This is a genomic window from Pedococcus soli (assembly GCF_054782575.1).
In genome coordinates, this window is record NZ_BAAGSF010000004.1 from 904,767 (window position 1) to 959,652 (window position 54,886).

56 protein-coding genes and 1 pseudogene (2 of these 57 only partly in view) are annotated in these 54,886 nt (G+C 72.0%); 33 read left to right on the forward strand and 24 right to left on the reverse strand.

From position 1 onward, the window contains the following. Positions 1-469 carry the 5' portion of a MarR family winged helix-turn-helix transcriptional regulator gene (locus ACYVKF_RS10290; protein WP_056916171.1) on the reverse strand. 56 nt of this gene lie to the left of the window's left edge, so only the first 469 of its 525 coding nucleotides appear in the window; it begins with the start codon at positions 467-469; the stop codon falls past the left edge of the window. A gap of 56 nt (positions 470-525) precedes the next feature. Here ACYVKF_RS10290 and ACYVKF_RS10295 point away from each other — a divergent pair, with 56 nt between their 5' ends. Continuing rightward, the gene (locus tag ACYVKF_RS10295) at positions 526-1,737 is read left to right on the forward strand and encodes an FAD-dependent oxidoreductase (protein WP_460966362.1); all 1,212 of its coding nucleotides are present in this window, start codon (positions 526-528) and stop codon (positions 1,735-1,737) included. Here the strand turns inward: ACYVKF_RS10295 and ACYVKF_RS10300 are convergent. Then, positions 1,700-2,068: an iron chaperone gene (locus tag ACYVKF_RS10300; RefSeq protein WP_460966363.1), complete on the reverse strand. Its 369-nt coding sequence runs from the start codon at positions 2,066-2,068 to the stop codon at positions 1,700-1,702. The two genes, ACYVKF_RS10295 and ACYVKF_RS10300, sit on opposite strands and share 38 nt — an antisense overlap. 143 nt (positions 2,069-2,211) lie before the next feature. Here ACYVKF_RS10300 and ACYVKF_RS10305 point away from each other — a divergent pair. From ACYVKF_RS10305 to ACYVKF_RS10315, 3 genes and pseudogenes are all read left to right on the forward strand, one after another. After that, positions 2,212-2,847: pseudogene (locus tag ACYVKF_RS10305) on the forward strand (transporter substrate-binding domain-containing protein); the annotation flags it as partial. A gap of 172 nt (positions 2,848-3,019) precedes the next feature. Continuing rightward, positions 3,020-3,583: an amino acid ABC transporter permease gene (locus ACYVKF_RS10310; RefSeq protein WP_460966926.1), complete on the forward strand. Its 564-nt coding sequence runs from the start codon at positions 3,020-3,022 to the stop codon at positions 3,581-3,583. Beyond that, complete coding sequence (locus ACYVKF_RS10315; protein ID WP_056916174.1) at positions 3,580-4,377, forward strand: amino acid ABC transporter ATP-binding protein; 798 nt, start codon at positions 3,580-3,582, stop codon at positions 4,375-4,377. Before ACYVKF_RS10310 ends, ACYVKF_RS10315 begins: the two co-directional genes overlap by 4 nt. 10 nt (positions 4,378-4,387) lie before the next feature. Here the strand turns inward: ACYVKF_RS10315 and ACYVKF_RS10320 are convergent, their stop codons facing one another. Then, on the reverse strand, positions 4,388-5,248 hold the full coding sequence (locus ACYVKF_RS10320) for a UbiA family prenyltransferase (RefSeq protein ID WP_082553232.1): 861 nt from the start codon (positions 5,246-5,248) through the stop codon (positions 4,388-4,390). A 76-nt stretch (positions 5,249-5,324) separates the two neighbouring features. Here ACYVKF_RS10320 and ACYVKF_RS10325 point away from each other — a divergent pair, with 76 nt between their 5' ends. From ACYVKF_RS10325 to ACYVKF_RS10345, 5 genes are read left to right on the forward strand one after another with little or no spacing between them, the layout of a single operon-like run. Continuing rightward, the gene (locus ACYVKF_RS10325; RefSeq protein ID WP_056917355.1) at positions 5,325-6,389 is read left to right on the forward strand and encodes a type III polyketide synthase; all 1,065 of its coding nucleotides are present in this window, start codon (positions 5,325-5,327) and stop codon (positions 6,387-6,389) included. 3 nt (positions 6,390-6,392) lie between these two features. Beyond that, the gene (locus ACYVKF_RS10330; RefSeq protein ID WP_460966364.1) at positions 6,393-6,926 is read left to right on the forward strand and encodes an isoprenylcysteine carboxyl methyltransferase family protein; all 534 of its coding nucleotides are present in this window, start codon (positions 6,393-6,395) and stop codon (positions 6,924-6,926) included. Continuing rightward, entirely contained in the window at positions 6,923-7,987 is a 1,065-nt protein-coding gene (locus ACYVKF_RS10335; protein ID WP_460966365.1) for an NAD(P)/FAD-dependent oxidoreductase, read from the forward strand. Before ACYVKF_RS10330 ends, ACYVKF_RS10335 begins: the two co-directional genes overlap by 4 nt. Then, the gene (idi, locus tag ACYVKF_RS10340) at positions 7,984-8,622 is read left to right on the forward strand and encodes an isopentenyl-diphosphate Delta-isomerase (protein WP_460966366.1); all 639 of its coding nucleotides are present in this window, start codon (positions 7,984-7,986) and stop codon (positions 8,620-8,622) included. Before ACYVKF_RS10335 ends, idi begins: the two co-directional genes overlap by 4 nt. Further along, positions 8,619-9,518 (forward strand): amidohydrolase family protein, encoded by a 900-nt coding sequence (locus ACYVKF_RS10345; RefSeq protein ID WP_460966367.1) that lies wholly within the window; start codon positions 8,619-8,621, stop codon positions 9,516-9,518. Before idi ends, ACYVKF_RS10345 begins: the two co-directional genes overlap by 4 nt. Before the next feature lie 34 nt (positions 9,519-9,552). On the opposite strand, the gene ACYVKF_RS10350 is transcribed toward ACYVKF_RS10345, so the two are convergent. Further along, a complete protein-coding gene (locus ACYVKF_RS10350; protein WP_460966368.1) occupies positions 9,553-10,584 on the reverse strand; it encodes a GNAT family N-acetyltransferase in 1,032 nt (343 codons plus the stop codon). Between the two features lie 61 nt (positions 10,585-10,645). After that, positions 10,646-11,686 (reverse strand): phosphotransferase enzyme family protein, encoded by a 1,041-nt coding sequence (locus tag ACYVKF_RS10355; protein ID WP_460966369.1) that lies wholly within the window; start codon positions 11,684-11,686, stop codon positions 10,646-10,648. Between the two features lie 65 nt (positions 11,687-11,751). Between ACYVKF_RS10355 and ACYVKF_RS10360 the strand changes: the two genes are divergently transcribed. Further along, a complete protein-coding gene (locus ACYVKF_RS10360; protein ID WP_460966370.1) occupies positions 11,752-12,192 on the forward strand; it encodes an SRPBCC family protein in 441 nt (146 codons plus the stop codon). Positions 12,193-12,236: 44 nt separating this feature from the next. Here ACYVKF_RS10360 and ACYVKF_RS10365 read toward each other — a convergent pair whose 3' ends face one another. After that, positions 12,237-12,854 carry an NADPH-dependent F420 reductase gene (locus ACYVKF_RS10365; RefSeq protein ID WP_460966371.1) on the reverse strand — a complete coding sequence of 206 codons (618 nt, stop codon included), beginning with the start codon at positions 12,852-12,854 and terminating at the stop codon, positions 12,237-12,239. 122 nt (positions 12,855-12,976) lie between these two features. On the opposite strand from ACYVKF_RS10365, the gene ACYVKF_RS10370 reads away from it, so the two are divergent. Then, a complete protein-coding gene (locus ACYVKF_RS10370) occupies positions 12,977-13,639 on the forward strand; it encodes a TetR/AcrR family transcriptional regulator (RefSeq protein WP_460966372.1) in 663 nt (220 codons plus the stop codon). A gap of 73 nt (positions 13,640-13,712) precedes the next feature. Here the strand turns inward: ACYVKF_RS10370 and ACYVKF_RS10375 are convergent, their stop codons facing one another. Next, a complete protein-coding gene (locus ACYVKF_RS10375; RefSeq protein WP_460966373.1) occupies positions 13,713-14,183 on the reverse strand; it encodes a VOC family protein in 471 nt (156 codons plus the stop codon). A gap of 165 nt (positions 14,184-14,348) precedes the next feature. On the opposite strand from ACYVKF_RS10375, the gene ACYVKF_RS10380 reads away from it, so the two are divergent. Continuing rightward, the gene (locus ACYVKF_RS10380) at positions 14,349-15,323 is read left to right on the forward strand and encodes a hypothetical protein (protein ID WP_460966374.1); all 975 of its coding nucleotides are present in this window, start codon (positions 14,349-14,351) and stop codon (positions 15,321-15,323) included. 25 nt (positions 15,324-15,348) lie between these two features. Here ACYVKF_RS10380 and ACYVKF_RS10385 read toward each other — a convergent pair whose 3' ends face one another. Beyond that, positions 15,349-15,858 (reverse strand): DUF427 domain-containing protein, encoded by a 510-nt coding sequence (locus tag ACYVKF_RS10385; protein WP_056916185.1) that lies wholly within the window; start codon positions 15,856-15,858, stop codon positions 15,349-15,351. A gap of 114 nt (positions 15,859-15,972) precedes the next feature. Here ACYVKF_RS10385 and ACYVKF_RS10390 point away from each other — a divergent pair, with 114 nt between their 5' ends. From ACYVKF_RS10390 to ACYVKF_RS10400, 3 genes are all read left to right on the forward strand, one after another. Beyond that, entirely contained in the window at positions 15,973-16,353 is a 381-nt protein-coding gene (locus tag ACYVKF_RS10390; protein ID WP_460966375.1) for a UBP-type zinc finger domain-containing protein, read from the forward strand. Positions 16,354-16,469: 116 nt separating this feature from the next. Beyond that, on the forward strand, positions 16,470-17,576 hold the full coding sequence (locus ACYVKF_RS10395) for a lysylphosphatidylglycerol synthase transmembrane domain-containing protein (protein WP_460966376.1): 1,107 nt from the start codon (positions 16,470-16,472) through the stop codon (positions 17,574-17,576). A gap of 107 nt (positions 17,577-17,683) precedes the next feature. Further along, positions 17,684-18,043: a TraR/DksA family transcriptional regulator gene (locus ACYVKF_RS10400; RefSeq protein ID WP_056916188.1), complete on the forward strand. Its 360-nt coding sequence runs from the start codon at positions 17,684-17,686 to the stop codon at positions 18,041-18,043. Between the two features lie 3 nt (positions 18,044-18,046). On the opposite strand, the gene ACYVKF_RS10405 is transcribed toward ACYVKF_RS10400, so the two are convergent. The 5 genes from ACYVKF_RS10405 to ACYVKF_RS10425 all read right to left on the reverse strand — a co-directional run bounded on the left by ACYVKF_RS10405 (position 18,047) and on the right by ACYVKF_RS10425 (position 23,243). Then, positions 18,047-20,293, reverse strand: coding sequence for a heavy metal translocating P-type ATPase (locus ACYVKF_RS10405; RefSeq protein ID WP_460966928.1), 2,247 nt, complete (start codon positions 20,291-20,293; stop codon positions 18,047-18,049). A gap of 20 nt (positions 20,294-20,313) precedes the next feature. Continuing rightward, a complete protein-coding gene (locus tag ACYVKF_RS10410) occupies positions 20,314-21,225 on the reverse strand; it encodes a hypothetical protein (protein WP_460966377.1) in 912 nt (303 codons plus the stop codon). Continuing rightward, positions 21,222-21,440 (reverse strand): heavy-metal-associated domain-containing protein, encoded by a 219-nt coding sequence (locus tag ACYVKF_RS10415; RefSeq protein WP_056916191.1) that lies wholly within the window; start codon positions 21,438-21,440, stop codon positions 21,222-21,224. The genes ACYVKF_RS10410 and ACYVKF_RS10415 overlap by 4 nt, the downstream gene beginning before the upstream one ends. A 58-nt stretch (positions 21,441-21,498) precedes the next feature. Next, positions 21,499-21,798, reverse strand: a complete 300-nt coding sequence (locus ACYVKF_RS10420) for a metal-sensitive transcriptional regulator (protein WP_460966378.1) — start codon at positions 21,796-21,798, stop codon at positions 21,499-21,501. Positions 21,799-21,965: 167 nt separating this feature from the next. Further along, complete coding sequence (locus ACYVKF_RS10425) at positions 21,966-23,243, reverse strand: NAD(P)/FAD-dependent oxidoreductase (RefSeq protein WP_460966379.1); 1,278 nt, start codon at positions 23,241-23,243, stop codon at positions 21,966-21,968. Positions 23,244-23,346: 103 nt separating this feature from the next. Here ACYVKF_RS10425 and ACYVKF_RS10430 point away from each other — a divergent pair, with 103 nt between their 5' ends. Next, positions 23,347-24,897 carry a PucR family transcriptional regulator gene (locus ACYVKF_RS10430; RefSeq protein ID WP_460966380.1) on the forward strand — a complete coding sequence of 517 codons (1,551 nt, stop codon included), beginning with the start codon at positions 23,347-23,349 and terminating at the stop codon, positions 24,895-24,897. 8 nt (positions 24,898-24,905) lie between these two features. On the opposite strand, the gene ACYVKF_RS10435 is transcribed toward ACYVKF_RS10430, so the two are convergent. Then, positions 24,906-25,400, reverse strand: a complete 495-nt coding sequence (locus ACYVKF_RS10435) for a cupin domain-containing protein (RefSeq protein WP_460966381.1) — start codon at positions 25,398-25,400, stop codon at positions 24,906-24,908. 50 nt (positions 25,401-25,450) lie between these two features. Further along, on the reverse strand, positions 25,451-25,906 hold the full coding sequence (locus ACYVKF_RS10440; RefSeq protein ID WP_056916196.1) for a MarR family winged helix-turn-helix transcriptional regulator: 456 nt from the start codon (positions 25,904-25,906) through the stop codon (positions 25,451-25,453). A gap of 144 nt (positions 25,907-26,050) precedes the next feature. Between ACYVKF_RS10440 and ACYVKF_RS10445 the strand changes: the two genes are divergently transcribed. After that, a complete protein-coding gene (locus ACYVKF_RS10445; RefSeq protein ID WP_460966382.1) occupies positions 26,051-27,286 on the forward strand; it encodes an MFS transporter in 1,236 nt (411 codons plus the stop codon). On the opposite strand, the gene ACYVKF_RS10450 is transcribed toward ACYVKF_RS10445, so the two are convergent. Genes ACYVKF_RS10450 through ACYVKF_RS10475 form a run of 6 tightly spaced genes read right to left on the reverse strand, consistent with a single transcriptional unit; the run spans position 27,250 to position 34,490 of the window. Beyond that, positions 27,250-28,668: an FGGY family carbohydrate kinase gene (locus ACYVKF_RS10450; RefSeq protein ID WP_460966383.1), complete on the reverse strand. Its 1,419-nt coding sequence runs from the start codon at positions 28,666-28,668 to the stop codon at positions 27,250-27,252. The genes ACYVKF_RS10445 and ACYVKF_RS10450 overlap by 37 nt on opposite strands. Then, positions 28,661-29,734, reverse strand: coding sequence for an NAD(P)-dependent alcohol dehydrogenase (locus ACYVKF_RS10455; protein WP_460966384.1), 1,074 nt, complete (start codon positions 29,732-29,734; stop codon positions 28,661-28,663). The genes ACYVKF_RS10450 and ACYVKF_RS10455 overlap by 8 nt, the downstream gene beginning before the upstream one ends. 40 nt (positions 29,735-29,774) lie before the next feature. After that, positions 29,775-31,286, reverse strand: a complete 1,512-nt coding sequence (locus ACYVKF_RS10460) for a mannitol dehydrogenase family protein (RefSeq protein WP_056916199.1) — start codon at positions 31,284-31,286, stop codon at positions 29,775-29,777. Further along, entirely contained in the window at positions 31,286-32,182 is an 897-nt protein-coding gene (locus ACYVKF_RS10465) for a carbohydrate ABC transporter permease (RefSeq protein ID WP_082580765.1), read from the reverse strand. The genes ACYVKF_RS10460 and ACYVKF_RS10465 overlap by 1 nt, the downstream gene beginning before the upstream one ends. Beyond that, on the reverse strand, positions 32,182-33,126 hold the full coding sequence (locus ACYVKF_RS10470; protein ID WP_460966385.1) for a carbohydrate ABC transporter permease: 945 nt from the start codon (positions 33,124-33,126) through the stop codon (positions 32,182-32,184). Before ACYVKF_RS10470 ends, ACYVKF_RS10465 begins: the two co-directional genes overlap by 1 nt. Then, positions 33,126-34,490, reverse strand: a complete 1,365-nt coding sequence (locus tag ACYVKF_RS10475) for an ABC transporter substrate-binding protein (protein ID WP_460966386.1) — start codon at positions 34,488-34,490, stop codon at positions 33,126-33,128. The genes ACYVKF_RS10470 and ACYVKF_RS10475 overlap by 1 nt, the downstream gene beginning before the upstream one ends. A gap of 126 nt (positions 34,491-34,616) precedes the next feature. Here ACYVKF_RS10475 and ACYVKF_RS10480 point away from each other — a divergent pair, with 126 nt between their 5' ends. The 11 genes from ACYVKF_RS10480 to ACYVKF_RS10530 all read left to right on the forward strand — a co-directional run bounded on the left by ACYVKF_RS10480 (position 34,617) and on the right by ACYVKF_RS10530 (position 48,437). Continuing rightward, positions 34,617-35,558, forward strand: a complete 942-nt coding sequence (locus ACYVKF_RS10480) for a sugar-binding transcriptional regulator (RefSeq protein WP_162246847.1) — start codon at positions 34,617-34,619, stop codon at positions 35,556-35,558. Between the two features lie 144 nt (positions 35,559-35,702). Further along, positions 35,703-36,755 carry a LacI family DNA-binding transcriptional regulator gene (locus ACYVKF_RS10485; protein WP_056916203.1) on the forward strand — a complete coding sequence of 351 codons (1,053 nt, stop codon included), beginning with the start codon at positions 35,703-35,705 and terminating at the stop codon, positions 36,753-36,755. An 82-nt stretch (positions 36,756-36,837) separates the two neighbouring features. Further along, positions 36,838-38,115: a sugar ABC transporter substrate-binding protein gene (locus tag ACYVKF_RS10490; protein WP_460966387.1), complete on the forward strand. Its 1,278-nt coding sequence runs from the start codon at positions 36,838-36,840 to the stop codon at positions 38,113-38,115. 2 nt (positions 38,116-38,117) lie between these two features. Beyond that, a complete protein-coding gene (locus ACYVKF_RS10495; RefSeq protein WP_460966388.1) occupies positions 38,118-39,083 on the forward strand; it encodes a carbohydrate ABC transporter permease in 966 nt (321 codons plus the stop codon). A 5-nt stretch (positions 39,084-39,088) separates the two neighbouring features. Beyond that, on the forward strand, positions 39,089-40,027 hold the full coding sequence (locus ACYVKF_RS10500; protein WP_082553225.1) for a carbohydrate ABC transporter permease: 939 nt from the start codon (positions 39,089-39,091) through the stop codon (positions 40,025-40,027). A gap of 64 nt (positions 40,028-40,091) precedes the next feature. After that, a complete protein-coding gene (locus ACYVKF_RS10505) occupies positions 40,092-41,756 on the forward strand; it encodes a glucoamylase family protein (protein ID WP_082553224.1) in 1,665 nt (554 codons plus the stop codon). A gap of 97 nt (positions 41,757-41,853) precedes the next feature. Next, positions 41,854-43,776, forward strand: coding sequence for a glycoside hydrolase family 3 protein (locus tag ACYVKF_RS10510; protein WP_460966389.1), 1,923 nt, complete (start codon positions 41,854-41,856; stop codon positions 43,774-43,776). A gap of 57 nt (positions 43,777-43,833) precedes the next feature. Next, positions 43,834-45,030 carry an ROK family transcriptional regulator gene (locus ACYVKF_RS10515; RefSeq protein ID WP_056916205.1) on the forward strand — a complete coding sequence of 399 codons (1,197 nt, stop codon included), beginning with the start codon at positions 43,834-43,836 and terminating at the stop codon, positions 45,028-45,030. 93 nt (positions 45,031-45,123) lie between these two features. Further along, the gene (locus ACYVKF_RS10520) at positions 45,124-46,212 is read left to right on the forward strand and encodes an ABC transporter substrate-binding protein (RefSeq protein WP_056916206.1); all 1,089 of its coding nucleotides are present in this window, start codon (positions 45,124-45,126) and stop codon (positions 46,210-46,212) included. Positions 46,213-46,323: 111 nt separating this feature from the next. Then, positions 46,324-47,163, forward strand: a complete 840-nt coding sequence (locus tag ACYVKF_RS10525; protein ID WP_056916207.1) for an ATP-binding cassette domain-containing protein — start codon at positions 46,324-46,326, stop codon at positions 47,161-47,163. After that, positions 47,160-48,437, forward strand: coding sequence for a sugar ABC transporter permease (locus ACYVKF_RS10530; protein ID WP_460966390.1), 1,278 nt, complete (start codon positions 47,160-47,162; stop codon positions 48,435-48,437). The genes ACYVKF_RS10525 and ACYVKF_RS10530 overlap by 4 nt, the downstream gene beginning before the upstream one ends. A gap of 130 nt (positions 48,438-48,567) precedes the next feature. Here ACYVKF_RS10530 and ACYVKF_RS10535 read toward each other — a convergent pair whose 3' ends face one another. Beyond that, positions 48,568-49,617 carry an SGNH/GDSL hydrolase family protein gene (locus tag ACYVKF_RS10535; RefSeq protein WP_460966391.1) on the reverse strand — a complete coding sequence of 350 codons (1,050 nt, stop codon included), beginning with the start codon at positions 49,615-49,617 and terminating at the stop codon, positions 48,568-48,570. A gap of 157 nt (positions 49,618-49,774) precedes the next feature. Here ACYVKF_RS10535 and ACYVKF_RS10540 point away from each other — a divergent pair, with 157 nt between their 5' ends. From ACYVKF_RS10540 to ACYVKF_RS10555, 4 genes are all read left to right on the forward strand, one after another. Beyond that, positions 49,775-50,182 (forward strand): YkvA family protein, encoded by a 408-nt coding sequence (locus ACYVKF_RS10540; protein WP_460966392.1) that lies wholly within the window; start codon positions 49,775-49,777, stop codon positions 50,180-50,182. A 126-nt stretch (positions 50,183-50,308) separates the two neighbouring features. Continuing rightward, complete coding sequence (locus ACYVKF_RS10545) at positions 50,309-50,590, forward strand: hypothetical protein (RefSeq protein WP_460966393.1); 282 nt, start codon at positions 50,309-50,311, stop codon at positions 50,588-50,590. A 30-nt stretch (positions 50,591-50,620) separates the two neighbouring features. Beyond that, positions 50,621-51,859, forward strand: coding sequence for a cupin domain-containing protein (locus tag ACYVKF_RS10550; RefSeq protein ID WP_460966394.1), 1,239 nt, complete (start codon positions 50,621-50,623; stop codon positions 51,857-51,859). Further along, positions 51,856-52,776: a sucrase ferredoxin gene (locus ACYVKF_RS10555; RefSeq protein ID WP_056916212.1), complete on the forward strand. Its 921-nt coding sequence runs from the start codon at positions 51,856-51,858 to the stop codon at positions 52,774-52,776. Before ACYVKF_RS10550 ends, ACYVKF_RS10555 begins: the two co-directional genes overlap by 4 nt. Here ACYVKF_RS10555 and ACYVKF_RS10560 read toward each other — a convergent pair. Together ACYVKF_RS10560 and ACYVKF_RS10565 are read right to left on the reverse strand one after the other, a co-directional pair. Next, positions 52,773-53,108, reverse strand: a complete 336-nt coding sequence (locus tag ACYVKF_RS10560) for a glyoxalase superfamily protein (protein ID WP_056919391.1) — start codon at positions 53,106-53,108, stop codon at positions 52,773-52,775. The genes ACYVKF_RS10555 and ACYVKF_RS10560 overlap by 4 nt on opposite strands. 6 nt (positions 53,109-53,114) lie before the next feature. Then, positions 53,115-54,734, reverse strand: a complete 1,620-nt coding sequence (locus ACYVKF_RS10565) for a metallophosphoesterase family protein (RefSeq protein ID WP_460966395.1) — start codon at positions 54,732-54,734, stop codon at positions 53,115-53,117. 55 nt (positions 54,735-54,789) lie between these two features. Between ACYVKF_RS10565 and ACYVKF_RS10570 the strand changes: the two genes are divergently transcribed. Next, positions 54,790-54,886, forward strand: the beginning of a protein-coding gene (locus ACYVKF_RS10570; protein ID WP_056916215.1) for an HAD-IA family hydrolase. 581 nt of this gene lie beyond the right edge of the window; the window shows 97 of its 678 coding nt (coding positions 1-97); it begins with the start codon at positions 54,790-54,792; its stop codon lies beyond the right edge, outside the window.

Consider the following 54,886-nt stretch of genomic DNA (forward strand, 5'->3'; position numbering starts at 1 on the left):
CCGCGGGCGGTGCGGTCGCAGCGACCCGCTCCCGGTGGCGGTCGGTCACCTCGGTGAAGCCGTCGAGCAGGGCGCGCAGCCGCTCCAGCTCGGCCACCGTGAAGCTCGCCAACCCCTGCTGACCCTCCTCGACCATGGGCCCGTAGGCCGCCCAGGTGCGACGCATCCCTTCCTCGGTCATCGCCACGAGGATCTTGCGTCGGTCGGTCGGGCTCGGCTCTCGCTGCACGTACCCCTTGGCGGCCAGCCGGTCGAGCAGCGCCGTGGTGGCCGCCGGCTTGAGCCCTGTCGCCACGCTGAGCTCGCCCGCGGTCCGAGGCCCCTCCACGAGCACGTCGAGGCAGCGCAGGTCGGCCGGGCCGAGCCCGAGCTGCCGCCCGACGGCGTCGTCGAAGGCCGCGACGCTGCGCTGGTAGTGCTGCATCGCCCGACCGAGGTCGTCCACGACCTGTTGACGTCGTCGTGCCATGCGTGCAATCCTTTCGATTATCGAACTATCCGATTGTCGTAAGAAAGGCTATCACCGTGAAGGCTCTCGTCGTCGGTGGCGGCATCGCCGGACCCGCCACCGCCCTGGCCCTGCAGCAGGTCGGCATCGACGCGCTCGTCCTGGAGTCCCACCGGGAGTCCCGCGGGGCAGGCGACCAGGTGGGTTCGTACTTCACGGTCGCTCCCAACGGACTCAGCGCCCTGGAGGCGATCGGCACCCTGGAGCTCGCGCGGGGCATCGGCAGCAGCACCCGCACCAACCTCATGTTCGGCGCGACGGGGAAGCTGCTGGGCCGCGTCACCGCCGGCACGCCGCTGGCCGACGGCACGCCCGCCCTGACCATGAAGCGTTCGCACCTCGGCCGGCTGCTGGGTGACGAGGCCCGGTCGCGGGGGATCGAGGTACGTCAGGGCGCCAGGGTCATCTCCGTGGCCACGGATGCGGGCGCCGCGGTCGCCACCCTGGCCGACGGGAGCGAGCTGTCGGCCGACCTCGTGGTCGGCGCCGACGGCGTGCACTCCATCGTGCGCCGAGCCGTCGACCCAGGGGCGCCGGGCGCACGGTACGTCGGACTCACCAACTTCGGGGGCATCACCCGCGGCACCGCGCTCGCGTCCGAGCTGGCTCCGGAGTCGTGGCACTTCGTGTTCGGGCGGCGGTCGTTCTTCGGGGCGCACCCGACACCGGCGGGCGACGTCGTGTGGTTCGTCAACGTGCCCCGGCCGGAGATCGCACCCGCCGAGCGGGCCGGCACCACCCCCGAGGAGTGGCGGGACCGGCTGGCCCGGCTCGCGGAGGACGACGCAGGCCCGGCGCGGGCCCTGATCGAGGCAGGAGAGCTGGAGCTCGCCGGGGACAACACCTACGACCTGCCGCACGTGCCCACGTGGCACCGCGGACGGATCGCCCTGGTGGGGGACGCCCTGCACGCGCCGTCGCCCAGCTCCGGTCAGGGTGCCTCGATGGCCCTGGAGGATGCCGTCGAGCTCGCCACATCGTTGCGGGACGCCGGTTCGGTGCCGGAGGGGTTCGCCCGCTTCGAGGCCCGGCGCAGGGCCCGCGTCGAGAAGATCGTCAAGGTCGGGGCGCGGTCCAGCAGCGCGAAGATCCCCGGTCGGGTGGGTCGCGTGCCCCTGGAGGCGATGATGCGGGTCGTCTTCCGGTACGCGGTCACCGACCGGTCCCAGGAGTGGATGACCGGCCACCGCGTCACCCTGCAGGCTGCCCCGTACCTCGGACGCGGTTGAGGTGCAGCCGGACCGTCCGGGCGACGAGCTCGAGCGGCAGCGGGGCCGACAACGGGAACTTCAGCGTGCCCCGCCCCGCGACGTAGGGGACGGTCTCGGCGGCATACGACTCGTCGCCCTCGGGGATCGGGTAGACGCTCACGTGTCCCCTCCACCCGGCGACGTACATCGCGACCCGACCGTCCACGAAGAAGGCGGGGATGCCGTAGCTGATCCTCTCCTCGGCACCCGGGAGCTCCGCCAGGATCGTGGCGCGCAGCCGCTCCACCGCGTCCCGGCTCGGCCCGGACAGCGCGGACAGGTAGGCCTCGACCGTCTCGAAGGGCGCCATGGCGCGACGCTACTCCGGTGCGTGGATACGGTGACAGGGTGAAACGCGCCGCCTCCGCCCTGTTCGTGGTCCTGCTGGGACTGCTCTGCGTGGCGGTGCCGTCGTCCGCAGCCCCGGCCTCGAGCACCAGCACGGGTGGCGAGATGGACCCACTCGGTGCCGCCTGGGCGGCTGGGCTCCCGCCGACCATCAAGGTCGGGACGGAGGGCGTCTACCCACCGTTCAGCTACCACGGCGGGACGGGCAGCGGCCTGACCGGCTACGACGTCGACGTCATGAACGCCATCGGCAAGCACCTCGGGGTGAAGGTCGAGTACGTCGAGACACCCTTCGACTCGATGTTCGCGGCCCTGGAGGCGGGCCGGTTCGACGTCGTCGCCAACCAGATCACCTTCAACGAGGAGCGCAACGCGCGGTACGACCTCAGCGACCCCTACGTCGAGACCACCGGCGTCCTGGTCGTCCGCAAGGACGAGACCCGGATCAAGACCATCGCCGACCTCAAGGGGAAGCGGTCGGCGCAGAACATCACGAGCAACTGGGCCGAGGTCGCCAAGAAGGCCGGGGCGACGGTCGTGCCGGTCGACGACATGGCGCTCGCGATCGACAACCTCGAGCAGGGGCGCGTCGATGCCCTGGTCAACGACAAGCTGGCCATCCGCAACTACCTCGCCACCAAGAAGGACGCGGGGGTGAAGGTCGTCGCCGAGACCGACGACGTCAGCAGGTCGGTCCTCGCGGCGAGGAAGGGCTCGGGCTACCTTCCCCAGCTCAACAAGGCCATCGCCGACCTCAAGGCCGACGGCACGCTCGACAAGATCTACGCCAAGTACTTCGGTGCCGAGCGGAAGCAGACCAGCACCCTGCAGGTGATGAAGGACAACGCCTGGCCGATGGCGCGCGGCCCTCACCAAGACCATCCCGCTCACCGCGATCAGCTTCGCCATCGGCATGGTGATCGCGCTGGCGGTCGGCCTGATGCGGATGTCCAAGCAGCCCGTGGTGTCGGGGATCGCCCGGCTCTACATCTCGTTCATCCGCGGGACGCCGCTGCTGGTGCAGCTCTTCCTCATCTTCTACGCCCTGCCCCAGCTCGGGGTGAAGATAGAGCCGTTCCTCGCAGCGGTGATCGCCTTCAGCGTCAACGTCGGTGGGTATGCCGCGGAGATCGTCCGCTCCTCCGTCGAGAGCCTGCCCAAGGGGCAGTGGGAGGCTGCGTCCACCGTCGGCATGGACTACGCCACCACCCTGCGGCGGATCATCCTGCCGCAGGCTGCGCGGACCGCGGTCCCACCGTTGTCCAACACCCTGATCTCGTTGGTCAAGGACACCTCGCTCGCCGCGGTCATCCTCGTGACCGAGCTGTTCCAGCAGGCCCGGCTCGCGGCGGCCCCGAGCTTCGAGTTCCTCGCACTGTTCGGCATGGCGGCTGTCTACTACTGGGTCATCTGCCTCGTGCTGTCCTTCGTCCAGTCCCGCACCGAGACCCGACTGAACAGGTTCGTGGCCGTATGAGCACCTCTCCCAGCACCCACCTCGTCGAGGTCGAGCACCTGCGCAAGTCCTTCGGCGACAACGTCGTCATCGAGGACGTGTCGTTCACCGTCGACCCGGGCACCGTCACCTGCGTCATCGGACCGTCCGGCTCCGGCAAGACCACGCTGCTGCGCGCCCTCAACGCCCTCGAGGTGCCCGACAAGGGGATCGTCCGGATCGGCGACACCACCGTCGACTTCGCCGGCATCAACCCCGGTGCCCGCGGCCGCCTGCCGCGAGCCCAGCGGGCCGAGCTCATGGCGCTGCGTCGCCACAGCGGCATGGTCTTCCAGGCCCACCACCTCTTCCCGCACAAGACCGCGCTCGAGAACGTCACCGAGGGCCCGGTCGTCGTCCAGCACGAACCCGGCGCCGAGGCGACGGAGCGGGCTCGCCGGCTCCTCGACAAGGTGGGCCTGGCCGACCACGCCGACAAGTACCCCTTCCAGCTCTCGGGCGGTCAGCAGCAGCGCGTCGGGATCGCCCGGGCCCTGGCGATGCGGCCCGACCTCGTGCTCTTCGACGAACCCACCTCGGCGCTCGACCCCGAGCTCGTCGGCGACGTCCTCGGCGTGATGAAGGCCCTCGCCGGAGAGGGCCTGACCATGGTGGTGGTGACGCACGAGCTGAGGTTCGCGCAGCAGGTCGCCGACCAGGTGCTCTTCATCGACGGCGGCCTGATCGTGGAGCAGGGTCCGCCACAGGACGTCATCGCGAACCCCCAGCACCCCCGGACGAAGACGTTCCTCCAGCGGCTGCTCGAACCCATCTGAGGCCGCGCCGTCAGGCGCGCAGGACGAGGCTGACGACGTCGACGAGCGCGATGGCGATCGAGGCGAGGAACGGGACCCGTCCCCGTCCGCCCACTGCGACCGCGGCCAGCGCGACGCAGAGGCCTCCGGCGACGGCTGCGGACAGTGGCACCGGACCCGGCGGGCCGAGCACGGCGACCGCGGAGCCTGCGAGCAGCACCAGCGGTGCCACGACCCGCACGACGCCGGCCCCCAGCCGCTGGGGGAGCCCCCGCACACCGGTCGCCGCGTCGTCCGCGAGGTCGGGGAGGGCGTTGAGCAGGTGCGCGCCCACCCCCAGGACTGCGCCGGTGGCGACCATCCAGGCCGGTGGCCAGGACGGGGTTGGGAGGGCGAGGCTGACGACCGCGGGCAGCGCGCCGAAGGCGACCGCATACGGGACCGCCGACCAGGCCGTGCGCTTGAGGCCGAGGTTGTAGGCCCACCCGGAGGCGACCCCGAGCGCCAGGTGCACCGACCCCGAACGCCAGCCGCACGCGAGGGAGAGCACCACGCACGCGACGAGGGACACCGCGATGGCGCTGCGAACCACGGCCTCCGACGCGGCGCCGGTGGCGACGGGCTTGTCCGTCCGGCCGACCCGGCGGTCGCGGTCGGCGTCGATGAGGTCGTTGGACCACCCGATCCCGAGCTGCCCGGTCGCGACCGCGGCCACGACGAGGAGGCCGGAGCCGAAGGAGTGCCCGGCAGCCACGGCGAGCAGGGCGGTCAGGACGGTGACCGCGAGGGCGGGTGCGGGGTGGGCCGCCGCGAGGATCGCGAGCAGGCGGTGCGGGCCCGGTCGGGGCCGCGCGGCGGACGGTGCCGCCGGTCCGTCGGTGCCCTCACCCATACCCCGCAGCGTAGGTGCGAGGAACGGTATGGCGCCGAGGGCGCGCTCCCGGGCCGGCCGTGCCTAGGCTGTGGAGGTGAGCCACCTCCTCTCCGTCCGCGGCACGCTCCCGGAGCACCGCTACCCCCAGAGCGAGGTCACCGAGGTCTTCGCCGAGGTCCTTGCTCCCCACAAGCCGAACCTGCCTCTTCTGCAACGGGTCCACGGCAACGCAGGCGTCGAGTTCCGGCACCTGGCCCTCCCGCTGGAGCGCTACCCCGAGCTCAAGGACTTCGGCGCCTCCAACGACGAGTTCATCCGCGTCGCCGTCGACCTGGGTTCGGAGGCGGTCGAGGAGGCGCTGGCGGCGGCGGGTCTCACCGTGCGGGACGTCGACCTGGTGGTCTCCGCGACCATCACCGGGTTGGCCGTCCCCTCGGTCGAGGCGCGGATCGCCGCGCGCATCGGGCTGCGGGCCGACGTCAAGCGCGTCCCCCTGGTGGGGTTGGGCTGCGTCGCCGGGGCTGCCGGGGTCGCACGGGTCCACGACTACCTGCTGGGCCACCCCGGCGAGGTGGCCGTCCTCGTGTCCACGGAGCTCTGCAGCCTCACCGTCCAGCGCGACGACACCTCCATGGCCAACCTCGTGGCGAGCGGCCTGTTCGGTGACGGGGCCGCGGCCGTGGTGATGGTGGGCGCCGACCACGGGTCCGCGTCTGGACCGCGGGTGCTCGCCACCCGCAGCCGGATGTATGCCGACACCGAGCGCGCCATGGGGTGGGACGTCGGGGCCAGCGGTCTGCGCATCGTCCTGGGTGTCGAGGTGCCCGACCTCGTCAGGGAGAACCTGCGCGAGGACGTCGACGGGTTCCTCGCCGACCAGGGGTTGACCCGTGCGGACATCGGCTGGTGGGTGGCCCACCCGGGTGGGCCCAAGGTGCTCGAGGCGATGCAGGAGGCCCTGGAGGTCGACCGCGACGCGCTCGGGATGACGTGGGACAGCCTGGCCCGCATCGGCAACCTCTCGTCGGCGTCGGTCCTGCACGTGCTCGCCGACACGCTGCGCGACCGTCCGCCCGCGCCCGGCACCCATGGGCTGCTGCTCGCGATGGGCCCCGGGTTCTGCCTCGAGATGGTCCTCCTGCACGCCCCGGGGGCCTGACCGGTGTCCGTCGCCCTCTTCGTCGCACTCGTCCTCGTCGTCAGCCTCGAGCGGCTCGCCGAGCTGGTCGTCTCCAAGCGGAACGCCGCCTGGGCCTTCGCCCGCGGCGGGCGGGAGACCGGGTTCGGCCACTACCCGGTCATGGTGGTGCTGCACTCGGCGCTGCTCGTGGGGGCCGTGGTCGAGGTGCTCGTCGCGGACCGCCCGTTCCACGCCGCCCTGGGCTGGCCGATGCTCGTGGTGGTCGCCGCCTGCCAGGCGTTGCGGTGGTGGTGCATCCGGACCCTCGGCCACCAGTGGAACACCCGCGTCATCGTCGTGCCGGGCGCCGGGCGGGTGACGGGCGGTCCGTACCGCTTCTTCTCCCACCCCAACTACGTCGCCGTCGTCGTCGAGGGAGTCGCGCTGCCGCTGGTCCACACGGCCTGGGTCACGGCAGTCGTGTTCACGATCGCCAACGCAGCGTTGCTGACCGTGCGGTTGCGCGCCGAGGAGCGCGCCCTCGCGGACCTCGACGTGGCGGTGGGCACGCCATGACGGCCGAGGTCGACGTCGCCGTCATCGGGGGCGGCCCCGTGGGGCTCGCGGCAGCCCTCCAGGCGGCTCGTCACGGACGGTCCGTCATGGTGCTGGAGCCCCGTTGCGGACCCATCGACAAGGCCTGCGGCGAGGGGCTGATGCCGGGTGCGGTCGCCGCGCTCGCCTCGCTCGGGGTGGACCCGCAGGGGCTGCCGCTCACGGGGATCCGCTACCTCGCAGGTGGACGCCAGGCCCAGGCCGACTTCCGTGACGGCGCGGGTCGTGGCGTCCGCCGGACGACGCTCCACGCCGCCCTCGACGACGCCGTGCACGAGGCCGGGGTCGAGGTCCGACGGGTGGCCGCTGGCGACCTCGCCCAGGACGGCGACGCGGTCACCGTCGCCACCCGCGAGGGGGGCCGCGCCGCGGAGCCGGTCCGGGCGGCATACGTCCTCGCGGCGGACGGGCTGCACTCACCGGTGCGTCGCGCCCTCGGTCTCGACGCCCCGGCACGTGGACCGGCGAGGTTCGGGCTGCGCCGCCACCACGCCATCGCCCCGTGGTCCGACCACGTCGAGGTGCACTGGGGGCCGACGGCCGAGGCGTACGTCACCCCGGTGGCCCCGGACCTGGTCGGGGTCGCGCTGCTGACCCGCAGCCGAGCAGGGTATGACGCACTCCTCGAGCAGTTCCCCGCCCTCCTGGAACGCCTCGGCGGCGCCACCGGCTACGGCAGCGACCTGCGCGGTGCCGGCCCCCTGCGCCAGCGGTCCCGCCGACGCGTCGCGGGCCGCGTGCTCCTCGTGGGGGACGCGAGCGGCTACGTGGACGCCCTGACGGGAGAAGGGATCTCGTTGGGCATCGCCCAGGCGGCCGAAGCGGTGGCCGCCGTCTGCGCGAGGGACCCGCAGCAGTACGAACGCGGCTGGCGACGAGCGAGCTGGCGCTACACGGTGCTCACGCAGGGACTCGTCCAGGCGACGCGTCCGGCCTGGGTGCGGCGGGCGATCGTCCCTGCCGCCGCGGCGCTGCGGCCGGTCTTCGTCGGGGCCGTGCACGAGCTCGGGAGGGTGCGATGACCACGGGCGCGTCCCGAGGGCGGACGTCGACCACGGACTCGACGGCGGAGGAGCTCGTCGTCCTGCTGGACGACGAGGGCCGGGCCGTCGGGACCGCCCCGAAGGCCACTGTCCACACCGCCGACACGCCCCTGCACCTGGCCTTCTCCGCCTACGTCTTCGGCAGCGACGGGCACCTCCTGCTGACCCGGCGCGCCCTCGACAAGCCCACCTTCCCCGGCATCTGGACGAACTCCGTCTGCGGTCACCCGGCGCCCGGCGAGGACCTCGCCGAAGCGGTGCGCCGTCGCGCGCTCCAGGAGCTCGGTGCCATCGTCACCGGTGTCCGTCTCGTGCTGCCCGGGTTCGGCTACCGCGCGGAGATGGATGGTGTCGTCGAGCACGAGCTCTGCCCCGTGTATGCCGCGTGGCTGGCACCCGGAGAGCGGTTGCGGCTCGATGCGAGCGAGGTGCACGAGGCCACGTGGGTGGGGTGGCACGAGGTCTGCGAGGAGGTGCGGTTCGGCCTGCGCGCCGTGTCGCCGTGGTGTGCTCGGCAGCTGCGCCTGCTCGAGGCGCTGGGCCCCGACCCCCGGCGCTGGTCCGAGGGGGACGCCGCGCTGCTGCCGCCGGCGGCTCGTACGGTGGGCGGGTGACCGAGGCCCCCACCGCGCCCACCCGTGACGAGGACGTCCCTGCCTACTGGCGCGCGCTGGGCCTGCCCGGTCTGGCCGACATCCACGTGCACTTCATGCCGGACGCCATGCTGCGCAAGGTCTGGGACTACTTCGACCACGCCGAGGAGCACTACGGCACGCCGTGGCCGATCACCTACCGCCAGGACGAGCCGGGCCGACTGCAGGCGCTGCGTTCCCTGGGGCTGAAGGGGATCCCGGCCCTCAACTATGCCCACAGGACCGGGATGGCGACGTGGCTCAACGCGTGGGGCACGGAGTTCGCCGAGCGGGTCCCGGACGCCGTCCACAGCGCGACCTTCTTCCCCGAGCCGGGTGCGGCGGACGAGGTGCGGTCTGCCCTGGCGGCCGGTGCGAGGCTGTTCAAGCTGCACGTGCAGGTCGGCCGGTTCAGCCCGCTCGACCCGCTCCTCGACGACGCCTGGGGCGTGCTCGCCGAAGCGGGTGTCCCGATCGTGCTCCACGCCGGGTCGGCCCCCCTGGCAGGGGAGTTCACCGGTCCGGGGGCCGTGGCCGAGCTCCTGCGCAGGCACCCGGACCTCGCGCTGGTCATTGCGCACCTGGGCATGTCGGAGTACCACGCGTTCGCCGACCTCGCCGAGAACCACGACCGGGTCCACCTCGACACGACGATGGTTGGCACAGACTTCACCAACCGCTTCGCCCCGATGCCGGACGACTACCTGCCCCGCCTTGCCGCGCTGGGCGACAAGGTCGTTCTGGGCTCGGACTTTCCCCAGATCCCGTACCCGTACGCGCACCAGATCGAGGCGTTGGACCGCCTCGGGTTCGGGGACGACTGGATGCGCAAGGTGTTGTGGCACAACGGGGCCCGTCTCATGGGGCTGGCTGCCTGACTGCGCGCCTCCCTCCGACCTCGTCGACGGTGGGTCAGTCGGCAAGGGTGACGTCGCGGTGCCAGGACTCCGTGCGGTAGCTCGTCTCCCAGCCCATCGAGACGTAGAGCCCGTCGGCCCCGGTGGGGGAGTCCGCATCCACCTCGAGGTTGACGCGGTTGCGCCCACGTTCGGCAGCATCGCGGATCACGGTGTGCAGCAACGCCTTCGCCACCCCGCGCCCTCGGGACCGACGATGCACCCCGATGTAGTCGATGTAGCTCCCCTGCACGCCACTCGCGTCGGCCGACAGCACCGAGCTGACGATCGCCCCACCGGGCAGGACGACCCCGTCCGTCTCCACCTCCGCGATCCACCAGTGGTCCCAGCGGTGCCCGGGGTCCTCGCGGAGCCGCTGGACGAACTCGGGGAAGCTCTCGCGGTAGGAGTTGAAGTGGTCGGCGAACGACTCCTCGAGCATCTGGTGCACCGTCTGCAGGTCCCCTGCCACGGGCAGGCCGTTCTCGTGGGTGGCGACGCGTCGCACCGTCACCCCCTCCTTCGGCGCGGACAGGACGCCCTCCCCGGCCTCCGCCGCGGCGACGGGCCGCGACATCTGCAGCCAGGTCCGGACCTTCGTGTATGCCGCCGCGGCCAGCCAGCGTGCCTGGTCGTCGTCGCCGACGTGGCGGCCGGAGTCCAGCTGCGTGCCGTCGAGGCCCCGTTGGCCGGCGATGTCGAGGGCCGTCTGCTCCGACCACGCGAACAACGCAGCCGCCACGGCGTGGCGTTCCTCGACCCCTGGGTCCACCGTGAGGTCGACGACGGTGCGGCCGGCAGCCCGGTCGTGCACCCGGACCCAGGCGCGCACCTCGCCCTGCCCGTCGACGACCAGCAGCTGGCGCCGGGTCCACGAGGCGTGGCCGGCGACCTCGAGGGCCACGGTGGTCTCGTCCACCGAGCTGGCCCCCCGTGTCGCCTCGTGGTGGCGGGCGACCAGGCGCACCAGTGCAGGGACGTCGGTGGAGGAGGGCACCCGCGTCGACCAGTCCGGCGGGAGGTCGGTGAGCTGGTCGAGGGGTTTCACCCGCCCATCGTCCCAGAGCGGCAGGGTCGTCCCTCGCGCGGCGACCCCGGCCGCTCCGGAGTCAGCCCAGGGCGAGCGGCAGGAGTCCGCCCGGCCCGAGGGTTCCCCGGGCGTACCGGACGGACTCCTGCCGATCAGGCACGGGATGGGTGCCGACGGCCAGGGCGTGCTCGAGCAGGTCGAGGACGTCGACCAGGCTGCGCACGCAGCGCAGGTAGGTCAACAGGTCACCGTCCAGGTCGCCGGATCCGGTCCCCGTCACGGGTGAGTACCCCTGGAAGAACCACCGCACCTGTTCGTCGGTGATGGGCGCGTGGGAGAAGACGCCGCCCACGACGAACATCAGGTCCGCCTCCCTCGGCGCGAGCACCGCGTCGTCCCAGTCGACCAGGTGGACCTGGCCGCTCCCGTCGACGAGCAGGTTGCCGTGGTGCGGGTCGCCGTGGCAGAGGACGCGGAGGGCGTTGGTCCACGCGGGGGAGGCGGCCAGCTCGGTGGCCCTGTGGGCGACGGCCAGGACCCGCGGACCGTGGGTGTCCCAGAGCTCGACAACCTCGACGACGACCGGGTCGCCGGGACCGTCGAGCGCAGCGCGGCGGACCACTTCGCCGAAGCCCGTGGCCTGCGCCACCACCCGCCGCGGGTCATGGTCCTCGACCGGCACGTCGGCGAGCACCGACCCGGGTCCTGGTGCGCTCGGGGACAGGTGGACGGTGTGCAGCCGGCCGAGGAGCTCGCCGAGGAGCACCCACTCGCGTGGCGCCATACCGGTGTCGAGGACCCGGCGGCCGTGCACCCAGGGCACGAGGCTGAGCCTCGATCCGTCGTCGTGCGCGACCGAGACCAGGGTGCCGTCCCGGGTGGGCACCGGGCTCGGGACGCCGGGCACGCCGCGACCCGCGAGGAGGGCCGCGACCGCGAGCCCGGGCTGGGGGCCGCGACTGGTCTTCGCCGCGTACTCGCTGCCGTCGGTGGCCACCACGCGCACGAGGTCGGCGCCGGTGTCGCCGCCCAGACCGACGGGCACCAGCCGGTCCACGTCCACGCCGAACTCGCGGCGGATCCGCTCGGCCAGGTGGGTCGACCGGGGCGCTGCGTCCATCTTCGCCACCGTAGCGGCGGGGCTTCGACAGGGCACCGGGGTTTCATCCGGGTTAGCGTCGAACCATGGTCGATGTCATCCGCACGTTCTCCGTCCCCCGTTCCCCCCAGGAGGTCGTGGCCTACCTCAGCGACTTCTCCAACGCCGTCGCCTGGGACCCCGGGACGGTGCGGTGCGAGCGGGTCGGCAGCGGGCCGGTGCAGGTCGGGTCGACGTGGAAGAACACCTCGAAGGTCCTGGGCCGCGAGACCGAGCTCGACTACGTGCTGACCACCCTCGAGCCCGACCACGTGGTCCTCAAGGGGACGAACAAGACGGCAACCTCCACCGACGACATCACCGTCGAGCCCGACGGGTCAGGCTCCAAGGTCACCTACCACGCCCACATCGTCTTCAACGGCATCGCCAAGCTGGCCGAGCCCTTGATGCAGCGGGTGTTCGAGAAGCTCGGCGACGAGACGGTCGAGGGCATCACCCGCGAGCTCGGCGCCGGCCGCGCCGCCTAGGACTCCCTCTGCGGGGAGGTCGAGGCGGCGCGTCCGCGAGGAGCTCAGGGCGTGCCGGCCCCGAGGGCGATGTCGAAGCCGCCACCGTTGCGGGCAACTCCCACCAGCATGAGGCCGGCCCACTCGAGGGCGTGCGCCATGTCGAGCTCCCCTGCATCGCGGGGTCGCAGGCCCAGGCTCTCGACGAAGGCGGCGACGGCGCTCCTGGCCTCGGTGCCGTCCCCGGCGAACAGCAGGTCCACCGGCTCGTCGGCGGCCAGGACCCCGCCGAAGATGGTGTTGAAGGCCTTGACCACGTGCGCGCCCTCGGGGGCGACGGCGGACATCTGCTCGGACACCGAGTGGCCGGCCGTGGTCGCCAGCCCGCTCGCGTCGGCGTTGAAGGGGTTCGTGATGTCGACGAGGACCTTGCCGGCCAGCGCCTCGCCGTAGTGCCGGACCACGTCCACCGCCCCGGCGAAGAGGACGGCGATGACGACGATGTCACCGGCCGGTCGTGCGCCATACGAGCCGACGGTGGCCCCGTGGCCGATCTGCTCTGCGAGGGCCTGTGCCCTGGCGCTGTCGCGGGCCATGATCTCGACGGTGTGTCCGTGCCTCGCCGCGCGCGTGCCGATCGCGGCGGCCATGTTGCCCGAGCCGATGATGCTGATGCTGGTCATGTCGTGGTGCTCCTTGGTGGGTCCGGATCCGTGGTCCGTCGGAGCGCCAAGCTGAGGCACCCCTCCGGTTATGGGCTACAACCGGAGGGGTGCCTCAGGTTATTCCGGGGTACGTTGGCCACGTGAGCTCCACCGACGTCGACCAGGCGCGTCCGGCCCGACGTCGCGACGCCCAGGAGAGTCACGACCGCCTCATCGCCGCCGCCCGTCGCGAGTTCGCCGAGCGTGGCGTGGACGCCTCCCTGGAACAGATCGCCCGGGACGCCGGCGTCGCCATCGGCACGCTGTACCGCCACTTCCCCACGCGGCTGGACCTGCTCATGGCGGCGCTCGAGCCCCGGCTCCGGGAGTTCCTCGACGGTGCCACCGCGGCCCTGGAGATCGACGACCCCTGGGACGGGTTCGCCTACTACCTGGAGAACCTGTTCCGGGTGCAGGCCGGTGACCGGGGGTTCAACGACTTCCTCTCGCGCCGCTTCCCCGGCAACGCCGAGACCGAGCGGATCCACGACGAGATGTGCCAGCACATCGAGGACGTGCTCAGCCGCGCCCAGGACGCGGGTGAGGCGCGCCCCGACATCACGCAGGCCGACATCGTCAACCTGATCTGGTCGAACGGCCGGATGATCGATGCCACGCGGACGACCGCTCCGCAGGCGTGGCGACGACACCTCCACCTCATGCTCGACGCCTACCGCGCCGATCGCGCCCACCCCCTGCCCGAACCGCCGATGACGGACGCGCAGCTCTACGACGCCATGGTCCACCTGAGCACGGCCGACTAGCGCCGTCCGCGGTCCGCGGTCCGCCGTCCGCGGTCCGCTGGCGGCGTGGGTCGCGGGGGTGCGTGCGTCGGCGTCAGCTGTTGCCGGCCGCCTCGAGCGCGGCGATGTCCAACCGCTTCATCGTCATCATCGCGCCGAACACCTTGCCGGCGCGCTCGGGGTCACCGCTGGCGATCTCGTCCCAGTTCTCCGGGACCACCTGCCACGACAACCCGAACCTGTCCTTGAGCCAGCCGCACATGCTCTCCTCGCCACCGTCGGCGAGCAACGCCTCCCAGTAGCGGTCGAGCTCCTGCTGGTCCTTGACCTCGATGGTGATCGAGATGGCCTCGCTGAACGTGAACTCGGGGCCGCCGTTGAGGGCGAGGTAGGGGACGCCGTCGAGCTCGAAGGCGACGGTGAGCACCTGTCCCTCGCGCTCGCCGGAGCCGGCCGGGTAGCGGGCGATGGTGCCGATCCGCGAGTTCGGGAAGACCGAGGTGTAGAACTCGGCGGCGGCTTCGGCGTCGGTGTCGAACCACAGGCACGGGTACTGGCGAGGCATGGCTGGCTCCTGGTGTCCCGGCAGGCCCGGTGCCCGCCCTCGACCATTGGACCGGCGAGGGCGGCGGAAGTCATCGGTCCGCCGCGGGCGATCCGCCTCGACGTCGTGCCCGCCGGCGTCGTCGTGCCCGGCCCGCGTCCGGAGGTATGGCGTAGCGTCACCGTCGTGCCCGACTCGCACTCCTCCGACGACCTCACCGAGGACGCCTCCGCGCACCTCGCGGCGGCCTTGCGCTCGGTCTACGCCGCCAGCCCCACCGATTTCATGGCCGTGCGGAAAGAGCTCACCGCCGCGGCCAGGGCCGACGGGGACACCGTGGGTGCCAAGGCGATCGGCGCGCTGCGCAAGCCGAGCATGGCTGCGTGGGCGGTCAACCTGCTCGCTCGGGAGGACCCCGACCTCGTCGAGGAGCTCGTCGACCTCGGGGTCCGCATGAGGGGGGCGCAGGCCCGCCTCGACACCGCGACCCTGACCTCCCTGCGACCCGAGCGCGACCGTGTCGTCACCGGCTTCGTCGCGGCGGCGGCCGCCCTCGTGTCGGACGCCGGACGGACCTTGTCGGCAGCCGCCCAGGACGACGTCCGTGGCACGGTCATCGCCGCCCTCGCGGACGAGGAGGCCTCCGCTGCCGTGACGTCGGGGCAGCTCACGAGGGCGTTGTCCTACAGCGGGTTCGGCGAGGTCGACCTGTCCGAGGCGGTCGTGCGCACCTCCTCCGGATCGATCTTGTCGGTGGTGCGCAACGCCCCCGGCGCCGGTGCCACCGCCGGGCGTGGAACCGGCGCGGACGGCGAGGACACCACCGCCGCCGGGGACACCGCGGCGAGCGGCGAGGCCGACGACGAGACCGAGGACGGTGCCGGCGCTGCCGAGTCGTTGGCGCGGGCCGAGGCAGAGCTGGAGGCGGCCGGTGCGGCCCACGCCGCGGCCGAGGACGCGGTGGCACGTGCCCGCGAGCACGCCGACGACACGAGGGACCGCATCGCCGTCGTCGAACGCCAGCTGGCCAAGGCGCGAGAGGCCGACGAGCGCGCGCTCGAGGCCGTGACTGACGCGGTGCGGGCCCGCAAGGCGGCCGAGGCGGCGCGCCATACGGCTCAGGAGGCGGTCGACCGGCTCCGGGCGAGGATCGACGGCTGAGGCAGCACCCGCGCTGGTCGGGTGGTCACCAGCCCCAGCTGCCCGGCCGTCCCTTGAACGGACCGACGACACGGTCGGTGATCCAACCGCCGTAGAAGCCCCCCTCCTGGGGGCGGACGACCTCGTCGTCGACGACGCAGCGGTCGACCGCCCCGGGCATGACGGCCACCGCCCCCGCGAGCACCTCGAACCCCCGGGTCGGGGTCGGGTAGAACCACCCCGCGCGGGGCGCGACCCGGCCACCGCCGAGGAGGTCCAGGTAGGACGCCATGCCCTTCCACTCGCAGTACGACGACCCCTCGGCCGGACGCAGGGCGCCGTCGACGAAGGCCTCGCGCGGCAGGTAGTACGTCGGTGGATGGCTCGTCTCCAGGACCCGCCACGACCGCGTCGCGAGCGCGATGCGCTCGCCACCGACCCACACCTCGACCGACTCAGAGGACGGCTCGACGCGCGGCGGACGGGGGTAGGCCCAGACGGACTCCTGGCCGGGGCCGACCGGATCGGGCTCGGGGTGGCCGCTGAACGGGGACATGCCCTCAACGGTAGGTCGTCGGCGACCCCACCACCCTGCCGAGTGCGGCGGGCCGCAGTAGCGTGACGGACGGGCCGTGACCGCGACCCACCCGGCCCGGCCAGGAGGTCTTCGATGGCACCCACCCCCGACGAGACGTCCCCCGACGGTTCCGCGCCCGACGGGATCGATCCCGCTGCCACCCCGAGCGGCACCGGCTGTGTCGAGTGCCTGGCCGCCGGCGGTTGGTGGGTGCACCTGCGTCGGTGTGCCGGGTGCGGCCACATCGGGTGCTGCGACAGCTCACCGAGCCAGCACGCGAGCCACCACTTCGAGGCCACCGGCCACCCGGTGATCCGGTCGTTCGAACCGGGCGAGGACTGGTTCTGGGACTTCCGCTCCGAGGCAGGGTTCACCGGCCCGCAGCTCGCGGACCCCCAGCACCACCCGCTCGAGCAGCCCGTGCCCGGACCGGCCGGCGCCGTCCCCCCCGACTGGATGGACCACGTGCACTAGCCCGGCCGGGCCGGTCGTCGACTCGGGGTCGACCCTGAGTGGGCTGGTCACAGTGGGGGTCGATCTGGGTACGAGCCCCGATGCGGCGCCACCCCCCGGACCGCCAGAGTCCAGCCATGGCCCTCCACCTCGGACTGCTCCCGCCGCCGGCGACGACCGCCCCCGTGCGGCGTGCGACCCCGCGGGACCAGACCGCCCGCCGCGCGCCGGGGGGCGGTCGCGGCGGGGGGAGGGCCGCCAAGCTGCTCCTCTCCGGTGCGCTCGCGACCGGGATCCTCGCGCTGGCGCTCCCCAGGGTGGCCGGTGCCGAGTGGGCAGACATCGCCCACGCGCTCGCGTCGCTGTCCCTGGCCCACCTGCTGCTCCTCACCGTGGTCTGGCTGGTCGGCCTCTGGGTGCACACGCCCGCCCTCACGGCGGCCATGCCGGGCCTCTCGCACCGCCGGGCCCTGCTGCTCAACCTCACCGGCAGCTTCGTCTCCAACCTCCTGCCCCTGGGCGGGGCCGCCGGCACCGTCGCCAACTGGCGGATGGCCCGCTCGTGGGGGTTCGCCTCCCCGGTGTTCGCCCGCTGGGCCCTGGTCACCAATCTCTTCGACACGGCCCTCAAGCTCGCGCTCCCCGGCGTCGCCCTCCTCTGGCTCGCTGCCGCGGGCGTGGAGACCGGCGGGGCGGTGGGCACGGCGGCCTACGTGGGCCTCGGGATGCTCACCGCCGTCGTCGTCGCCCTCTGGCTGCTGGCGCGGGACGACCGTGCCGTGACGTTCCTCGGGCGGCTGGCCGACCGGGTGAGCGCCCGGGTCCGGTTCCTCACCCCTCCGACCGAGGGGTATGCCGTCCGGGCCGCCGCCTTCCGCCGTGACAGTGCCGCACTCGTCGCCTCGGGGTGGTGGCGGATGGCGCTGGGCAAGGTCGCTTATGCGGTGCTGCAGGCCGGGTTGCTGTGGCTGTCCCTGCGGGTGCTCGGCGCGGCGGTGAGCCCGGCCGTGGTGCTGGCGGCGTTCGCGGTCGAGCGGATCCTGTCGATGGTCGTCATCACTCCCGGCGCCACCGGGGTGGTCGAGATCGGGATGACCGGGGTGCTCGTGACGCTCGGGGTCGACCCGACGATGTCCGCCGCGGGCGTGCTTCTCTACCGGGCGTTCACGTTCGGCATGGAGATCCCCGTGGGCGGGCTGTCGATGCTGGCCTGGTCGCTGCGTCGCCGGTCCGCCCTCGCCTGACCGGCCGCCGCGCCCAGCCCACGACGGTGCACCCTGCCCACGCCGTTCCACGGGCAGGGTGCACCGTCGTGGGCAGGGCTGTCGGACGGGGTTCCTAGGCTGGGGCGATGACCTCCGACGCTCGCGCCGCGACGACGCGCATGCTGCTCGCCGCCGACCGGGAGTCGACGCTCGCCCGGCTCGGCGACCTCGAGGCCGACGTCGCCCTCATCGTCGAGGCCTCGGAGGGGTCGAACGCCGACGACGAGCACGACCCCGAGGGGGCGACCATCGCGTTCGAACGGGCCCAGACCAGTGCCCTCGCCGCGTCCGCGGTGGCGCACCTGCGCGAGATCGCCGCGGCCGAGGCCCGCCTCGACGACGGGACGTACGGCATCTGCGAGCGGTGCGGCGACGCCATACCGCAGGCCCGGCTCGAGGCGCGCCCGACGGCCCGCACCTGCGTCGCCCACGCCACCACGCGGTGACGGTCAGCGAAAGGTGCGCAGGCGCAGGCTGTTCGTGACGACGAAGACCGACGACAGCGCCATCGCCCCACCCGCGAACATCGGGCTGAGCAGTCCGGCAGCCGCCAACGGGATCGCGGCGACGTTGTAGGCGAACGCCCAGAAGAGGTTGCCGCGGATCGTCGACAACGTCCGCCGGGCCAGGCGGATCGCGTCGGCGGCGACCCGCAGGTCTCCCCGCACGAGGGTGAGGTCGCTCGCCTCGATCGCCACGTCGGTACCGGTACCCATCGCCAGCCCGAGGTCGGCCTGGGCCAGGGCAGCCGCGTCGTTGACGCCGTCGCCGACCATGGCCACGACGCGACCCTGGTCCTGCAAACCCCTGACGACCTCGACCTTGTCCTGGGGCAGGACCTCGGCGTGCACGTCGTCGATGCCGACCAGCTCGGCGACGTGCCGGGCCGCGCCCTCGTTGTCGCCGGTGAGCAGGACCGGGGTGAGCCCGAGCCGGCGCAGCTCGGCCACCGCTTCGACCGAACCCTCCTTGACGGTGTCGGCGACCGTGACCACTCCCCGGGCCCGGCCGTCCCAGGCGACGACGACCGCCGTCGCCCCCCGGGCGTGGGCCGCGGCCAGGGCGGCGGTGAGCTCGGTGGGCACCGCCACCGACCAGTCGGCCAGCAGCCGCGGACGTCCCACGAGGACCACCCGGCCCTCGACCTGGCCCCGGACCCCGAGCCCCTGCTCGTTGGCGAAGTCCTCGACGCCGGGCAACGCCCCGCCCGTCGCGTCGAGAACCTGCCGGGCCGCGGCGGCCACGGGTCGTGCCACCGGGTGCTCGGAGGCGTCCTCGAGCGCGCCGGCCAGGCGCAGCACCTCGGCTGCGTCCTCGCCGGTCGCGGGGACGACCTCGTCGAGCGTCATGCGCCCGGTGGTCACGGTGCCCGTCTTGTCGAGCACGACCGTGTCGACGCGACGGGTGGACTCCAGCACCTCGGGTCCCTTGATGAGGATGCCGAGCTGGGCGCCGCGGCCCGTGCCGACCATGAGGGCGGTCGGCGTCGCCAGCCCGAGGGCGCACGGGCAGGCGATGATGAGGACGGCGACCGCGGCCGTGAAGGCAGTGCTCCACCCCGCCCCGGTCCCCACCCAGAACCCCAGGGTCGCGACGGCCAGCACGATGACGACCGGGACGAACACCCCGGACACCCGGTCGGCGAGCCGCTGCACCTGGGCCTTGCCGTTCTGGGCGTCCTCGACGAGACGAGCCATCTGGGCCAGCTGGGTGTCGGCACCGACGCGGGTCGCCCGGACGACGAGCCGTCCGCCGGCGTTGACGGTGGCGCCCACCACGCGGCTGCCCGGCCCGACCTCCACGGGTACGGACTCGCCGGTGACCATCGACGCGTCGACGGCGGAGGTGCCCTCCTCGACCTCGCCGTCGGTGGCGACCTTCTCGCCGGGGCGCACGACGAACCGCGTCCCGACGACGAGCTCCGACACCGGGACCCGCACCTCGGTGGCCGCCTGGCCCTGACCGCGGAGCACCGAGACATCCTTGGCGCCCATCTCCAGCAGCGCCCGCAGGGCAGCGCCGGAGCGACGCTTGGCGCGCGCCTCCGCATACCGTCCGGCGAGGAGGAACGCGGTCACACCCGCCGCCGCCTCGAGGTAGATGTTGCCCGCGCCGTCGGTGCGTTCGATGGCGAAGCTGAACGGGTGCGTCATGCCCGGCTCGCCCGCGGTCCCGAGGAACAACGCGTACAGCGACCACCCGAACGCGGCGATCGTCCCGACCGAGACGAGGGTGTCCATCGTGGTCGCGCCGTGACGCAGGTTGGTCCAGGCCGCGCGGTGGAAGGGGAGCCCGCCCCACACGACGACGGGGGCAGCGAGCACGAGGGAGGCCCACTGCCAGTAGCGGAACTGCCACGCCGGCACCATCGCCAGCGCGACGACCGGCACCGCCAGGAGCACCGACACGAGCAGGCGTTGCCTCAGCGCTGCAGTCGGATCGACGTCGCGGGGTGGCGGGTCGCCCGCCTCGGCCCCGACCGTCGGCTCCGGGGGGAGCTCGGCGGTGTAGCCGGTCTTCTCGACGGTGGCGACGAGGTCGGCCGCGGTGACGGTGTCGGGGAAGGTGACCCTGGCCTTCTCGGTGCTGTAGTTGACGGTGGCCGTGACGCCGTCGATCTTGTTGAGCTTCTTCTCGATCCGCGTCGCGCAGGAGGCGCACGTCATACCGCCGATGACGAGGTCGACGGCGCTCATGGGGGCGTTGGTCGTGTCGGTCACGGTGTCGCTCCTGCGGCGTCGAGGGTGAAGGCGGCGGTGTGCACGGCGCCAGCGACCTTGAAGTCAAGGAACGTCCGGTAGCGGCCCGGCCCGGGTGCCTCGACCTGGAAGCCGAGCGCGGCAGCGCCACCGGCCACCGGGGTGGGGTCGGTGGACGCGTGGGCGTGCGCGTAGGCGAGGTCGCCCTCGCGCAGCACCACGAGGTGCCCACCGGCACCCAGGTACGGCTCGAGCGCGAGCGTCCCACCGGCGGTCCGCGCGATCGTGAAGGCCACCGGCTGGCTCCTGCCCGGGGAGAGGTTGCCCACGGTCCGCAGCGTGAAGTCGCCCACCGAGGTCGTCGGGGCCGGCTCGGGGAGGGCCACCGGTGCGTAGCGACCGGGGACGGCGAGGTCGGTGCCCAGCACGAGGCCGGGGGTGACGCCCGCGGGGTCGAAGTCGGCGAGCAGGCGCCACTGTCCCGGCCGGCTCAGGTCGACGGTGACCGACCAGGTGCCGTCGGCGGCCATCGTCGGGTGCACGTGCTGGAACCCGGACAGGTCGCGGCGCACGACGATGAGGTGGAGCTGCTTCTCGTGCGCGGTGGTGAAGTGGGTGACCGGCTGCCCATCGGGGCCGAGGATCCGGAAGGTCACCCGGGCGTTCGTGGTGGGCGCGACGGTCGTGGCATCCGGGACGAGGCGGTACCCCCGGTCGGTGGCGCTCAACCCGACCGGCGTCACCGCGGTCGTCGACGAGCCGTGTTCGCTGCCATGGTCGTCGGTCCCGTGGTCGCCCGCCATGTCGGCGTGGGCCGCCGGCGCGGTGGCGGTGTCGAACGGGCCGACGAGGCGACCGGTGCCCAGTGCCGCCGCGAACACGATCGCGAGTCCCGCGCCGAACGCGCCGACCCGGGTCGCGGTGTTCACTGCGCCAGGCTGTAGTCGCCCGCCTCGTCGAGGGCGGACGTCACCTCAGCCGGGGTGAGCTCGCGGTCGGCCGCGACCGTCACTGCGGACGTCCCGCCGGCGACGAGGGCGACCTGCACGTCGTTGACCCCGTCGAGGGCCTTGAGCTCCTCGGTGACGGCGCTGGCGCAGTGGCCGCAGGTCATGCCGACGACGTCGAAGGTCTGGGTGCTCATGGGGTTCTCCTCGGGATCGGGATGGGGTGGGGATGGGCGGCGCGGGGCCGCGCTGGGGTCAGGAGCGGACGAGGCGCGCGATGGCGTCGGACGCCTCGCGCACCTTCTCCTGCGCCTGCGGCCCGCCCTTCCTGGCGGCGTCGACGACGCAGTGCGACAGGTGCTCCTCGAGCAGCTCGAGCGAGAACGACTGCAGCGCCTTCGTGGCCGCCGACACCTGGGTGAGGATGTCGATGCAGTACTGGTCCTCCTCGACCATGCGCTGGAGCCCTCGGACCTGTCCCTCGATGCGGCGCAACCGCTTGAGGTGGTTCGCCTTCTCGGAGTGGTAGCCCGGGTGACCGTCGCTCATGCTCATGCCCCACACCATACCCCCCTATGGTATTTCTGCAACGGGCCGCATGCTCCCACGGGCTCGGCCCGACACGACGAAACGCCGGTTGCGGGGCAACCCGCGGGACGACAACCCGAGGTGTGCCGCGCAACCGGCGTTTCGCGGAAGCGTGGGTGGTGCGTGGCTGGGACTCAGCGCATGGGGTCGAACGGGCGGAGCTGGTCGACCTGCTTGCCGGTGACCATGGCCTGGGCGAGCAGGCGGCCCGTGACCGGGCCCAGGGTGATGCCCCACATGCCGTGGCCGCCGGCGGCGAAGACGCGCGGCGACTTGGTGGCGCCGATGAGCGGCAGGCCGTCGACGGTGCAGGGGCGCGAGCCGACCCACTCGTCCTGGCGGTCGTCGAGGTTGGCGCCGCGCAGCAGCGGGCGGGCAGCGTCGGCGATGGCCTGGATGCGGCGCTGGTCGAGGGCGGCCTCGGGCTTGCGGAACTCCATCATCCCCGCGACGCGCAGGCGGTCGCCGATGGGCGTGCAGGCGACGCGCTGGGCCGGGAAGTAGACCGGGCCGTTGGGAACGTGGTCGATCTCGACGGAGAAGGAGTACCCGCGGCCGGCCTGGACGACGTTCTTGACGCCGAACTTGCGGGCGAGCTTGCCGAGCCACGCGCCGGTCGCCAGGACCACTGCGTCGAACTCCTCGACCGAGCCCTCGGCCGTCGTCACGACGACGCCGTTGCCCGTGTCGCGGATGTCGGCGACCGTGGCGGCGTCCATGATCTTGCCGCCGCGGGCCCGCACCGAGTCGGCGAGCGCGTGGACGTAGGAACCGGGGTCGACGAAGCGCTGGCCCTTGAGCAGGATGGCCGCGCCGATCTCGTCGGAGAGGCTCGGCTCGATGGCACGGGCCTGGTCGCCGGTGAGCGCCTCGAACTCGATGGCCTGACCCGCTGCGTGGATGTGCTCGATCTCCTCGAGCAGGGTCACCCGCTCGGCCTCGGTGCGGTACGACGCGAGGAAGGACTTCGCCTCGCGGGTGTCGGCCTGCACGCCGCCGGCCTTGAGCAGGTCGAAGCTCTCCAGCGACAGGTCGTTGACAGGCACGAGCGAGCCCATGGCCTTCTTCCAGGCCTTCATCGTCGAGTTCTTCGTGAAGCCGGTGACGAACTTGAGGAACTTGGGGTCGGCGCTCGGCGGCACGTAGACCGGCGAGGACGGCGACAGGACGGCGCGGATGCCGTACTTGAGGACCGCGGGCTCGGGCAGCGGCGTCGCGATGCCCGGCGTCAGCCAGCCGGCGTTGCCCCACGACGACCCGGCGGCAACACCCTTGCGGTCGAGGACGGTCACCTCCACGCCGTGCTCCTGGAGGAACCAGGCGGTGGACAGGCCCACCATGCCCGCGCCGACGACGGCGACGCGCTGGGGGACGGGGAGACCGGCTGCGGTGACGGGGCGAGAGGAGGCCATGCATCGATGCTCGTGCCGGCGGGGTGCCCTCGCACTGGGTGAGCGGCACAGATCCTTGGGCCGATCTTGTGCTGCGGGCACAACGGCATGGGACAGTGGAGGCGTGCTCAGCATCGCCGACCTCACCGCCACGCTGGCCGGTCTCCTCACCCTGGGGGTCGACCCCTCCCATGGCGAGGTGGACGACCTCACCATCGCCGAGCCCGGGCACGGGGTCGTCGGCCAGCCCGGCGACCTGGTGCTCGGCGTGGGGGTCGAGACGGTGGAGGCGGCGGTCGCGCTGGTCGACGCCGCGTCGGCGGCCGGGGCGGGCGGCCTCGTCCTGCGCCGCAACCTCGCCGCCCGCCGTCAGGTCCGTGACCGGGCGCGGCGTGCCGGCCTGGCGCTCGTGGGGCTGGCCGAGCAGGCGTCGTGGGCGCACGTCGTGTGGTTGCTCCGGGGCGTCATCGACCGGGCCTCGACCACTGCGGGCGACCGCCGCGGGGATGCGCCGGTGCAGGACGACCTCTTCGCACTCGCCGACGCCGCCGCGGCCCTGGTCGACGCCCCCGTGACCATCGAGGACGCCCAGTCCCGGGTCCTGGCCTACTCCTCGCGCCAGGACATGACCGACCCCGCCCGCGTCTCCACGATCGTCGGGCGCCGGGTGCCCGACGAGGTGCTGGCGAGCCTGCGGGCCCGCGGTGTCTTCCGCCGGCTCGCCCGCTCGGACGAGCCCGTCTTCGTGCCTGCCGACCCGAACGGACTGCTGCCCCGGCTCGTCGTGCCCGTCCGTGCCGGTGGTGAGTGGTTGGGGTCGATCTGGGCCGTGGTCGAGGAGCGCCCCCCGGCCGACCTCGTCGCCGAGCTGGTCCAGACGTCGTCGGTGGTCGCCCTCCACCTCCTGCGCCTGCGGGCGCAGGCGGACCTCTCCCGTCGGGTCGCGGCCGACCGCCTGCGCGGCGTCCTGTCCGGCAGCACCGTGGGCGCCGACTCGTGGCTGCCTCCGGGTCCGTGGCGGGTGGTCTGCCTCGGCGGTGAGGGCGGCGCTGCGCGCCTGCTCGACCTCTGGGAGTCGGTGTCCCGTCGGCACGCCTGGAACCAGCCGCTGCTCGCCGACCTCGACGGCCGGGCGTATGCCGTGGTGCGCGACAGCGACGACCCCCTGGTGCCGGGGACCTGGGGGTGGCTCACGGCCGTGGTCGACCGGGCCCGGGGGGAGTCCCTGGAGCTGACGGCCCGAGCGGGCCGGCCGGCGCATGCCGTCGCGGAGCTCGAGCGCTCCAAGGCCGAGGCCCTGGAGGTCGAGCGAGTCGTCGGTTCCTCGACCGACGCGGCCACGGCGTCGACGGTCCACGAGGACGTCTGGGCCCGGGTGACCGTGGCCCGGGCCTGCGCGTCGCTGAGGGACGGCGACGTCCTCGGGCCGCTCGCGGTGCTCGCGGACCATGACCGTGAGCACTCCAGCGACCACCTGCTGACGCTCGCCGCCTGGCTGGACCACCCGGGGGCGCCGGGACGCGCCGCCCGGTCGATCCACGTGCACCCCAACACGCTGCGCTACCGGATGAACCGCATCGCCGACCTCGCCGGGCTCGACCTCGACGACCCGGTCGTGCGGCTGGCCCTGCGGCTGCAGCTGTCCGCCCTGCTCGAGGCGCCTTCGTCGGCCTGACGGGTCGGTCAGTCCTCGACCCAGTGGTTGTCGTGGTGGCGCATGAACTCGTCCCGCTCGGCCTCGGTCATCGTCTCGCCGGCCGCGACCCGGGCCAGGCCCTCGAAGTAGGCCTCGCGCGGGGCTCCGGGCGCGAAGTGCAGCAGCATCGACGCCTCGGCGCCGGACTCGTTCCGGAAGCCGTGCAACCCACCCGCCGGGACGTGGAGGTAGTCGCCGGGGCGGGTGACCCGCCAGGCGGTCCCGTCGTAGATCGTCACCTCGCCGGAGAGGATGTAGAAGGACTCGGTCAGGGTGCGGTGGAAGTGGGCACCGGGTCCGCTGCGCCCGGGCGCGAACTCCCAGCGGTAGAGCCCGAAGAGGCCGCCGGTGGACGCCCCCGTCGAGAGGTAGTGCACGCGGTTGCCGTTGGGGTAGGTCAGCTCCGGCCCGGAGTCCGTCGCGCGCACGGTCGCACTGACCTCACCGGTCTCGCCGTCGTAGAGCGGGGGTGGGTAGCTCATGCCCGCCATCCTCACCGCGTCCCGCGCGACGCGGCAAGGGGTTTCGCTGCTCAGGCGCCGACGGTGCTGGGCAGTCGGTGGAGCGAGTCGACGAGCGGAGCGAGCTCGGGCACCTCGGCGGCCGACTCCAGGGCCTGCTCGAGCACCCGGTGGTGCGTCGGCCGGGCGTCGTCCAACAGGGCGGACCCGGCCGGGGTGAGCTCGGTGTAGATCCCCCGTCGGTCGTCGGCGCACAGGATGCGCGTGATCAGCCCGCGGTCCTCGAGGCGGTTGACGAGGCGGGTGGTGGCGCTGTTGGACAGTGCTGCGGCTCGGGCCAGCTGCGACATCCGCATGTGCCACCCGTCCTGGCGCGACAGCGCGTCGAGCACGGTGAACTCCACGACGGACAGCGCGTGCGTCGTGGTCAGCTCCCGCTCCAGGGCGCCCTCGATGTGGCCGTGCAGGGCGGCCAGCGTGCGCCAGCCCTGGGCGCGGACCTCGACGGCGTCGTCGGCGATTCCCATGCGTCCATCGTAACCCGCTTTTGCAATAACGCGCGTGTGCAACTAACTTGGTGCATGCGCTGGTAGTTGCACACGCGGCATACCAGTTCGCGAGGTCAGCACCGCCATGGCTCGCCCTCTCCCCGACCCGAAGGACCCGCACCCATGCCCATCGCCCTCCTGGCCCTCGCCCTCGGCGGCTTCGGCATCGGACTCACCGAGTTCGTCATCGCCGGGCTGCTCCCGGAGGTGGCAACCGACTTCGCCGTCGACGAGGCCACCGCCGGCTGGCTCATCTCCGGCTACGCCCTGTCCGTCGCGGTCGGCGCGATCGGCCTCACCGCCGCCGTCACCCGCTTCAACCGCAAGCACGTGCTCACCGCCCTGATGGTGCTGTTCATCGCCGGCAACCTCGTCTCCGCGCTCGCGGGAACCTACGAGGTGATGCTGCTCGGCCGCATCCTGGCCGCCCTGACCCACGGCGCCTTCTTCGGCATCGGTGCGGTCGTCGCCGCCGGCCTCGTCGCGCCGGAGAAGAAGGCCGGTGCGATCGCGATGATGTTCGCGGGCCTGACGACCGCCAACGTCCTGGGCGTCCCGCTCGGCACCCTGCTCGGACAGCAGCTGGGGTGGCGCTCGACGTTCTGGGCCATCACGGTGATCGGTGTCATCGCTTTGGTCGGCATGGCGACGCTCGTCCCCTCCCAGCCGGTCTCCGCCGACGAGCCCGGCCTGCGCCACGAGCTCGGGGCATTCCGGTCCGGGCAGGTCTGGCTGTCGCTGCTCGTGACCGTCCTCGGGTTCGGTGGGATGTTCGGGGCGTTCACCTACATCGCCTACACGCTCACGCAGGTCAGCGGGTTCGCCTCGGCGACCGTGCCGTGGTTGCTGGTCCTGTTCGGGCTGGGGCTGTTCGCCGGCAACTGGGCCGGTGGCCGCGCGGCCGACAGGTCGGTCCCGGTCACCCTCACCGTGGTGCTCGGGGCGCTCGCCCTCGTCATGGGCGTGTTCGCCGCGACCGCGTCGTCCCCGGTCATGGCCGTGGTCAGCCTGGTGCTCATGGGCACGTTCGGGTTCGCCACCGTCCCTGGGCTGCAGATGCGGATCATGACGTATGCCGGCTCGGCACCGACCCTGGCCAGCGGGGCCAACATCGCGGCCTTCAACGTGGGGAACGCCGCCGGTGCCTGGCTGGGCGGCGTGACCATCACCGCAGGGCTGGGCTACACCTCCACCCTCTGGGACGGGGCGGCCCTGACCGTCGGAGCGCTCGTGGTGCTCGTCGCTGCCGAGCACCTGGCGCGCAGGACCCGTCGCCGCGGTGCCGGCCTGCACCGCGGGACCGGCGAGCAGGGCGCGACGGCTCAGGCGCCGTGCACCGTCGCCAGCAGCGCGGCGTAGCGCTCCAGGACCGCGGCTCCTTCGTCGCCGGCCGGCGGCTCGAGCGTCGTCTCGTACCGGACCTCCCAGGCGGGGGGACGCTCCCCACCCGCGAGCGCCCACGCAGCCTGACGGGCGGCGCCGAGGCCGACGTACTCGCCCGGCTCGGGGATGGCCACCGGCACCCCGAACAGGCCGGGGGCCACCGCCCGGACGGCGCCGGAGGCCGAGGCGCCACCGATCAGCACGATGCGCTCGACCGGCAGGCCGAGCCTGCGCACGTCGGACACCCCGGCGACGAGGTTGGCGAGCATGCCCTCGACGGCGGCCCGGGCGAGGTTCTCGGGGGTGGCGTTCGAGCGGGTCAGACCGGCCAGGGTGCCGGTGGCGTCCGGGAGGCTCGGGCTGCGCTCGCCGTCGAGGTACGGCAGCAGGGTCAGACCCCCGGCCCCCGGCTCGGCGGCGAGGGCAAGCCGGTCCAGGCCCTGCAGGTCGGTGTCGAGCAGCTGGGCGGCGGCCGTGAGCACCCGGGCCGCGTTGAGCGTGGCCATCAGGGGCAGGTGGCCGCCTGAGGCGCTCGCGAAGGAGGCGATGAGCCCGTTGGGGTCGGCCACCGGCCGGTCGGCGTCCGCGAAGACCGCTCCGCTCGTGCCGAGCGACACCACGACGTCACCCGTGCGCAGGCCCAGGCCCAGGGCCGCGCCGGCGTTGTCGCCCGTGCCGGGACCGACCACCATCCCGCTGTCGGTGCGACCCGCGACCTCGTGCGGACCCAGCACCGCCGGGACACCGAAGACCCGTCCGAGGGCTAGCTCCTGCAGGTCGGACAGGTACGAGTCGGAGGTGCTGGAGAAGTAGCCGGTGCCGGACGCGTCCCCGCGGTCGGTGGTGTAGCGCTCGAAACCGTTGCCCTGCTTGAGGATCTGGGCGGTCAGCCAGTCGTGCGGGAGGACGACGTCGTGGACGCGTGCGGCGTTCTCCGGTTCGTTGTCGGCCAGCCAGCGGACCTTGGTCACGGTGAAGCTCGGCACCAGGGCCAAGCCGGTGCGTCGCACCCACTCCTGCGCCCCGCCCAGCTCGTCGGTGAGGTCTCGAGCAGCCTGGGCCGAGCGAGTGTCGTTCCACAGCAACGCATCTCGCACCACTGCCCCCGACTCGTCGAGTGCGCACATGCCGTGCTGCTGACCCCCGACGGCGATCGCCGCCACCTCGTCCAGCAGCCCGTCGGCCGTGGCGGCCGTGAAGGCCTCCCACCACCGGTCGGGGTGGATGGAGGTCCCGTCCGGGTGGGGTGCACGCCCGGAGCGGACGATCTCCCCGGTCGCGGCGTCGCAGACGACGACCTTGGTGGACTGCGTCGAGGAGTCGACCCCGGCGACGAGGGTGCGTCCGCCGTCAGCCACGCGGGCCACCTGCGGCCTCGGCGGGGTCGGCGGCGGACCGGGCCGTCGGCCGCGGGTCGATGACCGACTTGATGGCGCCCGCGGTGTCGCGGGCGGCGGTCAGGGCGGCAGCGGTGTCCTCGAGCGCGAACCTGCCGGTGACGAGGCGTTCGAGGTCCACCTGCCCGGAGGCGGCCAGGGCGATGGCGGTCGGCCAGGTGCCGGCGTAGCGGAACGTCCCGGTCACGACGAGCTCGCGCTCCTGGATCGTCGACAGCGGCAGGGTGATCTCGTCGCCGCCCATGCCGACGAGGACCGCACGGCCCGCGGGGGCCAGGGCGCGGATGCCGTCCGCCGTGGCGCCGGGGTGCCCCGAGCACTCGAGCAGGACCTCGGGGGCCGGCCCCGCGGCATACCCGTCGGCGACGGACTCCGACCCCGAGCTGATGGTGCGGGTGGCACCCAGCTGCCTCGCGACCGCGAGGCGGTCCGGGTTGAGGTCGGCGGCGACGATCTCGCTCGCGCCGGACGCCTTGGCCACCTGGACGCAGACCAGGCCGATCGGGCCGGCCCCGGTGACCAGGACGCGGGAACCCGGACCCACCCCACCCTTGTGGCAGGCCCAGACGCCGACGGACAGCGGTTCGAGCAGGGCTGCGGCCTCGTCGCTCACGCTGTCCGGGACAGGGTGGGCGAAGGCGTGGTGGATCGCCACCAGCTCCGCCAGCGACCCGTCGACCGGGGGAGTGGCGTGGAAGACCATGTCCGGGCACAGGTTGTAGCGCCCGGCGAGGCACTGCTCGCACGCCCGGCACGGCACCCCGGGCTCGAGGGAGACCCGCTGGCCGATCCGTGAGGGGTCCACGTCGGCACCGACCGCCTCGACCACACCGGACGTCTCGTGGCCGAGGACGAGCGGTGACTCCACGACGAACCGCCCGATCCGGCCGTGGTCGAAGTAGTGGGTGTCGGACCCGCAGACGCCGACCGCGTGGACGCGCACCAGGACCTCGTCCGCGGCAGGGGTCGGGTCGGGTCGCTGCACCACCTCGACCACGCCGGGACGGTTGAGGACGGCAGCACGCATCAGGAGTTCTCCAACGTCGGTTCGAGGGTGTCGAGACAGGTCACGCGGTGGGAACCGGTCGGGCGTCGTCGCCCGCTCGGGCCTCCAGCGTTGCCCGTGCGCCGACGTCGTGCAAGCGTTCCAGCGCAGCGGTGTACGCCGTGGCGAAGCGTTCGTCCTCGGCGAGGTCCCCGAACAGGTCGCGGTCCCGGATGAACGCCAGCGGGTCCTCGCCCTGTCTCGCGGCCGCGGCCATGACGCGGTCCTTGAGCCGGTCCACGACCTCGATCGGCTTCCCCTGCTCGTCGCGCCCCTCGGCGTACCTCGCCCACGACGCCACCACGAGCGCGGACCTCTCGATCTCGCCGCCGTCGCGCAGGTTCGCCCGGATGACCGGCACGAGCCACTTCGGTATGCGGTCGGAGGACTCCGCGCAGAGCCTCGCCAGCGTGTCGCGCACCTCGGGGTTGGCGAACCGCGCGACGAGCTCGTGGCGGTAGGCGTCGAGGTCGACGTCGGGCACCGGCGGCAGGGTCGGGCTGCCCTCGCGCTCCATGTAGGCGAGCAGGAAGCCGGCGAACAACGGGTCCTGGCAGACCTCGTGGGCGTAGCGGTAGCCGGCGAGGTGGCCGAGGTAGCACAGCGCCTGGTGGCTGGCGTTGAGCAGCCGCAGCTTCATCAGCTCGTACGGCACGACGTCCTCGACCATCTGCACGCCGGCGTCCTCGAACGGGGGGCGCCCCTGCCCGAACCGGTCCTCGAGCGCCCACTGGGTGAAGGGCTCGCACACGACGGGCCAGTCGTCCTGGACGCCGAACTCCTCGCGCAGCCGCTCGATGTCCTCGGGAGCGGTGACCGGCGTGATCCGGTCGACCATGCAGTTGGGGAAAGCGACCTCGGTCTCCATCCAGTCGGCGAGGCCCGGGTCCTTGAGCCGCGCGAACGCGCAGATCATCCGCCGGGCCACGTCGCCGTTGTCGGGGAGGTTGTCGCAGCTCATCACGGTGAACGGCGCGCGCCCCTCGTCCCGGCGCCGGGCGAGGGCAGCCGTGAGGTAGCCGAAGACCGTGCTGGGGACGGCGCCGTCGACCAGGTCGGCCTGGATCGACGGGTCATCGGCGTCGAACTCCCCCGTCACCTGGTTGACGAGGTAGCCGCCCTCCGTGATGGTCAGCGACACGATGCGGGTGCGTTCGTCGACGAGCCGGTCGACCACGGCCTGCGGGTCGTCGGGGGCGAACAGGAGCTCCACCACCGACCCGATGACCCGGGGCTCGCGCCGACCGTCCGGGTGCTTGACGACGAGCGTGTAGAGGCCGTCCTGGGCCTTGAGCGTGTCGATGATGCGGCGGTCGTGGGGGAGTGCCCCGACCCCGCACAACCCCCAGTCGAGGGCCTCGCCGTCGTTCATCAGGGCGTCGAGGTACATCGCCTGGTGGGCGCGGTGGAACCCGCCCACGCCGAAGTGGACGATGCCCGCCGTCACCTGCGACCGGTCGTAGGCCGGGCGGGCCACCCGGGGGTCCAGCTCGCCGAGGTGGGCCTCGGCGAGCCGGACGGGCGTGGTCCCCATTACTTGACGGCCCCCATCGACAGGCCCTGCACGAGCTTGTCCTGCGCGGCGAACCCGGCGGCCAGCACCGGGAGCGACACCACGAACGACGCTGCGCAGACCTTGGCGAGGAACAGGCCCTGGCTGGTCACGAACCCAGTCAAGAACACCGGCGCCGTTCCCGCCACCGTGCTGGTCAGCACGCGGGCCAAGAGCAGCTCGTTCCAGCTGAAGATGAAGCAGATCAGTGCTGCCGAGGCGATCCCCGGCATGACCACCGGGGCGACGATGTCCTTGAGCGTCCGGGTGAGGGACGCCCCGTCGACCGAGGCTGCCTCGAGCATCTCCACCGGCACCTCGGCGAGGAACGAGCGCAGCATCCAGATCGCGATCGGCAGGTTCATCGAGGTGTAGAGCAGGATCAGCCACCAGATGTTGTCGAGCAGGCCCACCTTCTGCGCGAAGAGGTAGAGCGGGAGGATGCCGGCCACGATCGGCAGCATCTTGGTGGAGAGGAAGAAGAACAGGACGTCCGTCCACTTCTTCACCGGACGGATCGACAGGGCGTAGGCCGCCGGGAAGGCGAGCAGGAGCACCAGCGCCGTCGACAGGATGCTCGCCGTGAGGGAGTTGAGCAGGGGCGGCCAGGGTCCTGCGTCGAAGAAGGAGCGGTAACCGTCGAGGGACAACGGCGCGAACACGTCAGGGGGGTTCTTGGCGGCGTCGTTCTCGTTGTGGAACGACGTGAGGACCATCCACAGGACGGGGAGGGCGAACAGGAACCCGATCACCCAGGCTGCGCCGGACAGCAGGATCCCGGAGCGTGGCGGCTTCGCGTGCCGGACCTCGGTGTGGCGCGGCGTGCCGGAGGACGTCCCCGGGTCCGAGGTCCCGGTGCTCGAGGTGGTGGTGCTCATCAGGACTCCTCCTTGAACAGGCTGAACGCGGTGCGCAGGGCTGCGGTCGCGATGAGGATCGTGCCGATCACCACGACGACGCCGGCCGCGGAGGCCCGCCCGTAGTCCTGGGCGGTGTAGAAGGTCTGGTAGATGAAGTACGGCAGGTTGGCCGTGCCCAGACCACCGCTGGTGATGGTGAAGACGTGGTCGAAGTTCTGCACCACGTAGATGGCGCCGAGCAGACCCGACAGCTCGATGTACTGGCGCAGGTGCGGCAGGGTCATCGAGCGGAAGATCTGCCAGGCTCCCGCGCCGTCGATGCGGGCGGCCTCGACGACGTCCAGCGGCCGGCTCTGCAGGCCGGCGAGCAGGATGAGCATCATGAACGGCGTCCACTGCCAGACGAGCGCCGCGATGATCGCGATGAGCGGGTTGTTGGTGATCCAGTCCGGCTGGGGGGCGTTGTCCCCGAACACCGTCTTGAGCAGCCCGTTGAACAGTCCGTACTCCGGGTTGTAGAGCGCGTGCTTCCACAGCAGTGCCGCGGCCACGGGGACGATGAGGAACGGCGTGATCATCATCGTGCGGACGATGCCCTGGCCCCGGAACTTGCGGTCCAGCAGGAGCGCGATGCCGAGTCCCAGCAACAGGCTGACCAGAACGACGGAGACGGTGAGCAGGATCGTGACGAACACGGCCTGGCGCGTGTTGGTGTCGGTGAAGACGCGGGCGAAGTTGTCGAACCCGGTGAAGCCGCGCTCGTCCGGGTAGTAGGCGTTCCAGTTCATGAACGAGATGACCAGGGTCGCCACGAAGGGCAGCTGCGTCATGACGATCACGAAGATCAGGGCCGGCAGCAGTGGCGCCCTGCGCGCCCAGTCGCCCGAACGGCGCAGGGCCTTGCTGGGCTCGGGGTTGCGGACCTGCTCGGTCGGCGGTCTCGTTGCGGTGCTCGACGACATCACTGCCCCCTCGACTGGTAGCGCTCGGCGACGTCCTCGGCGAGCTGTTGGCCCTTGTCGAGGGCCTCGTTGACGGTGGTCTTTCCGGCGATCGCCGAGCTCACGTCCTGGCTGACCTGCGTGCCGAGGTCCGGGAACTCGGGGATGTCGACGAACTGGATCCCGATCGCCGGCCGCGGCTGGGCTCCCGGGTTCTCCGGGTCGGCGGCCTCGATGGCAGACCTGGTCGGCTCGGCGAAGGCCGACGCGACCTTGAGGTAGTCGGCGTTCTCGTAGGTGGAGGCCCGCTTGCCGGCAGGCACCTTGGTCCAGCCGAGCTGGGAGCCCACGAGCTCCTCGTACTCCTTGCTGCTCGCCCAGGAGATGAACTTCCAGGCGTTGTCCTTCTTGGTGCTGGCCTGCTGGATGGACCACGACCAGGCGTAGAGCCACCCGGCGCTGTCGGTCTTGACCACGGGGGCGGGGGCGTAGCCGAACTTGCCCTTGGTGGGCGAGTCGTCCGCCTCGAGGGAGCCGGCGGCCGAGGTGGCGTCGTACCACATGGCAACGTTGCCCTGGACGAGGTTGTTGAGGCACTCGGTGAAGCCCGCCTGCGGCGCGCCCTTCTCCCCGTGGGCGCGGACGAGGTCGACGTAGAACTGGACGGCCTGCTTGAACTCGGGGGAGCTCACACCGGGGGTCCAGTTCTTCTCGAACCACGTCCCGCCGAAGGTGTTGACCACCGTGGTGAGGGGAGCGAAGATCTGGCCCCAGCCGGGCTGCCCGCGCAGGCAGATGCCCTTCATGCCGGGCTCGGCGCCGTCGACCTTGGCGGCGATGTCGGCGACCTCCTGCCAGGTCGGTTTCGCCGGCATGGTGATGCCCTTCTTCTCCAGCACGTCCTTGCGGTACATGAGGAAGGACGACTCGCCGTAGAAGGGCTCGCCGTAGACCTTGCCGTCGCTGGACAACGAGGTGGTCATCGGCTTGAGGATGTCGCCCTGGTCGAAGGCCGTGTCCTTGGCGAGGTACTCGTCCAGGGGCGCGATCCACTTGGCCTTGGCGTAGATCGGGATCTCGAAGTTGCTCAGGGAGGCGACGTCGTACTGGCCGGCCTGGCTGGAGAACTCCTGGCTGATCTTGTCGCGGACGTCGTTCTCGGGGAGCACGGTGTAGTTGACCCGGATCCCGGTCTTCTTCGTGAAGTTGTCGGCGGTGAGCTTCTGCAGGTCGACCATCTGCGGGTTGTTGACCATCAGCACGTTGATGCTGTCCGCCCCACCGCCGCCGACTCCGCCGCCGCCCCACCCGGCACACGCCGAGAGGCTGAGGGCCAGGCCGATCGCTGATGCGACCAGCGCGGCCCGGGAGTTTCGACTACGCACGCGTCCTCCTCCGTCGCCTTTGACGGCTCTCGTTTGACTCGCGCTCATATGAGCGCGATGATGCCCAAACGAGTACCTTGAGTAAATCGACGCACCCGGTACCTGTCAACGGTGAGGATGGGCGACATGGCGCAGGACGGACCCGCCGAGCTGGTGCTGCTCGCTGCCGTGGCCCGCCGCCACTACCTGCACCACCGGTCGAAGGTGGAGATCGCCGACGAGCTCGGGATCAGTCGCTTCAAGGTCGCCCGGCTGCTCGAGTCGGCCCGCGACCGCGGCCTGGTGCGGATCGAGATCGTCCGCCAGGGCTCGCTCGACGTGGATGCCTCCGCCCGCCTGCAGGAGCGCTTCGGCCTCGCCCACGCCGTCGTCGTGGACACCGCCGACGCCGACCCGGGCGCGGTCCGGCAGCAGCTGGGAAAGGCCGCGGCCGACCTCCTGTCGGAGGTGCTCGTCGAGGACGACGTCCTGGGGCTGCCGTGGTCGCGCAACGTGCACGCCATGGTGGGCGCCCTGACGTCCCTGCCGCGGGTCGAGGTGGTGCAGCTGACGGGGGCGATCGCGCTGCCGGACTTCGACAGCAGCGCCGTCGACATCGTGCGGCGGGCGGCTCGTCTCGGGGGTGGGAAAGCCCGTGTCTTCTACGCGCCGTTCGTCCTCGACACCAAGGCCAGCGCCGACGCCCTGCGCCGCCAACCCGCCGTCGCGGAGGGTTTGGCGCGGGCCTCGGCGGTGACCAAGGCGGTCGTCGGGATCGGGCACTGGAGCGCTGGCGGGTCCACCATCCACGACCTGCTCGACGCGGCCGAGCAGCTCGACCTCGCGAGTCGCGGGGTGGTCGGCGAGCTGGCCGGCGTCTTCTTCGATGCAGACGGAAAACCCTTGCGCCCCAAGGTCGCTGCGCGCCTGATCACCATCGACGCGGAAGCCCTGAGCGGCATACCGGAGGTCATCGCGGTGGCCTCCGGCCGGGCCAAGGGCGCCGCGGTCCGGGCCGCCCTCGAGGGCCGCCTCGTCCAGGGCCTCGTCGTCGACCACGAGCTCGCCGACAGCCTCCTGGCCGACTGACCTCCGCGTCCCCAGCTGCTCAGGGGGGCGAGGTCGGCGCCGGGCCGTCAGGGCGTCCGACACGCCCGGGGCCTTGCGCAGTCGGCTGTCCTCTGGCATGGTCGAAACAGATTTGTAAGCGCTTTCAACGAGGAAGGCAGCCTGATGGCCACCAGTTCGGGACACCCGACGAGACACCCCGCGGGGGCGACGATCTACTCCGTCGCCGAGCGCGCCGGCGTCTCGATCGCCTCGGTGTCCCGCGTGCTGCAGGGCTCCCAAGCCGTCTCCGAGAAGACCCGCAAGCGGGTGCTCGAGGCCGCCGAGGAGCTGCGCTACGTGCCACTGGCTGCCGCCCGGAGCCTCGCCGTGCGGCACCACGAGGCCCATGGCCTCGTCCTCCCCGAGCTCTCCGGTCCCTACTACTCCGAGCTCCTCATGGGCTTCGAGTACCGTGCCGCCGAGCTCGGGCAGAGCGTCGTCCTGATGCTCGCCGAGGGCAAGGCCGACCTGCCCCGAGCCGTGCGGAAGCTGGCGACCCGCGTCGACGGCCTCGCGATGCTCGGCTCGTCCGCGATCCCCGACGAGACGGTGACGGCCCTCGGTGGCAGCAAGCCGGTCGTCCTCATCGCCGGTGACGAGAGCGCCGACGTCGACACGGTCCGCTCGGAGAACACCTCCAGCGCCCGCGAGATCACCGAGCACGTCCTGCGCCACGGTCGCCGTCGCGTCCTGTTCGTCGGTGACCCCGCGTCCGGTCCCGACATCCGCGACCGGTATGCCGGGTTCGTCGCCGCCCACGCCGCGGCCGGGATCGTGGCGGCCGAGGCCGTGCCCGTGGCGCTGCGCGAGGACGACGGCACCGCCCTCGCCGACCGCCTGCTGCGCGGTGACCTCGAGGCCGATGCCCTCGTCTGTGCCAACGACGAGCTCGCCCTCGCCGTCATGGTGCGGCTGCGCGGCAGCGTGCTGCGCGTCCCCGAGGACGTCGCGGTCGTGGGCTGGGACGACGTGATGACCGCTCGCTACGTCGAGCCCGGGCTCACGACGGTCCGCCAGCCGGTGCGCGAGCTCGGCGCCCGCGCCTCCGACCTCCTCCACGAGCGCATCACCGGCTCGGCCGCCCCCCGCGGCGCCCAGATCATCCCGACCCACCTGGTCATCCGCGCCTCCTGCGGCTGCCCGCCGCCTCCGGTGGCCGTCCGCGCCCAGCCCTAGCGCGCCCCGCGTGACGCCCCATCGGCGCACGCCACTGCCTTCCCGTCCGTCCCCCTCACCCCGATGAAAGAGAGACACCCCGATGAGACGCACCTCTGCGATCGCGGTCGCCACCATGACCGCCGCCGCCCTCACGCTGACCGCGTGCGGCCGTGACAGCGGCGGCAGCGCCGCCGCCGAGACCGGCAAGGACATCAGCTCCGGCAAGGCCACGGGCACGATCACGGTCTGGGCCATGGGCGCCGAGGGCGAGAAGCTCCCGGCCCTGGCCAAGGACTTCGAGGCCGCCAACCCGGGCGCCAAGGTCAACGTCACCGCCATCCCGTGGGACGCGGCGCACGACAAGTTCACCACCGCCATCACGGCGGGCAAGACGCCCGACGCAGCCATGGTCGGCACCACGTGGATGGGTGAGTTCGCCGGTCTCGGGGCGCTCGACCCGACGCCCAAGTCGATCGACACCTCGCAGTTCTTCGAGGGTGCCCAGAAGACCACCAAGGTGGGCGACACCTCGTACGGCATCCCGTGGTACGTCGAGACGCGCCTGGTCTACTACCGCACCGACCTCGCCAAGAAGGCCGGCTTCACCGAGGCCCCCAAGACCTGGGAAGAGCTCAAGGCGATGGCCAAGGGCATGCAGACCAAGGCCGGCGCCAAGTGGGGCATCGGCCTGCAGGCCGGCGGCACCGGCTCCTGGCAGACCGTGATGCCGTTCGCCTGGTCCAACGGCGCCGACCTCACCAAGGACGGCGGCAAGGGCTACAACTTCGACTCCCCGGAGATCAAGGAAGCCGTCGACTACTACAAGAGCTACTTCGACGAGGGCATCTCGGACAAGGCCGCCCCGGCGACCCCGACCACCGAGCCCGACTTCGCCAGCGGCAAGGTCCCGATGTTCATCTCCGGCCCGTGGATGATGTCCGCGGTCGAGAAGGTCGGCGGCGCCGGCTTCAAGGACAAGTACGCCGTGGCCCCCATGCCCACCAAGAAGACCTCCTCGTCCTTCGTCGGCGGCTCGGACTTCGTCGTCTTCAAGAACTCCAAGCAGCGCGACACCGCCTGGAAGTTCACCCAGTTCCTGGCCGACCCGAAGACCCAGGCCAAGTGGTACACGCAGTCGACCGACCTGCCGTCCGTGCAGAGCGCGTGGCAGGACCCGTCCATCGCCGCCGACAAGAAGCTGGCCGTCTTCGGTGAGCAGCTCAAGACCGCCCAGGCCCCGCCGTCGTTCGCGACGTGGGAGCAGGTCGTCGCGCAGTTCGACACCGAGCTCGAGAAGATCACCAAGCAGGACGCCGACACCAGCGCCTCGCTGAAGTCCGTCCAGTCGCAGGCTGAGTCCATCGGGACCGGTCAGTAGTCATGGCCGCCACATCAGAGGTCACCACTCGTGGGGAGGCCGACCCGACCGGTCGGCCGCCCCGCGGGGGGACCGCGAAGTCGCGCAGGGGTGGCGCGTTCGGTGAGGGCCGGGCCGCCTGGATCCTCGCCCTGCCGTTCTGCCTCCTGTTCCTCACCTTCACGGTGTGGCCGGTCATCCAGTCCCTGTTCATGAGCATCACGGACACGCGGGCCCGGGACCTCAAGACCCCGTTCGCCGTCGACATCGTGGGCCTGGACAACTTCACCAAGGCGCTCTCGGACGACCAGTTCCTCCAGGCCGCCCGCAACACCGCCTACTTCGTCCTCGTCGGGGTCCCCCTGACCCTGACGATGGCGCTGGCCGCCGCCGTGGTCCTCGACCGCGGGATCACCAAGCTGCGCTCGGTCTTCCGCCTCGGCTTCTACCTCCCGGTCATCACCTCGATCGTCGCCGTGGCCGTGGTCTGGCGCTTCCTGCTGCAGGAGGACTCCGGGCTGATCAACACCGTGCTCGGCTGGTTCGGCATCAACGGCCCGAACTGGCTCGGTGACCCGAACTGGTCGATGCCCGCCCTGATCCTCATGGCGTCGTGGCGCAACTTCGGCACCGCGATGATCATCTTCCTGGCCGGCCTCCAGGCCGTGCCGTGGATGCTGCACGAGGCAGCCGCGATCGACGGCGCCGGTGCGTGGCAGCGGTTCCGGCACATCACGCTCCCGATGCTTCGACCCACCATCCTGTTCGTCTCCGTCACCACGGGCGTCGGCTACCTCCAGTTCTTCGAGGAGCCCTTCGTGATGACCAACGGTGGCCCGCTGAACAGCACGATCTCGATGTCGATGTACACCTACAAGCAGTTCGGCTTCGGCAACTACGGGTATGCCGCGTCGCTGAGCTACATCATCTTCATCGTCATCGCGGTCGTCACCACCATCCAGTTCCGACTGCTGCGCGAGAAGGACTGATCGCCATGACCACGACCACGGACAAGGCCACGACGCCGGTCCCCGCCCCGAAGTCCACCCGCGGCCGGTTCGGCCGTACCCCGCGGCCCACCGAACCCGTCGGCACCAACGCGACGATGGCGGGCAGCAAGCAGTCCAGCCGCTGGTGGCTCTACGGCATCCTCAGCCTCTGCCTCGTCGCCGTCGTCGCACCGTTCGCCTGGATGGTGCTCGGCAGCTTCAAGAGCGAGGGTGAGCTGCGCCAGACGCCCCCGACCTGGTGGCCGCACTCCGCGTCCCTGGACAACTACACGCAGCTGTTCTCCCGACTCGACTTCGGCACGTACTTCACCAACTCCATCGTCGTGGCCGTGGCGGTCACCGCCGGCAACCTGCTGTTCTGCTCGATGCTCGGCTACGCCCTCGCCATGCTCGACTTCAAGGGCAAGAAGGCGCTGTTCAGCATCGTCATGGCGACGCTGATGATCCCCGGCGTCGTGACGTTCGTGCCGTTGTTCGTCCTCGTGGCGAACGCCGGCCTCATCGACACGCTGCCCGGCCTGATCCTGCCCTTCCTCGTCAGCCCGTTCGGCGTGTTCCTCATGCGGCAGTTCATCTCGGGGCTCCCGCGTGACCTGCTCGACGCCGGGCGCGTGGACGGTGCCGGTGAGCTGCGCATCTTCGCGCGGATCATCCTGCCCCTGTGCGGACCGGCCCTCGCGACCCTCGGGATCCTCACCTTCCTCGGCAGCTGGAACAACTTCCTGTGGCCGCTGGTGGTGGCGCAGTCCGAGAAGACCTACACCCTTCCCGTCGCGCTGGCGCTCTACTCCAAGGGCCAGAACAGCACGAACTACGGCCTGCTCCTCGCCGGCGCGACCGTGGTCGTCATCCCCGTCCTCGCGGTGTTCCTCGCCTTCCAGCGCAAGTTCATCGAGGGCATCGCCACCACCGGCATCAAGTGATCCCGGCGCCACCGCGCCACCAGCACGGCACCACGTGACCGATCCCGACAAAGGAGTCTCACCCATGCCCCAGCTCCACGTACCCACCCAGTCACCGCTCGTCATACCGGACTCGGCGGCCTCCGCCCTCTCCGCCGCCGGCCGAGTCGCACCCAGCCGTCGCCAGCTGCTCGTCGGCGCGACCGCCGCCGCGGCCGTGGGCCTGACCACCCAGCGCGCCTCGGCCGCTCCGGCTGCTGCAGCCGCCGCACCCGTGGTGCTCGGTGGCGCTGCCGGCGCCGGCGTGCAGAAGGACCGCGTCCGGCGCTGGGCCAAGGACACCTGGCACAGCCTCGTGGCCATGACCGACCCGAAGACCGGTCTCCCGGCCGACAACATCAACGAGGGCCTCACCGCCGCTGACCGCTCCGGCTACACGTCGCCGACGAACATCGGTGGCTACCTGTGGTCGGCCGTCGTGGCCCGCGACCTCGGCATCATCTCGCGCGGCGAGTGCACCCGTCGGCTGCGCCAGACGCTGTCGACCCTGCTCCGCATGGAGCACCACGAGCCGAGTGGCATGTACTACAACTGGTACGACGAGGCGACCGGCGCCAAGCTGACGTCGTGGCCCGGCACGGGCGACCGGGTGGACCCGTTCCTCTCGAGCGTCGACAACGGCTGGCTCGGTGCCGCGCTCAAGGTCGTCATGACCGCCGACCCCGGCTCCGCGCCCCTGGCGAAGAAGCTCTTCGGTCGGATGCGCTGGGACAGCTTCTACGACACCAACGCCTCACGGAAGCCGGGCCTGATGCACGGCGGGTTCTTCGTCGTGCAGCCCCCGAACCGGACCGACGGCTTCTACGGCAACCACATCGGCGTCGGCCCCGACGTCTGGCTGACGAACCACCACTACGACACGACCGTGTCCGAGACCCGCATCACGAGCTACCTCGGCATCCTCACGGGGCAGGTCCCGGCCAACCACTACTTCGCGATGTGGCGCACCTTCCCGGCGACCTGCGACTGGGCCTGGCCCGAGTCGCAGCCGGTCGGCGAGAACCGCACCTACCTCGGCGTCGACGTCTACGAGGGTGCCTACACCTACCGCGGGATGCACATCGTCCCCGGCTGGGGTGGCTCGATGTTCGAGGAGCTCATGCCCGACGTCTTCGTCCCCGAGGCGAGCTGGGCCCCGCGCAGCTGGGGCCTCAACCACCCGTTGCACGTGCGCGCCCAGCGCGAGCACGGCCTCGACGAGGCCGGCTACGGCTACTGGGGCTTCTCGCCCGCAAGCGACCCCTTCGCCGGGTACCGCGAGTACGGCGTCGACCGGCTCGGCATGAACCCCGAGGGCTACTTCTCCGACAAGGAGAAGACCAACGTCGACGTCGGCTTCGGCGAGTGCCGCGCCGGGACCAACCCCACGCCGAAGTTCGGCGACGGTGTCGTGACGCCGCACGCCTCGTTCCTCGCGATGATGCACGAGCCCCGCCAGGCGTTCACCAACCTCGCCAAGATCGAGGACGAGCTCAAGGCCTACGGCAAGGGCGGCTTCTTCGACGCCGTCGCCGTGCACTCCGGCACGATCGCCCGCCGGTACCTCTCGCTCGACCAGGCGATGATCATGGGTGCCATCGGCAACGTGTTGGCGGACAACGTGATCCGTCGTGCGTTCAGCACCCGCGACGTCGAGCGCCGACTGCGCCCGGTCATCGGCGCGGAGGAGTTCGGCGCAGGCATCGCCTGACCGGCACCACCCAGAGACGTGCGTGGTCGGGGTTCCCCCCGCCCCGGCCACGCACCCCCTCCACGAACACGACGTAGACCCCTCGAGAGGACCCTCCATGCAGCCGGCCCGCCAGACCTCACCCGACGGTGTCGAGTACCGCGACCTCAACGGCAACGGCCGGATGGACCCCTTCGAGGACCCCCGTCTCCCCGTCGAGCAGCGGGTGGAGGACCTGCTCGGCAGGCTGTCCCTGCAGGAGAAGGTGGGCCTGATGTTCCAGACGGTGATCGAGGCCGGTGCCGACGGCACGGTCCTCGAGTCGCCCGGGGCGATCAGCAAGTCCCCCACGAGCGAGGTCGTGCTGACCAAGCACCTCACGCACTTCAACGTGCACCACCTCGAGGACGCGCGCCTGGCGGCCCGGTGGCACAACGCACTCCAGGCCCTGGCCGAGCAGACGCCGCACGGCATACCCGTGACGGTCTCCACGGACCCGCGCCACGCCTTCATCGAGAACTCCGGGGTCTCCTTCAGCGCCAAGGCGTTCTCCCAGTGGCCGGAGCCGCTCGGGCTCGCGGCGCTGCGCGACGTCGACGCCGTGCGCGAGTTCGGCGACGTCGCCCGGCAGGAGTACCGCGCGGTCGGGATCAGGGCCGCCCTGCACCCGACGCTCGACCTCGCGACCGAGCCGCGCTGGGCCCGGCAGGCCGGCACGTTCGGCCAGGACCCTGACCTGGTGACCGAGCTGGGCGTCGCGTACCTCCTTGGCTTCCAAGGGGATTCGTTGGGTCCCGACAGCATCGCCTGCACCAGCAAGCACTTCCCCGGCGGCGGCCCGCAGAAGGACGGCGAGGACGCGCACTTCCCCTACGGCCGCGAGCAGGTCTACCCGGGCGGTCGCTTCGCCGACCACCTCAAGCCGTTCCCGCCGATGATCGAGGCGGGCACCGCCGGGATCATGCCCTACTACGGCATGCCCGTCGGGCTCGAGATCGACGGCGAGCAGATCGAGGAGGTCGGCTTCGGCTACAACCGGCAGATCGTCACCGGCCTGCTGCGCGAGAAGCTCGGTTACGACGGCGTCGTCGTCACCGACTGGGAGCTCGTCAACGACAACCACGTCGGTGACCAGGTCCTGCCGGCGCGCGCCTGGGGTGTCGAGCACCTCGACCCCCACGGCCGGATGGAGCTCATCCTCCACGCGGGGGCGGACCAGTTCGGTGGCGAGGAGTGCGTCGACCTCCTCCTCGACCTCGTCAAGGAGGGCCGGGTGACCGAGGAGCGCATCGACGAGTCGGCCCGCCGCCTGCTCGCCGTGAAGTTCCGGCTCGGCCTGTTCGACGACCCCTACGTCGACGAGGAGCTGGCTGCCCGCACCGTGGGCCGAGCCGACTTCCGGGCCGCCGGGCACGCCGCCCAGGCGCGGTCGGTCACCGTCCTCCAGAACGGCACGGACGCCCTTGAGGCGCCGCTCCCGCTGGCCACCGGCGCGCGCATCTACGCCGAGAACGTGTCCACCCCGGCCGTCGAGGCCGTCGGGGTGCCCGTGGCCAGTCCTGAGGGCGCCGACGTCGCGGTGGTGCGGCTGCACGCGCCGTTCGACGCGCGCAGCGACCTGTTCCTGGAGTCGTGGTTCCACCAGGGCTCGCTGGAGTTCCCGCCCGGCCTGGTCGCCCGGCTGGCGCGCATCGCGGCCCACTGCCCGCTGGTCGTGGACGTCATCCTGGACCGGCCGGCCATCGTCACGCCGCTGCTGCCGTTCGCGGCCGCCGTGGTCGGCAGCTACGGCTCGAGCGACACCGCCCTGCTCGACGCCCTGACCGGGGCCGTGGCCCCGCAGGGCCGGCTCCCGTTCGACCTCCCGCGCTCGATGGAGGACGTCCGCCGGCACGGCGAGGACGTGCCCGGGTTCGAGGACCCGCTCTTCGCGTTCGGACACGGCCTCACGGTCGGCGCCGCCGCCGGTGTCGGCGCCGGCGTCGGCGCGGGTGTCGCCGACACGACCGATGCTGTCGACGACACCGTCAGGACCGCCTGAACCCCGGGGTCGGTTCGGGTCTACCCATTCGAGCATCTGTCCCTTTATGTTTAAGCCGTGAATCCATCACAGGCGGCTCCCGGCTCGCAGGCGTCCCTGCGTGAAGCCAACCGTCTGCGTGTCCTCGAGGCGCTGCGCGACCAGGGGGCGATGACGCAGGTCGAGATCGCGGGGTTCACCGGCCTCAGCCCGGCCACCGTGTCCAACCTCGTGCGGGACCTCGACACGGCGGGGGCGGTCGAGCTCGAGCCGAGCATCCGCAACGGCCGGCGGGCGGTCCTCGTGTCGCTGGCCACCGGCAACACCCTGCTCGCCGCGATCGCCTTCGGCGACCGTGACGTGCGGGTGGCGATCGGCACCGGGCCGCGCGACATCGTGGGCCGCCAGCGCATGCCGCTGCCCGCCGACCACGCCGCGGACGAGGGTATGGAGCGGGCCTCCCGCCTGCTGCTCGACCTGGTCGAGAAGGCCGGCAAGACGATGGCCGACGTGCGCGCCGTCGGGATCGGGATCCCCGCTCCGGTCGACCGCATCTCCGGCCAGGTGGGCAGCGAGAGCATCCTGCCCGGCTGGCGCGGGGTGGCCGTCGCCGACGAGATGGCGGGTCGCCTCCACGCCCCGGTGATCGTCGACAACACCTCCAACCTCGCTGCCCTCGGTGAGCTGAGGTGTGGTGTGCTGCAAGGGGTTCAGCACGCGGTCTACATCAAGCTCTCGCACGGCGTCGGCGCGGGGCTCATCCTCGACGGTGAGATCTTCCGCGGGGCTGCCGGCACGGCGGGTGAGATCGGCCACATGACCATCGACGAGAACGGCCCGGTGTGCCGCTGCGGCAACCGTGGCTGCTTGGAGACCTACATCGGTTCGCGGGGCCTGCTCGAGGTGCTGGCCGCCTCGCACGGCCCGCTCAGCCTGCGCGACGTCATCCACCGAGCGCTCGACGGCGACCCCGGCTGCCGGCGCGTCCTCGAGGACGCCGGACGCCACCTGGGGGTGGCCGTGGCTGGCGTCGTCAACCTCGTCAACCCCGAGGTCGTCGTGCTCGGGGGGCAGCTGGCGAAGGTGGGGACGATCATCACCGGACCCCTGCGCGCCTCCCTCGAGCGGTGCGCCATACCGAGTGCCGCAGCCTCCGTCGAGGTCGTGCTCGGCGAGCTCGACACGGACGCCGACGTCGTCGGTGCCCTGGTCTCGGCAGCCGCCCTGCTGCCGGCCAACGAGGGTGTCCTCGTCGGTGCCGCGTCTATTTCTTGAATTCAACTCTTGACGCCAAGCGGGTGACGGCGCTTAACTCGACCCAAGCCCGCACCAGAGTGGATGCCGGTGTCTGACCAAGGGAGTTCAGCTATGCCCACCCGTTCCGTTCGTCTCGCCGGGGCCGCTCTCGTGGCTGGCCTCGGCCTCGCAACGATCGCTGCCTGTGGCAGCGGTGACGACTCCTCCGGCGGCTCGTCCTCGAGCGGCGGTGGCGCCAAGGCCAAGAAGATCGCCTTCCTGCTGCCCGAGTCCAAGACCACGCGCTACGAGACCTTCGACCGTCCCCTGTTCGAGGCAGCCGTCAAGAAGGACTGCGCCGACTGCTCGATCATCTACAGCAACGCCGACCAGGACGCGAGCAAGCAGCAGCAGCAGGCCGAGGCCGCGCTGACGCAGGGCGCCAACGTCCTCGTGCTCGACCCGGTGGACGGCAAGGCCGCAGCGGCCATCGCCGCCAGCGCCAAGGGCCAGGGTGTCCCGGTCGTGGCCTACGACCGCTTCATCTCCGGCGTCGACTACTACGTCTCCTTCGACAACGAGAGCGTCGGCAAGCTCCAGGCCCAGACCCTGGTCGACATCCTCAAGAAGGACGGCAAGACCTCCGGGGACCTGGTCATGATCAACGGCTCGCCGACCGACCCCAACGCCGCCAGCTTCAAGAAGGGCGCCCACAGCGTCATCGACTCCAGCGGCTACAAGGTCGCGGCCGAGTACGACACCCCGGACTGGAGCCCCGACAAGGCGCAGGCGTGGATGGAGGGCCAGATCTCCGCGGTCAAGGGCAACCTCGTCGGCGTGTACGCGGCCAACGACGGCACCGGCGGTGGCGCCATCGCCGCCCTCAAGGCCGGCGGCGTGAAGCCCCTGCCGCCCGTGACCGGTCAGGACTCCGAGATCGCCGCCATCCAGCGGATCCTCGCTGGTGACCAGGCCATGACCATCTACAAGCCGATCCCGCCGGAGGCCGAGGCTGCCGCCAAGGCCGCGATCGCCCTGGCCAACAAGCAGAAGCCGGCCTCGACGACCGACACCGAGGGCGTGCCCTCGACGATCCTCGACCCGATCGCCGTCACCAAGGACACGATCAAGGACACCATCGTCAAGGACAACGTCTACAAGGTCGCCGACATCTGCGCCGGTTCGTTCGCCGCGGCGTGCACCGCTGCCGGCATCAGCTGACGAGCTCCGTCCACGGGTGGGAACGCGCCGACCGGCGCGTTCCCACCCGCAGGCACACCCGGCCCCCCAGACTCGGGCCGTGACCCCCTCGAGAACCACCGGAGGACTGACATGACCGCGACTCTCTCCCCGGCGACGACAGCAGTGCTGTCGCTGACCGGTGTCAGCAAGCGCTTCGGTGCCGTGCAGGCGCTGAAGGACATCGACTTCGACGTCCACGCCGGAGAGGTGGTCGCCCTCGTGGGTGACAACGGCGCCGGGAAGTCCACCCTCGTCAAGACCATCGCCGGGGTGTACACCCCGGACGGCGGCACGATGACGTTCGACGGGAAGCAGGCCACGGTCAGCAGCCCGGCGGAGGCCCAGCACCTCGGCATCGCCACGGTGTTCCAGGACCTCGCGCTCTGCGACAACCTCGACGTCGTGGCCAACCTCTTCCTCGGCCGCGAGCTCTACACGGGCCGCGCCCTCGACGAGGTGACCATGGAGCAGGAGTCCTGGCGGCTGCTGCGCCAGCTCAGCGCGAAGATCCCGTCGGTCCGCATCCCCGTCGCGAGCCTCTCCGGTGGCCAGCGACAGACCGTGGCCATCGCGCGGTCGCTGCTCGGTGCGCCGAAGGTGGTCATGCTCGACGAGCCGACGGCCGCGCTCGGTGTCGCCCAGACCGCAGAGGTGCTGAACCTCGTGGAACGGCTGCGCGAGAACGGTCTCGGCGTCATCCTCATCAGCCACAACATGTCCGACGTCATGGCCGTCGCCGACCGCGTCAGCGTGCTGCGCCTCGGCCGGAACAACGGCACCTTCGCCGTGAGCCAGACGACCAGCCAGGAGATCATCGCCGCGATCACCGGCGCGACGACCAACGCCGTCTCCCAGCGGGCCGCCCGCCGCGAGTCCAGCCCGGCCACCACCCCGGACGGCACCCCGTCCACCTCGGAGGAGCAGTCATGAGCGCGCCCACCCCCATGCCCGAGGCGCAGTCCGCCGACACGACCGCGGCCCTTCCCGCGGACCTGCAGGACGAGCGCCTCATCGCCTCGCAGGGGGTGTCCGGATTCCTCCGGGCGTTCCTGTCCCGGCTGCGCAGCGGTGACCTCGGGTCGCTGCCCGTCGTCGTCGGCCTCATCGTCATCTGGGGCGTGTTCCAGCTGGCCAACGACGCCTTCCTCTCCAGCCGCAACCTGGTCAACCTCACCCAGCAGAGTGCAGCCACCGGGACCATCGCGCTCGGCATCGTGCTCGTGCTGCTGCTCGGCGAGATCGACCTGTCCGTCGGCTCGATGAGCGGCCTGTCCGCGGCGATCCTCGCGGTCGGCTTCGTCGGCCACGGCTGGTCGCTGCCCCTGGCCATCCTCGCCGCCCTGGCCTCCGGCGCCGTCATCGGTGCGGTGTACGGACTGCTGTACACCCGGTTCGGTGTGCCCAGCTTCGTCATCACCCTGGCCGGCCTGCTCGCCTTCCTCGGCCTGCAGCTCAAGGTGCTGGGCAAGGAGGGGTCGATCAACATCCCGTTCGACTCCGGGCTCGTGAAGTTCGCGCAGGCGAGCTTCCTGTCGGACGCCGTCGCCTACGTCCTCGTCCTCGTCGTGGTCGCCGTGTACGTCGCGACGCGGCTGCGCGCCAACCAGCGCCGGACCGCTGCCGGCCTGTCCACGACCCCGGTGGTCGCCCTGGCCGTCCGCGCCGTCGCCCTGCTCGTGCTGCTCGGCATCCCGGTGTACGTGCTCAACCGCGACCGCGGCGTCTCCTACATGTTCCTGCTGTTCGTCGCGCTGGTCGTCGTCTTCGACTTCGTCATCCGCCGAACCCGTTGGGGCCGTTCGGTGCTCGCCATCGGCGGCAACGTCGAGGCTGCTCGGCGGGCCGGCATCAACGTGCGCCGGATCTACGTGACGGTGTTCGTGTTCTGCTCGACGCTGGCCGCGCTGGGTGGCCTCCTGGCCGCCGGTCGACTCGCCTCGGCCAACCAGGGCAGCGGCGGTGTGGACACCAACCTCAACGCCATCGCCGCAGCCGTCATCGGTGGCACGAGCCTCTTCGGTGGTCGTGGCACGGCCTACTCGGCACTGCTGGGGATCCTCGTGATCCAGTCGATCTCGAACGGCCTCAGCCTGGTCAACCTCGGTTCGCCGGAGCGCTACATGATCACCGGTGGCGTCCTGCTGCTCGCCGTGATCGTCGACTCCCTGAGCCGTCGCAGCCGCGCCGCCCACGGTCGCGCCTGAACCTCGCCTGCACGCAAGACGCCGGTTGCGCGGCATACCTCGGGTCGTCGTCCCGCGGGATGCCGCACAACCGGCGTCTTGCCGTGTCGGGTCGGGTCGGGTGGTGTCGGGTCGGGGCGGCGTGGGTCGGTCAGCGGGCGGCGAACGCCTTCGCCTGGCGCGCGGACCAGGCGCGGTCCGCTGCGTCGATGCTGGCCCGGCTCGACAGGTCGACCCCGGCGCGCTGCGCTGCAGCCCTGATCGCCGGCGAGCCCAGGTCGGGGATGCGGACGACCTCGGGCGCGATCGTGGAATCGGCTGCGGCGTAACGGCGCTGCTGGTCGGCCAAGCGGCTGCTGCTCGCCCGGGCAGTGCGCAGGTCTGCCGCAGAGACCTTGAGGCCACTCCCTGTCAGAGGAGTGCTGACGAGCGGGGCGTACCCGTCGCGGTGGCCGGCGACGTTCGGGTGGTAGCTGTCGCTGATGGGGTTGGACAGGCCGTTCAGCCACTCGACCGAGTCGCAGACGGCGTGGCCGGTGAAGCGGCTCGTGGGGTTGACGAAGCTGAACCCCCGGGCCGACGCGGCGGACGAGATCTTGCTGTTGAGCAGGTCGGCGGTGGAGTTGAGCCGTGACTCCTCGGCCGGGGAGAACCACGTGAACGCGTTGCAGTCCTCGCCCATGAAGATGCGCGGGTACCCGACCACGACGACCTTGGCGTTCGGCGCCTTGGACCGGATCGAGGAGTAGAGCGTCGCCAGCCGGCTGGGGATGGTGCCGTTGATGATCGACTGCGCGCCGTCGATCGCGCCGTTGCAGTCGCTGGCCCACCCGGGCTGGGCGCACTCGGTCAGGACGTCGGCGAACCCGGCGTCGTTGCCGCCCACCGAGATGCTCACCTGGGTCGTGGACGCGGAGAGTGCACTGAGCTGGGTGCTGGTGACGTCGGCGACCGTGGCCCCCGAGCAGGCGCGGAAGTTCAGCGCCAGGCCCTTGCTGGCCGAGACCAGCGACGGGTAGGCGTAGACCGACCGCTGGCACGAGGTCCCGTCGTTGATGTAGGTGCGGGTCCCCGTGCCCGAGGAGTACGAGTCGCCTAGTGCGACATAGGATCCCGCGGCATTCGCGGGTGCTGCTGACAACGTGAGCGCCGTGCCGGCCACCAGGGCCGTGATCGCGCCGAACGTCCGGGTCATCGCCATTGACACTCCCTGGTCCACTGGAACGGTGCTCCGCACAGTAGGCCGGGTGGGTGCTTTGTGGCGGTTCGGCGCTGAACCCTTGCCAACTCCTTAACGCTCTCTGACCGAGACAAAGGCCCCTCGGCGCAGGGGGAGCGGCCCTGACAGACTCGTCGACGTGTGGCGCGAACTGCTGGTCGGAGTCGCGGCGGGCCTGGTCGTCACCTGGCTCGCCCTGCTCGTCGCGCTCGTCGCGGTCCGCCCTCGGGGGTCGTTGCTGGGCGAGTCGGTGCGACTGCTGCCCGACCTCCTGCGCCTGGTGCGTGACGTCGCCGCCGACCCGGTCCAGCCGCGTGGCGTCCGGGTGCGCCTCGGGCTGCTGCTGGCCTACCTCGCGATGCCGTTCGACCTCGTGCCCGACTTCCTCCCCGTCATCGGGTATGCCGATGACGTGGTCGTGGTCGTGTGGACCCTGCGCTCGGTGGTCCGGACCGTGGGTCTGGACGAGCTGCGACGTCACTGGCGTGGAACGTCCGACGGTTTCGCCGCCCTGTGCCGGGTGGCCGGACTGCGAACCATCCCCTGACCTGCGCGGATGTCGCTCCAGCAGTGGCGCCGACCCGCGAAGTGCAATAGGAAGGTGAGGTCGGCGAGTGCCGCCGACCGCGCGGCCTGGCCCCAGGCCCGCCCCGACAGACAAGGGAGAACAGCGATGAGCGAGACCCCTCTCGACCCCACGGAGACCGAAGGCCCGGCTGACGGCGGTGCGAACGCCGGAGGCCACGACGGCGGTGCCGATGGCGGCGCGGACGGCGGCGCGGGCGAGGGCCCGGCCGACGGTGGCGCGAACGCGGGCGGCCACGACGGTGGTGCTGATGGCGGTGCCGACGGTGGCGCTGACGGTGGTGCCGATGGCGGCGCGGGCGAGGGCCCGGCCGACGGTGGCGCCAACGCCGGTGGCCACGACGGTGGTGCCGACGGCGGCGCGAGCTAGGCGGCCCGGTCCACCGAGCCACTCCGACCTGTGACAGCGACGACCAGCAGCAGGGTGCCCGCTCCGCCGAGCGGGCACCCTGCCCTGCGCCGAATCGTCGCGATCGACGCGGACACCTTCGCCGCTGAGCACTGGGGGGCCGAGCCCCTCCTCACTCGGGCCCGAGACCTGCCGCTGCCGTTCGACGACCTCTTCTCCGAGGCTGCGGTCGACGAGCTCATCTCCACACGCGGTCTGCGGACGCCGTTCCTGCGGATGGCCAAGGAGGGCTCGACCCTGAACGACCGCGCCTTCACCCGGGGCGGCGGCACCGGCGCCGCGATCGCCGACCAGGCCAGCGACGACCTCGTGCTGCGGCAGTTCGCAGACGGCGCGACCCTCGTGCTGCAGGGGTTGCACCGGACGTGGGGGCCGGTCGTCGAGTTCGCCCAGCAGCTGGCTGCCGACCTGGGCCACCCGACCCAGGTCAACGCCTACGTCACCCCGCCGCAGAACACCGGTTTCAGCGACCACTACGACGTCCACGACGTGTTCGTCCTGCAGGTCTCCGGCACCAAGCGGTGGCGGATCCGCCGGCCCGTCCTCGACAGCCCCCTGCGCCACCAGCCGTGGACCGACCGCCGAGCCGCCGTCGAGGAGGCTGCGCGCGAGGTCCCCATGATCGAGACCACGCTCGAACCCGGTGACTGCCTCTACCTCCCGCGCGGCTACCTCCACTCGGCCACTGCCCTGGGTGGGGTGAGCACCCACCTGACCGTCGGGGTGCACTCCTGGACCCGTCACCACCTCGCCGACGAGATGCTCAAGGCCGCCCTGTCCAGGGCGGCGCAGGACCCGGCCGTCCGCGCGTCGCTTCCGCTCGGCACCCCTCTCGCCGACCCCGCCGCGCGGGCCGCCGACGTGGAGCTCGTGCGAGCCGCCATACAGCGGGCCGTCGCGGAGCTGGACGCCACGGACCTGTCCGCCGCGCTGTCGGCCACCCTGCGAGGCGCCCAGCGGGCGGCGCCCCTCGGCCCGCTGGCCCAGCACGCGCTGGCCCGGGACCTCGACGAGCAGACCGCCCTGCGGATGCGGCCCCACCTCGAGGCCGACCTCACCCTCCACGAGGGGTATGCCGTGCTGACCAGTCGCGCGGGCACGCTGCGGATCGAGCCGGGCGAGGTCGACCGGGTGCGGGCGTTCCTCGACGAGGGTGGGGCGACGGCGTCGCTGCTCGGCGTGGACCTGGCCCGCCGGCTGGTCATCGCCGGCATCGCCGTCCCGGCGTGACGACGCCCCCGCACTGCGCCACCGAGGCCCGGGTCAGGGGCGACTCCCTGTCGGCGTCCGCGGCACCGGCACTGCGGTGGCTGCTCGTCGAGCACGACGGGCCGTGGCTCCCGGCGGCCTTCAGCAGCCCGGGGCTCGAGGGGCCGGTCGGCCGCGCCCTGCACGATGCCGCCCTCGCGGTCCGGGGGCGGGCGCTGCTCATCCGTCGCCCCGGCCGGCGGCCGCACCGGGAGGTGCGTTCCTGGGTCGTCGTCGACCGGGACGGCACCCAGCAGTGGGGCAGCTGGCGCCATCCGGAGGACCTCCTCGGCGCGGCCGAGGTGATGCGCTCCGGTCCCGAGCCGCCGCCGACCGCCCGGGCGGGCTCGACGCCGCCCCTGGTCCTCGTCTGCACCCACGGGCGACACGACCTGTGCTGCGCGGTCCGTGGGCGACCCGTCGTCGCCGCCCTGGCGCAACGGTGGGCCGACCGCACCTGGGAGTGCTCGCACATCGGCGGGGACCGCTTCGCGCCGAACGTGCTCCTGCTGCCGGACGGGGCGTACTACGGCAACCTCGACGCCACGTCGGCCCTGCGGGTCGTGGAGGCGCACCTGCGGGGAACCGTGACCCCGCACCACTTCCGCGGGGTGTCCACCCACCCACCCGCGGTGCAGGCCGCCCTCGGAGCGGTCCTCACTGACTACGGACCCGCAGGGTTGGGTGACGTCCGTGACGCCCTCTGCGAGGAGCTCGGCGACGAGTCGTTCCGCGTCACCGTCCTCGGCACCGGTCGGCTGCCGGTGCTGGTGCAGGCCGACGTCGCCCGGACCGTCAGCCCACCGGAGCGGTTGACCTGCCGGGCGTCGGCACCGTCGTCGGCCTACGCCTACACCGTGGGGGCCCTGCGCATCCCCGGCGTGGACGACGCACCCTAGGCGCGCTGCCCCACGCGGACCCGGTTGCCGTCCGGGTCGACGACCTCGGTGTCACGTCCCCACGGGTTGTCCTCGACTTGCGTGCCGAACTCCCGTGCCACCGCGTCGACGTCCGTGACCCACAGGTAGACGAGACCTCCGGGAACGGCGTCCCCGAGGTGCTCGGAGAGGAACACGTGCACGTCGCCGCGACGGATCGTCATGAACACCGGCATGCCGTCGGCGAAGCGGTGCGAGTGCACGTGCGCGAAGCCGAGGCGCTCCCACCACGGCAGGGCAGCGGCCGCATCGGCCACGCGCAGGATGGGGACGATGCTCTCGGTGGTCGCCATGGCCGGTCAACGCGGGGGAGCCGCGACCCGTTCCGTCGTCGGCGGGAGGTCGGCGGAGCAGGTCCGTGGCGCCGTCGGGGTGGAGGTGGTGCCCGTCCCGACGGGGGTCGGGACCGGAGGGAGGGTCGACTCGATGCGTGAGCCGTTGATGAGGGTGACGTCGTCGTACGCCGGACGGCCCTCGATGACGTTGCGGAACTGGTACCGCGTCAGGGAGTTCAGGCGACAGTCCTCCCCGAAGGCGGCGATGTCGAACGCCGACGGCTGGCCCGTCAGCTCCTCGTCCTTGGCCGCCTGGAGGAAGTGGCTGAAGGCGCCGCCGCCGGTGAAGGTGCCGACCCCGATCGTGTTGCCCTCGAGCTGGTCGACGTGCATGTGCCCGTGGACCTTGACGCCGGACTTCTGGTCGATCGCGTCGACGGCGCCAGGCTCGTGGGCGACGAGCAGGTCCGGCGGGGCCAGGTCCTGCATGGCGGCCGCGAAGCGGGCCGCCGGCGCCTTCTGCTTGGCGGCGTTGTCCCGGTTGTCGTCGCCGAACCAGCGCGGGTCGTTGAACCCCGCGATGCGCACCCCGCCGATGCTCTGGACCGTGTAGCTGTCGTCATCGGGCTCCAGCAGGACGACGTTCGGGATCTTCGCCAGCGCGCGCAGCAGCTCGGTGTCGCTGGATGCCCGGGCGTCGTGGTTGCCCTTGACGAAGACGTACGGCACACCGAGCGAACGGATGCCGTCGAGGACTCCCGCTGCCTGCGCCTCGGCGAGGGTGCCGAAGTTGACGAGGTCGCCGGCGTCGATGACCGCGTCGACGTCCTCCTCCGCGACGATCGTCTTCATCAGCGGGTACTGGTTGGCGCCGTGGATGTCGGAGACGAGGAGCAGCCGGGCGGCGACCGGCTTGCCCAGCACCTGCGGCGAGTACTTGTCCTGGAGGGCGGCCGAGAGCGCCAGCAGGTTCTTCAGGTACGGCGTCGTCTGCTCCGCGCGGGTCTCGACCCCGGCGAGCAGGTCGGCGTTGCGCTGGACGGCACCGAGGATGCCCGTGGTGGTGAACCGGTCGAGCCGCTCGGGCCGGTACCCGAGGCCGATGCTCGCGAACGTCACCGCGCAGGCGACCACCCAGCACGCCGCGGCGACCCCGAGCCGACTGGCGCGCGGGCGCCGTCGGGCCCACGCGGCATACGCGGCGAGGGCGAGCAGGGTGACCGCGAGGGCTCCGCCGGCGAAGCGCAGGGCCAGCCCGATCCCGGCGTCCCGTGCGGCGCGTTCGAGCTCCAGGGGGCCGGGCTGCAGCGAGCTGATGGAGATGTTGGGACGGGCCAGGAGGTCGGTGATGTGCTCCTTCACCTGCACCTCGGCGATGACCCCGGGGGCGGGGACGGGGCCGGCGAAGTCGAGGTGGATGTCACCGAACACCGTCGGGGACTGGATCGTGCCGAGGTCCGCCGGGTTGGCCGACAGCCGCAGGTCGGCGCCGTAGTTGAGGGTGTCGACCGAGGTGGGGAACAGCGTCGTGGCCGCGACGCCTCCGAGGATCGAACCCAGGACGAGCGCCAGGATGCCGCCGGTCCGCAGCAGGGGAAGGGGCACACGCCGCCTGCGTCGTGGGCGTTCGGCGGGCGGGCTCACCTCCTCACCGTAACCGGGTCGTCGCCGCCACGACGCGCTGCCTACGCTGGTCGGTATGCCGGGAACCCTGGGAACGCTGGACGGGCGAGACTTCGCCGCCGTGCTGTTCGACATGGACGGGACCCTGATCGACTCGATCCCGGTGGTCATCC

Bases quoted from the DNA above. Each gene is read 5' to 3' on its own strand.
- ACYVKF_RS10300 (WP_460966363.1), bottom strand. From the start codon at position 2,068: ATGGCGCCCTTCGAGACGGTCGAGGCCTACCTGTCCGCGCTGTCCGGG.
- ACYVKF_RS10310 (WP_460966926.1), top strand. From the start codon at position 3,020: ATGGTGATCGCGCTGGCGGTCGGCCTGATGCGGATGTCCAAGCAGCCC.
- ACYVKF_RS10315 (WP_056916174.1), top strand. From the start codon at position 3,580: ATGAGCACCTCTCCCAGCACCCACCTCGTCGAGGTCGAGCACCTGCGC.
- ACYVKF_RS10320 (WP_082553232.1), bottom strand. From the start codon at position 5,248: ATGGGTGAGGGCACCGACGGACCGGCGGCACCGTCCGCCGCGCGGCCC.
- ACYVKF_RS10335 (WP_460966365.1), top strand. From the start codon at position 6,923: ATGACGGCCGAGGTCGACGTCGCCGTCATCGGGGGCGGCCCCGTGGGG.
- idi (WP_460966366.1), top strand. From the start codon at position 7,984: ATGACCACGGGCGCGTCCCGAGGGCGGACGTCGACCACGGACTCGACG.
- ACYVKF_RS10355 (WP_460966369.1), bottom strand. From the start codon at position 11,686: ATGGACGCAGCGCCCCGGTCGACCCACCTGGCCGAGCGGATCCGCCGC.
- ACYVKF_RS10360 (WP_460966370.1), top strand. From the start codon at position 11,752: ATGGTCGATGTCATCCGCACGTTCTCCGTCCCCCGTTCCCCCCAGGAG.
- ACYVKF_RS10365 (WP_460966371.1), bottom strand. From the start codon at position 12,854: ATGACCAGCATCAGCATCATCGGCTCGGGCAACATGGCCGCCGCGATC.
- ACYVKF_RS10375 (WP_460966373.1), bottom strand. From the start codon at position 14,183: ATGCCTCGCCAGTACCCGTGCCTGTGGTTCGACACCGACGCCGAAGCC.
- ACYVKF_RS10385 (WP_056916185.1), bottom strand. From the start codon at position 15,858: ATGTCCCCGTTCAGCGGCCACCCCGAGCCCGATCCGGTCGGCCCCGGC.
- ACYVKF_RS10390 (WP_460966375.1), top strand. From the start codon at position 15,973: ATGGCACCCACCCCCGACGAGACGTCCCCCGACGGTTCCGCGCCCGAC.
- ACYVKF_RS10395 (WP_460966376.1), top strand. From the start codon at position 16,470: ATGGCCCTCCACCTCGGACTGCTCCCGCCGCCGGCGACGACCGCCCCC.
- ACYVKF_RS10400 (WP_056916188.1), top strand. From the start codon at position 17,684: ATGACCTCCGACGCTCGCGCCGCGACGACGCGCATGCTGCTCGCCGCC.
- ACYVKF_RS10405 (WP_460966928.1), bottom strand. From the start codon at position 20,293: ATGAGCGCCGTCGACCTCGTCATCGGCGGTATGACGTGCGCCTCCTGC.
- ACYVKF_RS10415 (WP_056916191.1), bottom strand. From the start codon at position 21,440: ATGAGCACCCAGACCTTCGACGTCGTCGGCATGACCTGCGGCCACTGC.
- ACYVKF_RS10420 (WP_460966378.1), bottom strand. From the start codon at position 21,798: ATGAGCATGAGCGACGGTCACCCGGGCTACCACTCCGAGAAGGCGAAC.
- ACYVKF_RS10425 (WP_460966379.1), bottom strand. From the start codon at position 23,243: ATGGCCTCCTCTCGCCCCGTCACCGCAGCCGGTCTCCCCGTCCCCCAG.
- ACYVKF_RS10435 (WP_460966381.1), bottom strand. From the start codon at position 25,400: ATGAGCTACCCACCCCCGCTCTACGACGGCGAGACCGGTGAGGTCAGT.
- ACYVKF_RS10440 (WP_056916196.1), bottom strand. From the start codon at position 25,906: ATGGGAATCGCCGACGACGCCGTCGAGGTCCGCGCCCAGGGCTGGCGC.
- ACYVKF_RS10445 (WP_460966382.1), top strand. From the start codon at position 26,051: ATGCCCATCGCCCTCCTGGCCCTCGCCCTCGGCGGCTTCGGCATCGGA.
- ACYVKF_RS10455 (WP_460966384.1), bottom strand. From the start codon at position 29,734: ATGCGTGCTGCCGTCCTCAACCGTCCCGGCGTGGTCGAGGTGGTGCAG.
- ACYVKF_RS10460 (WP_056916199.1), bottom strand. From the start codon at position 31,286: ATGGGGACCACGCCCGTCCGGCTCGCCGAGGCCCACCTCGGCGAGCTG.
- ACYVKF_RS10465 (WP_082580765.1), bottom strand. From the start codon at position 32,182: ATGAGCACCACCACCTCGAGCACCGGGACCTCGGACCCGGGGACGTCC.
- ACYVKF_RS10470 (WP_460966385.1), bottom strand. From the start codon at position 33,126: ATGTCGTCGAGCACCGCAACGAGACCGCCGACCGAGCAGGTCCGCAAC.
- ACYVKF_RS10480 (WP_162246847.1), top strand. From the start codon at position 34,617: ATGGCGCAGGACGGACCCGCCGAGCTGGTGCTGCTCGCTGCCGTGGCC.
- ACYVKF_RS10485 (WP_056916203.1), top strand. From the start codon at position 35,703: ATGGCCACCAGTTCGGGACACCCGACGAGACACCCCGCGGGGGCGACG.
- ACYVKF_RS10490 (WP_460966387.1), top strand. From the start codon at position 36,838: ATGAGACGCACCTCTGCGATCGCGGTCGCCACCATGACCGCCGCCGCC.
- ACYVKF_RS10495 (WP_460966388.1), top strand. From the start codon at position 38,118: ATGGCCGCCACATCAGAGGTCACCACTCGTGGGGAGGCCGACCCGACC.
- ACYVKF_RS10500 (WP_082553225.1), top strand. From the start codon at position 39,089: ATGACCACGACCACGGACAAGGCCACGACGCCGGTCCCCGCCCCGAAG.
- ACYVKF_RS10505 (WP_082553224.1), top strand. From the start codon at position 40,092: ATGCCCCAGCTCCACGTACCCACCCAGTCACCGCTCGTCATACCGGAC.
- ACYVKF_RS10510 (WP_460966389.1), top strand. From the start codon at position 41,854: ATGCAGCCGGCCCGCCAGACCTCACCCGACGGTGTCGAGTACCGCGAC.
- ACYVKF_RS10520 (WP_056916206.1), top strand. From the start codon at position 45,124: ATGCCCACCCGTTCCGTTCGTCTCGCCGGGGCCGCTCTCGTGGCTGGC.
- ACYVKF_RS10525 (WP_056916207.1), top strand. From the start codon at position 46,324: ATGACCGCGACTCTCTCCCCGGCGACGACAGCAGTGCTGTCGCTGACC.
- ACYVKF_RS10530 (WP_460966390.1), top strand. From the start codon at position 47,160: ATGAGCGCGCCCACCCCCATGCCCGAGGCGCAGTCCGCCGACACGACC.
- ACYVKF_RS10535 (WP_460966391.1), bottom strand. From the start codon at position 49,617: ATGGCGATGACCCGGACGTTCGGCGCGATCACGGCCCTGGTGGCCGGC.
- ACYVKF_RS10545 (WP_460966393.1), top strand. From the start codon at position 50,309: ATGAGCGAGACCCCTCTCGACCCCACGGAGACCGAAGGCCCGGCTGAC.
- ACYVKF_RS10560 (WP_056919391.1), bottom strand. From the start codon at position 53,108: ATGGCGACCACCGAGAGCATCGTCCCCATCCTGCGCGTGGCCGATGCG.